Origin of the sequence: Microbacterium terrae (genome assembly GCF_017831975.1) — a bacterium.
Taxonomy (GTDB): domain Bacteria; phylum Actinomycetota; class Actinomycetes; order Actinomycetales; family Microbacteriaceae; genus Microbacterium; species Microbacterium terrae.
Window position 1 is genome coordinate 2,562,119 of record NZ_JAFDSS010000001.1, and the last position, 57,671, is coordinate 2,619,789.

49 protein-coding genes (2 of these 49 running past the window's edge) are annotated in these 57,671 nt (G+C 71.2%); 26 read left to right on the forward strand and 23 right to left on the reverse strand.

Annotated elements, in window-relative coordinates:
- From JOD63_RS11770 to JOD63_RS11780, 3 genes are all read left to right on the forward strand, one after another.
- A protein-coding gene (locus JOD63_RS11770) for an ABC transporter permease (protein ID WP_045275926.1) crosses the window boundary here: on the forward strand, positions 1-282 show its end. Its footprint begins 564 nt before the window's first position; 282 of the gene's 846 nt are visible here — the last part of the coding sequence; its start codon lies beyond the left edge, outside the window; the stop codon is at positions 280-282.
- A gap of 55 nt (positions 283-337) precedes the next feature.
- Positions 338-1,513: an ABC transporter substrate-binding protein gene (locus JOD63_RS11775; RefSeq protein WP_045275925.1), complete on the forward strand. Its 1,176-nt coding sequence runs from the start codon at positions 338-340 to the stop codon at positions 1,511-1,513.
- A gap of 138 nt (positions 1,514-1,651) precedes the next feature.
- The gene (locus tag JOD63_RS11780; protein WP_045275924.1) at positions 1,652-2,965 is read left to right on the forward strand and encodes an aspartate aminotransferase family protein; all 1,314 of its coding nucleotides are present in this window, start codon (positions 1,652-1,654) and stop codon (positions 2,963-2,965) included.
- Positions 2,966-3,009: 44 nt separating this feature from the next.
- On the opposite strand, the gene JOD63_RS11785 is transcribed toward JOD63_RS11780, so the two are convergent.
- Together JOD63_RS11785 and JOD63_RS11790 are read right to left on the reverse strand one after the other, a co-directional pair.
- Positions 3,010-3,609, reverse strand: coding sequence for a response regulator transcription factor (locus JOD63_RS11785; protein ID WP_045275974.1), 600 nt, complete (start codon positions 3,607-3,609; stop codon positions 3,010-3,012).
- Between the two features lie 89 nt (positions 3,610-3,698).
- Positions 3,699-4,922: a sensor histidine kinase gene (locus tag JOD63_RS11790; RefSeq protein WP_045275923.1), complete on the reverse strand. Its 1,224-nt coding sequence runs from the start codon at positions 4,920-4,922 to the stop codon at positions 3,699-3,701.
- A gap of 204 nt (positions 4,923-5,126) precedes the next feature.
- Between JOD63_RS11790 and JOD63_RS11795 the strand changes: the two genes are divergently transcribed.
- The 3 genes from JOD63_RS11795 (at position 5,127) to JOD63_RS18250 (ending at position 8,249) form a co-directional block, all read left to right on the forward strand.
- Positions 5,127-5,624, forward strand: a complete 498-nt coding sequence (locus tag JOD63_RS11795) for a hypothetical protein (RefSeq protein ID WP_045275922.1) — start codon at positions 5,127-5,129, stop codon at positions 5,622-5,624.
- A gap of 161 nt (positions 5,625-5,785) precedes the next feature.
- On the forward strand, positions 5,786-7,318 hold the full coding sequence (locus JOD63_RS11800; RefSeq protein WP_045275921.1) for a CoA-acylating methylmalonate-semialdehyde dehydrogenase: 1,533 nt from the start codon (positions 5,786-5,788) through the stop codon (positions 7,316-7,318).
- A 214-nt stretch (positions 7,319-7,532) separates the two neighbouring features.
- A complete protein-coding gene (locus JOD63_RS18250) occupies positions 7,533-8,249 on the forward strand; it encodes a DUF1684 domain-containing protein (protein ID WP_045275920.1) in 717 nt (238 codons plus the stop codon).
- A 61-nt stretch (positions 8,250-8,310) separates the two neighbouring features.
- Here JOD63_RS18250 and JOD63_RS11810 read toward each other — a convergent pair whose 3' ends face one another.
- The 6 genes from JOD63_RS11810 to JOD63_RS11835 all read right to left on the reverse strand — a co-directional run bounded on the left by JOD63_RS11810 (position 8,311) and on the right by JOD63_RS11835 (position 13,960).
- Positions 8,311-9,168: an ATP-binding cassette domain-containing protein gene (locus tag JOD63_RS11810; RefSeq protein WP_045275919.1), complete on the reverse strand. Its 858-nt coding sequence runs from the start codon at positions 9,166-9,168 to the stop codon at positions 8,311-8,313.
- The gene (locus tag JOD63_RS11815) at positions 9,165-9,932 is read right to left on the reverse strand and encodes an ABC transporter ATP-binding protein (protein WP_045275918.1); all 768 of its coding nucleotides are present in this window, start codon (positions 9,930-9,932) and stop codon (positions 9,165-9,167) included. Before JOD63_RS11815 ends, JOD63_RS11810 begins: the two co-directional genes overlap by 4 nt.
- On the reverse strand, positions 9,929-10,780 hold the full coding sequence (locus tag JOD63_RS11820) for an ABC transporter permease (RefSeq protein ID WP_084613544.1): 852 nt from the start codon (positions 10,778-10,780) through the stop codon (positions 9,929-9,931). The genes JOD63_RS11815 and JOD63_RS11820 overlap by 4 nt, the downstream gene beginning before the upstream one ends.
- Complete coding sequence (locus JOD63_RS11825) at positions 10,777-11,736, reverse strand: ABC transporter permease (protein ID WP_045275917.1); 960 nt, start codon at positions 11,734-11,736, stop codon at positions 10,777-10,779. The genes JOD63_RS11820 and JOD63_RS11825 overlap by 4 nt, the downstream gene beginning before the upstream one ends.
- Positions 11,737-11,808: 72 nt before the next feature.
- Positions 11,809-13,371, reverse strand: a complete 1,563-nt coding sequence (locus tag JOD63_RS11830) for an ABC transporter substrate-binding protein (protein ID WP_045275916.1) — start codon at positions 13,369-13,371, stop codon at positions 11,809-11,811.
- 133 nt (positions 13,372-13,504) lie between these two features.
- Complete coding sequence (locus JOD63_RS11835) at positions 13,505-13,960, reverse strand: Lrp/AsnC family transcriptional regulator (RefSeq protein ID WP_084613543.1); 456 nt, start codon at positions 13,958-13,960, stop codon at positions 13,505-13,507.
- A gap of 118 nt (positions 13,961-14,078) precedes the next feature.
- Here JOD63_RS11835 and JOD63_RS11840 point away from each other — a divergent pair, with 118 nt between their 5' ends.
- The 3 genes from JOD63_RS11840 to JOD63_RS11850 all read left to right on the forward strand — a co-directional run bounded on the left by JOD63_RS11840 (position 14,079) and on the right by JOD63_RS11850 (position 17,445).
- Positions 14,079-15,515, forward strand: a complete 1,437-nt coding sequence (locus tag JOD63_RS11840) for a DUF6421 family protein (protein ID WP_045275915.1) — start codon at positions 14,079-14,081, stop codon at positions 15,513-15,515.
- The gene (locus JOD63_RS11845; RefSeq protein ID WP_084613542.1) at positions 15,508-16,284 is read left to right on the forward strand and encodes an SDR family NAD(P)-dependent oxidoreductase; all 777 of its coding nucleotides are present in this window, start codon (positions 15,508-15,510) and stop codon (positions 16,282-16,284) included. The genes JOD63_RS11840 and JOD63_RS11845 overlap by 8 nt, the downstream gene beginning before the upstream one ends.
- Before the next feature lie 90 nt (positions 16,285-16,374).
- The gene (locus tag JOD63_RS11850; protein WP_045275913.1) at positions 16,375-17,445 is read left to right on the forward strand and encodes a threonine aldolase family protein; all 1,071 of its coding nucleotides are present in this window, start codon (positions 16,375-16,377) and stop codon (positions 17,443-17,445) included.
- Positions 17,446-17,557: 112 nt separating this feature from the next.
- Here the strand turns inward: JOD63_RS11850 and JOD63_RS11855 are convergent, their stop codons facing one another.
- The 3 genes from JOD63_RS11855 to JOD63_RS11865 form a co-directional block, all read right to left on the reverse strand.
- On the reverse strand, positions 17,558-19,471 hold the full coding sequence (locus JOD63_RS11855; protein WP_045275912.1) for a M3 family metallopeptidase: 1,914 nt from the start codon (positions 19,469-19,471) through the stop codon (positions 17,558-17,560).
- Positions 19,472-19,488: 17 nt separating this feature from the next.
- The gene (locus tag JOD63_RS11860; RefSeq protein ID WP_245243919.1) at positions 19,489-21,264 is read right to left on the reverse strand and encodes a DivIVA domain-containing protein; all 1,776 of its coding nucleotides are present in this window, start codon (positions 21,262-21,264) and stop codon (positions 19,489-19,491) included.
- Between the two features lie 225 nt (positions 21,265-21,489).
- Positions 21,490-22,077: an NUDIX hydrolase family protein gene (locus tag JOD63_RS11865; RefSeq protein ID WP_045275911.1), complete on the reverse strand. Its 588-nt coding sequence runs from the start codon at positions 22,075-22,077 to the stop codon at positions 21,490-21,492.
- Positions 22,078-22,210: 133 nt separating this feature from the next.
- Here JOD63_RS11865 and JOD63_RS11870 point away from each other — a divergent pair, with 133 nt between their 5' ends.
- The 11 genes from JOD63_RS11870 to JOD63_RS11920 all read left to right on the forward strand — a co-directional run bounded on the left by JOD63_RS11870 (position 22,211) and on the right by JOD63_RS11920 (position 38,869).
- Entirely contained in the window at positions 22,211-22,864 is a 654-nt protein-coding gene (locus tag JOD63_RS11870) for an alpha/beta hydrolase (RefSeq protein ID WP_045275910.1), read from the forward strand.
- Between the two features lie 263 nt (positions 22,865-23,127).
- A complete protein-coding gene (locus JOD63_RS11875; RefSeq protein WP_045275909.1) occupies positions 23,128-24,843 on the forward strand; it encodes an ABC-F family ATP-binding cassette domain-containing protein in 1,716 nt (571 codons plus the stop codon).
- A 100-nt stretch (positions 24,844-24,943) separates the two neighbouring features.
- Entirely contained in the window at positions 24,944-29,824 is a 4,881-nt protein-coding gene (locus JOD63_RS11880) for an Lhr family ATP-dependent helicase (RefSeq protein WP_045275908.1), read from the forward strand.
- Complete coding sequence (locus tag JOD63_RS11885; RefSeq protein ID WP_045275907.1) at positions 29,817-30,614, forward strand: DNA-formamidopyrimidine glycosylase family protein; 798 nt, start codon at positions 29,817-29,819, stop codon at positions 30,612-30,614. Before JOD63_RS11880 ends, JOD63_RS11885 begins: the two co-directional genes overlap by 8 nt.
- Before the next feature lie 259 nt (positions 30,615-30,873).
- Entirely contained in the window at positions 30,874-32,040 is a 1,167-nt protein-coding gene (locus tag JOD63_RS11890; protein ID WP_045275906.1) for an ABC transporter ATP-binding protein, read from the forward strand.
- A 231-nt stretch (positions 32,041-32,271) separates the two neighbouring features.
- Positions 32,272-33,456, forward strand: a complete 1,185-nt coding sequence (locus tag JOD63_RS11895; protein WP_045275905.1) for an ABC transporter substrate-binding protein — start codon at positions 32,272-32,274, stop codon at positions 33,454-33,456.
- Positions 33,449-34,387 (forward strand): ABC transporter permease, encoded by a 939-nt coding sequence (locus JOD63_RS11900; RefSeq protein ID WP_045275904.1) that lies wholly within the window; start codon positions 33,449-33,451, stop codon positions 34,385-34,387. The genes JOD63_RS11895 and JOD63_RS11900 overlap by 8 nt, the downstream gene beginning before the upstream one ends.
- Positions 34,384-35,301: an ABC transporter permease gene (locus tag JOD63_RS11905; RefSeq protein WP_307803166.1), complete on the forward strand. Its 918-nt coding sequence runs from the start codon at positions 34,384-34,386 to the stop codon at positions 35,299-35,301. Before JOD63_RS11900 ends, JOD63_RS11905 begins: the two co-directional genes overlap by 4 nt.
- Before the next feature lie 13 nt (positions 35,302-35,314).
- Entirely contained in the window at positions 35,315-36,970 is a 1,656-nt protein-coding gene (locus tag JOD63_RS11910; protein ID WP_045275903.1) for an amidohydrolase, read from the forward strand.
- Positions 36,971-37,085: 115 nt separating this feature from the next.
- A complete protein-coding gene (locus JOD63_RS11915; RefSeq protein WP_045275902.1) occupies positions 37,086-38,522 on the forward strand; it encodes an NAD(P)/FAD-dependent oxidoreductase in 1,437 nt (478 codons plus the stop codon).
- Positions 38,519-38,869 carry a cupin domain-containing protein gene (locus JOD63_RS11920; protein WP_045275901.1) on the forward strand — a complete coding sequence of 117 codons (351 nt, stop codon included), beginning with the start codon at positions 38,519-38,521 and terminating at the stop codon, positions 38,867-38,869. The genes JOD63_RS11915 and JOD63_RS11920 overlap by 4 nt, the downstream gene beginning before the upstream one ends.
- A 297-nt stretch (positions 38,870-39,166) precedes the next feature.
- Here the strand turns inward: JOD63_RS11920 and JOD63_RS11925 are convergent, their stop codons facing one another.
- Positions 39,167-40,777 (reverse strand): PucR family transcriptional regulator, encoded by a 1,611-nt coding sequence (locus JOD63_RS11925; protein WP_245618003.1) that lies wholly within the window; start codon positions 40,775-40,777, stop codon positions 39,167-39,169.
- Between the two features lie 140 nt (positions 40,778-40,917).
- Between JOD63_RS11925 and JOD63_RS11930 the strand changes: the two genes are divergently transcribed.
- From JOD63_RS11930 to JOD63_RS11945, 4 genes are all read left to right on the forward strand, one after another.
- Entirely contained in the window at positions 40,918-42,483 is a 1,566-nt protein-coding gene (locus JOD63_RS11930) for a CoA-acylating methylmalonate-semialdehyde dehydrogenase (protein ID WP_211088104.1), read from the forward strand.
- A 127-nt stretch (positions 42,484-42,610) separates the two neighbouring features.
- Positions 42,611-44,017: an aspartate aminotransferase family protein gene (locus tag JOD63_RS11935; protein WP_045274306.1), complete on the forward strand. Its 1,407-nt coding sequence runs from the start codon at positions 42,611-42,613 to the stop codon at positions 44,015-44,017.
- 137 nt (positions 44,018-44,154) lie between these two features.
- Complete coding sequence (locus JOD63_RS11940; protein WP_045274305.1) at positions 44,155-44,562, forward strand: LbetaH domain-containing protein; 408 nt, start codon at positions 44,155-44,157, stop codon at positions 44,560-44,562.
- A 61-nt stretch (positions 44,563-44,623) separates the two neighbouring features.
- Positions 44,624-45,205, forward strand: a complete 582-nt coding sequence (locus JOD63_RS11945; RefSeq protein WP_211088105.1) for a thermonuclease family protein — start codon at positions 44,624-44,626, stop codon at positions 45,203-45,205.
- Positions 45,206-45,223: 18 nt separating this feature from the next.
- Here the strand turns inward: JOD63_RS11945 and JOD63_RS11950 are convergent, their stop codons facing one another.
- Positions 45,224-45,619 (reverse strand): DUF1304 domain-containing protein, encoded by a 396-nt coding sequence (locus JOD63_RS11950; RefSeq protein ID WP_045274315.1) that lies wholly within the window; start codon positions 45,617-45,619, stop codon positions 45,224-45,226.
- Between the two features lie 38 nt (positions 45,620-45,657).
- Between JOD63_RS11950 and JOD63_RS11955 the strand changes: the two genes are divergently transcribed.
- On the forward strand, positions 45,658-46,407 hold the full coding sequence (locus JOD63_RS11955) for a LysR substrate-binding domain-containing protein (RefSeq protein ID WP_052682296.1): 750 nt from the start codon (positions 45,658-45,660) through the stop codon (positions 46,405-46,407).
- 234 nt (positions 46,408-46,641) lie between these two features.
- Here the strand turns inward: JOD63_RS11955 and JOD63_RS11960 are convergent, their stop codons facing one another.
- The 4 genes from JOD63_RS11960 to JOD63_RS11975 all read right to left on the reverse strand — a co-directional run bounded on the left by JOD63_RS11960 (position 46,642) and on the right by JOD63_RS11975 (position 51,963).
- Complete coding sequence (locus tag JOD63_RS11960; protein ID WP_045274303.1) at positions 46,642-49,116, reverse strand: CHAT domain-containing protein; 2,475 nt, start codon at positions 49,114-49,116, stop codon at positions 46,642-46,644.
- 41 nt (positions 49,117-49,157) lie between these two features.
- The gene (locus JOD63_RS11965) at positions 49,158-50,822 is read right to left on the reverse strand and encodes a S8 family peptidase (RefSeq protein ID WP_052682295.1); all 1,665 of its coding nucleotides are present in this window, start codon (positions 50,820-50,822) and stop codon (positions 49,158-49,160) included.
- 66 nt (positions 50,823-50,888) lie between these two features.
- The gene (locus JOD63_RS11970; RefSeq protein WP_045274302.1) at positions 50,889-51,356 is read right to left on the reverse strand and encodes a hypothetical protein; all 468 of its coding nucleotides are present in this window, start codon (positions 51,354-51,356) and stop codon (positions 50,889-50,891) included.
- Entirely contained in the window at positions 51,346-51,963 is a 618-nt protein-coding gene (locus JOD63_RS11975) for an RNA polymerase sigma factor (RefSeq protein WP_045274301.1), read from the reverse strand. Before JOD63_RS11975 ends, JOD63_RS11970 begins: the two co-directional genes overlap by 11 nt.
- A gap of 132 nt (positions 51,964-52,095) precedes the next feature.
- Here JOD63_RS11975 and JOD63_RS11980 point away from each other — a divergent pair, with 132 nt between their 5' ends.
- Positions 52,096-52,839, forward strand: a complete 744-nt coding sequence (locus JOD63_RS11980) for a glutamine amidotransferase-related protein (RefSeq protein ID WP_045274300.1) — start codon at positions 52,096-52,098, stop codon at positions 52,837-52,839.
- Between the two features lie 10 nt (positions 52,840-52,849).
- On the opposite strand, the gene JOD63_RS11985 is transcribed toward JOD63_RS11980, so the two are convergent.
- The 6 genes from JOD63_RS11985 to JOD63_RS12010 form a co-directional block, all read right to left on the reverse strand.
- Complete coding sequence (locus JOD63_RS11985; protein ID WP_045274299.1) at positions 52,850-53,650, reverse strand: TspO/MBR family protein; 801 nt, start codon at positions 53,648-53,650, stop codon at positions 52,850-52,852.
- Positions 53,651-53,713: 63 nt separating this feature from the next.
- The gene (locus JOD63_RS11990; RefSeq protein WP_045274298.1) at positions 53,714-54,214 is read right to left on the reverse strand and encodes a hypothetical protein; all 501 of its coding nucleotides are present in this window, start codon (positions 54,212-54,214) and stop codon (positions 53,714-53,716) included.
- A gap of 7 nt (positions 54,215-54,221) precedes the next feature.
- Positions 54,222-55,424, reverse strand: coding sequence for a cation:proton antiporter (locus JOD63_RS11995; RefSeq protein ID WP_245617926.1), 1,203 nt, complete (start codon positions 55,422-55,424; stop codon positions 54,222-54,224).
- A gap of 22 nt (positions 55,425-55,446) precedes the next feature.
- Positions 55,447-56,226 (reverse strand): GTP pyrophosphokinase, encoded by a 780-nt coding sequence (locus JOD63_RS12000; protein WP_084613320.1) that lies wholly within the window; start codon positions 56,224-56,226, stop codon positions 55,447-55,449.
- A 53-nt stretch (positions 56,227-56,279) separates the two neighbouring features.
- Positions 56,280-57,131, reverse strand: a complete 852-nt coding sequence (locus tag JOD63_RS12005) for a hypothetical protein (protein WP_045274297.1) — start codon at positions 57,129-57,131, stop codon at positions 56,280-56,282.
- 218 nt (positions 57,132-57,349) lie between these two features.
- Positions 57,350-57,671 carry the 3' end of a xylulokinase gene (locus tag JOD63_RS12010; RefSeq protein ID WP_052682293.1) on the reverse strand. Its footprint extends 1,013 nt past the window's final position, so 322 of the gene's 1,335 nt are visible here — the last part of the coding sequence; the start codon falls outside the window, past its right edge — the gene reads right to left on this strand; the stop codon is at positions 57,350-57,352.

Below are 57,671 nucleotides of genomic sequence, written 5' to 3' on the forward strand. Positions count from 1 at the left end.
AGCGGTCAGACCTTCCGCCACCTCACGCTCCCGACCGCGCTCCCGTACCTGATGACGGGCCTGCGCATCGCCTCATCGCTCGCGGTCATCGCCGCGCTCGTCGCCGAGTACTTCGGCGGTCCGGCCGACGGCATCGGCACCGCGATCGCCACGTACGCCAAGTCGGGACGCGCCGACCTCGCGTGGGCCTACGTGTTCGGCGGCATCCTCATCGGCCTCGCCTTCTTCCTGGTCACCTCGCTGCTCGAGCGCCTGGTGACGAGAGGAGACGCCGGCTCCTGAGCGCCGCTCGTGACCGGCATCGCAACACCTGCACCACCGACCCGAAAGGACCAGCATGAGACACAGCACCCAGCGCGGCCTCGCCGCAGCATCCATCGCCGCTGTTTCGGCACTCGCGCTCGCCGCGTGCACAGGCGGATCGACGCCCGACACGTCGTCCTCGGGCGACGCGGAGGACTTCGAACCGCTCACCGAGATCTCACTCCAGCTGCAGTGGCTGCCCCAGGCGCAGTTCGCCGGCTACTACGTCGCTCTCGACCAGGGCTACTTCGAGGAGGAGGGTTTCGACACCGTCGACATCATCCCCTCGGGCGGCGACATCGTGCCCCAGGACGCCCTCATCGCGGGCGACGCCGACTTCGCCGTCGCCTGGGTGCCGAAGGTGCTCGGCTCGCTCGAGGCCTCGGGCGTCGAGCTGACCGACATCTCGCAGGTGTTCCAGAAGTCGGGCACCCTGCAGGTGTCGTGGGCCGGCGACGGCATCGAGTCGGTCGCCGACTTCGAGGGCAAGCGCATCGGCTCGTGGGGCTTCGGCAACGAGTGGGAGATCTTCGCGGCCATGGCCGCGGACGGCCTCGACGCGAGCTCGGTGTCGATCACGACACAGGGCTTCGACATGAACGCCCTGCTCGACCGCGACGTCGACGCCGCCCAGGCCATGACGTACAACGAGTGGGCGCAGATCCTCGAGGTGGTGAACCCCGACACCGGTGAGCTGTACCAGCCCGAGGACTTCGACGTCGTGAGCTACGAAGACACCGAGGGCGCCATGCTGCAGGACGCCATCTGGGCCGACACCGAGCGCCTCTCCGACCCGGCCTACGCCGACGCCGCGGTGCGGTTCCTCAAGGCCGTCACCAAGGGGTGGGTCTTCGCGCGCGACAACCCCGAGGAGGCCGCCGGGATCGTCTTCGACATCGCCTCCACCGCCGAGCTCGCCTACCCGGTCGGCCCGACCCACCAGCTGTGGCAGATGAACGAGGTCAACAAGCTCATCTGGACCGGCGCCGACTTCGGTCTCGTCGACTCCGCAGCCTGGGACAAGACGGTCGCCGGTGCGCTTTCGGCGGTGAACCAGGATGGCCTCGAGCTCATCACCACCGAGCCCGCCGAGTCGGCCTACTCCAACGAGTACATGCAGCAGGCGCTCGACGAGCTCTCGGACGAGGGCGTCGAGGTCGGCGGCGAGTACACGCCCATCGAGGTCACCCTCACCGAGGGCGGCCAGTAGGAGCGGTCGGGGGCGTTTCGTCTCGCTTCGCTTGCTCAACGACCGGGGGGTCATTCGCTCCCCGGTCGTTGGGAGAGGAGCGCAGCGACGAGACGGAACGCCCTTGACCCGCCGGCCCAGAACGGGGAACGTGTCGCCATGACCGAAGAAGATCTCGACGCCCGCGCGAAGCGACTCGACCGCGCCCACGTCTTCCACTCCTGGTCGGCGCAGGCCGGCCTCGACCTGCCCGTCGTCGCCGGCGGCTCGGGCGCCGTCGTGTGGGATCACGCCGGCACCAGGATGCTCGACTTCTCGAGCCAGCTCGTCAACGTGAACATCGGGCACCAGCATCCCGCCGTCGTCGACGCGATCCGCGAGCAGGCCTCAGCGCTCGCCACCATCGGCCCGGCGACGGCGAACCTCCGGCGCGGCGAGGCCGCCGCCCGCATCGTGGCGAAGGCCCCGGCAGGCTTCTCGAAGGTGTTCTTCACCAACGGCGGCGCCGACGCGAACGAGAACGCGATCCGCATGGCGAGGCTGCACACCGGTCGCGAGACGGTGCTGTCGACCTACCGCTCGTACCACGGCAACACGGGCGCCGCCATCATGGCGACCGGCGACTGGCGGCGGATGCCGAACCAGTTCGCGCACGGCCACGCCCACTTCTTCGGCCCGTACCTGTACCGCAGCGAATTCTGGGCGACGACGCCCGAGCAGGAGTCCGAGCGTGCGCTCCAGCACCTGCGCCGGGTGGTCCAGTCCGAGGGGCCGCAGACGATCGCGGCCATCCTGCTCGAGACGATCCCCGGCACCGCCGGCATCCTGCTCCCCCCGCCCGGCTACCTCGCCGGCGTCCGCGCACTCGCCGACGAGTACGGCATCGTGCTCATCCTCGACGAGGTGATGGCGGGCTTCGGCCGCTCGGGCCGGTGGTTCGCCTTCGAGGGCTACGACGTCGTGCCCGACCTCATCACCTTCGCCAAGGGCGTGAACTCGGGCTACGTGCCGGTCGGGGGCGTGATCATCTCCGACGAGATCGCCGCGACGTTCGACGAGCGCGTCTTCCCGGGCGGCCTCACCTACTCGGGGCATCCGCTGGCGGCGGCATCCATCATCGCCTCCATCGACGCGATGGACGGCGAGGGCATCGTCGAGAACGCCCGTCGCATCGGCGCCGAGGCGATCGGCCCGGCGCTGCACGACCTCGCGGCGCGGCATCCGCTCATCGGCGAGGTGCGAGGCGAAGGCGTGTTCTGGGCGATGGAGTTCGTCGCCGACCCCGCCACCCGCGCTCCCCTGCCTGCAGCCGGGATCGCCGCGCTCAAGAAGGAGATCGTCGCCCGCGGCGTCGTGCCCTTCGTCGCCGACAACCGCATCCACGTGGTGCCGCCGTGCGTCGTGACCGGCGATCAGGTGGCCGAGGCGGTCGCGGCGTACGACGCCGCCATCACCGCCGTCGAGGCATCCTGACGCCCCTCCGCCCCTCCCCTGCCGGCGAGGACGCGGGCGGAGTGCTAGATCCAGCCCTGCTCCCAGGCGCGCTCGGCGGCCTCATGGCGTGACGCCGCGTCGAGCTTCGTCATCGCCGACGAGAGGTAGTTGCGCACGGTCCCGGGAGCCAGATGCAGCCGATCGGCGATCTGCTGCACGCTGAGGGTCGATCGACTGTGGCGCACCACGTCGAGCTCGCGCTCTGTGAGCGGGCAGCGCTCGGCGCTCAGCGCGGTGGCCGCGATCTCGGGGTCGACGTAGCGCTTGCCGGCCGCCACGGTGCGGATGACGTCGGCGAGCTCCTCCGCGGGCGTGGACTTGGGCACGAAACCCGACACCTTCGACGCGAGCGCACGCCGCAGCACCCCGGGGCGCGCATGGCGGGTGACGATGACGACGCGGGTCGAGTGGGCGGCGAGGATGCGAGCGGCGGCCTCGAGCCCATCGGCCTCGGGCATCTCGAGGTCGAGCAGGCATACGTCGGGCAGGTGCTCCGCTGCCTGCTCGATCGCGATCCGGCCGTTCTCCGCCGTCGCGACGACCTCGATGTCGGGCTCGAGGCCGAGGAGTGCGACGAGCGCGCCGCGGATCAGGTGCTCGTCATCGGCGACGAGGAGACGGATGCGACGCGCCTCGGTCTCGCCGGCGGCGGCGACCCCCGTGCCGCCCGTGCGGCCCCCGGGACCCGCGCTGCCCGCGTCGCCCCCGGCGCTCACGCCGTCATCTCCGCGTCGACGGATGCTGCCGCTGCGCGGGCGGGCACCGTGGCCCGCACCGAGAAGCGGTGTCCGGCGGCATCCGCCACCACCGTGCCGCCGACTGCGGCGAGCCGGTCGCGCAGCCCGGCGAGCCCCGACCCGGCAGCAGCGGCGTCACCGGCAGCAGCCGCGTCACCGGCGGGATGGGCTCCGTCGTTCTCGATCTCGAGGACCCAGTCGCCCGCGCGCTCCGCCAGCGCGATCGACACCGCCTGCGCCTCACTGTGGCGGAGGATGTTGGTCGTGGCCTCGCGCACGACCGACGCGAGGGCGCTGCGGACGGCGGCATCGGTGGGGAGCGCGGCGATGCTGAGCGCGCAGGCCGCGCCCGAGGCGGTCAGCACCTCGCGGGCGTTCTCGAGCTCGTCGTCGAGCGACACCCGGCGGTAGCCGGCCACCAGCGACCGGGTCTCCTCGAGCGCCTGCTTCGCGATGACCCGCACCTCGTGGATGTTCTCGCGCGCGGCATCCGGATCACGTTCGAGCAGCCGCTCCGCGAGCTCGGACTTGAGCGAGATCACCTGCAGGTGGTGCCCCTGGATGTCGTGCAGGTCGGAGGCGAACCGCAGCCGCTCCTGGGCGACCGCCAGTTGGGCGGCAGTGCGGCGGTGCCGGTCGAGTTCGACCACGATCTGCCACCACCACACGCACGAGATCAGCATGAACGGCAGCAGGGCCGCATAGATCAGCGTCGGCCACGCGCCGGCGTCGGACGCGAACGCGAACGGGCCCCCCGCGATCGCCGCGGTCAGCCACGCGTGGGCGACCAGCACGGCAGCACCGGCAGCGACGACCCACCAGCGCAAGCGGCGCGATACGAGACATGCGACGAGGCACGTCGCCGCCCACAGCGCCGCGGCACCGGTGAAGCCCGTCGCCGGATCGAAGAGAGCCAGCACCCAGACGGCGAGCGCGGGGGCGACGAGACCGGCAGTCCACCCCGGGGCGGGAAGGCCGCCCGCCAGTCCCGACCGGAGGAACCAGCACCAGCGCACCTGCACACCCGTCGCGACCAGCTGCAGCACGATGATCACCGTGATGAGCGCGCCGGGCGCCTCGCCGAGCGACTCGAGCATCAGGAGCGCAACGAATGCGCCGAAGAATCCGATGAAGAAGACGATCGAGCCCAGCGTGTACAGCCACGTGTGGCGGACGCTCCGCGAGCTCTCTGTGGGCATGGCTTCGACAGTAGACCAGTGACAAATGTCATCGCCGCGGCGTGAGGAACCGCCCGCGAAGACGTGATGCCGCGACACTGCCGCCGGGCTCGCACACCTCGAAGGATGGAGTCATCGCCGGGGGCGGCATCCGTCCCCTCCACGACATCCGGCGTCCGCCGGGAGCACGTGAAACGCACGAGAGCAACACGAGAGGAACACACCATGATCGAGGCACTGCAGGACTTCGTCTCCGACTTCCCGACCTGGATGCAGTGGGTGGGCGTCATGCTCGTCTCGGCCATCCCCTTCGTCGAGTCGTACTTCGGATCGCTCATCGGCGTCGTCATCGGCCTCCCGCCGGTCGTCGCTGTCGCGGCCGCCGTCATCGGCAACGTGATCTCGATGCTCGCGTTCGTGATGAGCGCCCACGGCGTGCGCACCCGCGTCGTCGCCGGACGCAGCGGCGGGGTCGCCGTCGACGATCGCGAGCCCGAGGAGACGCCGCGGCGCCAGAAGCTGCGCCGCGCCTTCGACCGCTACGGGGTCGCCGGGGTGAGCCTGCTCGGTCAGACGATCCTCCCGAGCCAGATCACCTCGGCCGCGATGGTGTCGTTCGGCGCGAACCGCAACCTCGTCATCTTCTGGCAGACCATCTCGATCATCCTGTGGGGCGTCGTGTTCGCGATCCTCGCGACCCTCGGCGTGAACCTCACCCGCTGACGCGGCATCCGTCCCGCACTCGCGGTTCTTCCTGCCCCTTTCCCTTCCCGCGGAGGGGGAAGGGGCAGAAGGGCGAGGATGCCTCGGGGGTTGCGTGCGGGCGTCGGGGGCGCAGACTGGTACCGAACCCCCACGAGGGGCACTCGATGGAGAGGACGACGATGACCGACACCACGACCCTTGAGCGGACGACACCATCCGCCACCGCGATCGTCGAGCACTGGGTGGGAGGACGCCCCTGGGCGGGCGAGTCCGATCGCACCGGCGACGTGTTCGACCCGGCTCGGGGAGTCGTGCAGCGCCAGGTGCGCTTCGCGACGGCGGCCGACGTGGATCACGCCGTGGACGTGGCGACGGATGCGGCGGCCGCGTGGCGCTCCGCGAGCATCGCCAAGCGCCAGCAGGTGATGTTCGCATTCCGCGAGATCGTGAACGCCCGAAAGGACGAGCTGGCGGCGATCCTCACGAGCGAGCACGGCAAGGTTCTCTCCGACGCCCTGGGCGAGATCGCCCGCGGCCTCGAGGTGGTGGAGTTCGCGTGCGGCCTCGGTCACCTCACCAAAGGCGCGTACAGCGAGAACGTGTCGACCGGCATCGACGTCTACACGCTGCGCCAGCCGCTCGGCGTGGTGGGCATCATCAGCCCGTTCAACTTCCCGGCCATGGTGCCGATGTGGTTCTTCTCGGTCGCGCTCGCCGCCGGCAACGCCGTGATCCTCAAGCCGTCGGAGAAGGACCCGAGCGCGGCGAACTGGATGGCCGCTGCCCTCACCGAGGCAGGCCTCCCCGATGGTGTGCTCAACGTGGTGCACGGCGACAAGGTGGCGGTCGACGGGCTCCTCGAGCACCCTGAGGTGAAGGCGATCTCGTTCGTGGGATCCACCCCGATCGCGCGCTACGTGTACGAGACCGGCACCCGCAACGGCAAGCGCGTACAGGCGCTCGGCGGCGCGAAGAACCACATGCTCGTGCTGCCCGACGCCGACCTCGACCTCGCCGCCGACGCGGCGGTCAACGCCGGGTTCGGCTCGGCCGGCGAGCGCTGCATGGCGATCTCGGTCGTGCTCGCGGTCGACACGGTCGCCGACGCGCTGATCGACAAGATCTCCGACCGCATGGGGCGCCTGCGCACCGGCGACGGGACGCGCGGGTGCGACATGGGGCCGCTCATCACCGGCGCGCACCGCGACAAGGTCGCCTCCTACGTCGACGTCGCCGCCGAAGACGGGGCATCCGTCGTCGTCGACGGCCGCGGGATCGAGGTCGACGGCGACCCGAACGGGTTCTGGGTCGGCCCCACCCTCATCGACAGGGTGCCGACCACCTCGGCCGCCTACCGCGACGAGATCTTCGGACCGGTGCTCTCCGTCGTGCGCATCGAGGGCTACGAGGAGGGGCTCGACCTCATCAACTCCGGCGCCTTCGGCAACGGCACCGCGATCTTCACCAACGACGGCGGCGCGGCCCGGCGGTTCCAGAACGAGGTGCAGGTCGGCATGATCGGCATCAACGTGCCGATCCCCGTCCCGGTCGCGTACCACTCGTTCGGCGGCTGGAAGGCTTCGCTGTTCGGCGACGCCAAGGCCTACGGCCCGCACGGCTTCGAGTTCTTCACCGCCGAGAAGGCCGTCACCTCGCGCTGGCTCGACCCCTCGCACGGCGGGATCAACCTGGGCTTCCCGCAGCACACCTGAGGTGCGCGCCGCTCCACATCCCGCGAGCGGGCACTTCGACCCCGAACAGGCACGATCCGCACGTGATTCTCATGCCCGCTCGGAGCGGAAGCACCCGCTCGCGGGGGAAGAGGACCGGCCCATCGACCACGCGCGCGGCGCACGCCGCCCGCACGGATGTCGGCCGATGACGCGGACGGGCCGGGGCGCTGCCGCGCCGGGGTAGCGTGAAACGGTGACCACCGCCCCCACCTCGACCGTCCGCTGGGATGCCGTCTCCGCACCCCACGGCACCGCGGCCCTCCGCCACACGCACTGGCTCGACGCCACCCCGCGCGCCGTCGACGGTGCGCCGGGCGAATGGTGGGCCGAGGACGGCCGGGTGCACGGCCGCGGCCTCCCCGAGACGGGCACCGTCGACCTCGAGCCGTTCACCGGCGTGCGCGAGGCCGACCTCCTTCTGAAGGCCTTCGCCCGCACGGGGTCGCTGGCGCTGCGGGTCTACGACCCCGAGAATCCCGACCGCCTCGCTCTGCGCGGCATCGAGGCGTATCCGCGCGACGACGCGTGGGCGATCGCCGGCCGCTTCGTCGCCGCCGAGGACGGGGCGCAGGAGACCATCCTGAGCGTCGACGGACATGAGCGCACGGTCGCGGCGACCGGCTCGATCGAGCTCACCGTCGCGGGCGAGCCGGTGCATCTCACCGTGTCAGCCGACGGCGAGGGTTTCAGCGCCGTCATCGCCGACGCATCCGCCGCCGACGGTGCGTACCGATTCCGGTTCCTGCCGATCGCGGCGCCGACCGTCGACGGTGCGGTCACCGTCGACTTCAACGACGCGTACCTCCCGCCGTGCGCGTTCAGCGACCAGTATGTCTGCCCGCTGCCGCCGCCGGAGAACCGCCTCGCTGCCGCCGTCACCGCGGGCGAGAAGCGCGCGATCCGCGACTGATCCGCCGCACGAGCCCGCTCCCGCACGCCCGGCTCGGCGAACGCGCCGCCGCGTCTCAGCCTCAGAGCGCGACGAAGTGACCCGGTTCGACCTCGGTGAGCACCTCGGCGGCATCCGGCGCATCGGCAGCGGGCCGCGACGCGACGTGCGCCAGCCGCTCCCGTGCGCGTGCCGGGTCGGGCACGAGCACGGCTTCGAGGAGGCGCCGCGTGTACGGATGCCGCGGCGCGGCGAACAGCGTCGAGGTGGGGGCGAGTTCGACGATGCGTCCTCGACGCATCACCGCCGTCCGGTCGGCGATCTCGCGCACCACGGCGAGATCGTGCGAGATGAACACGTAGGTGAGTCCGAACCGCTGCTGCAGGTCCTGCAGCAGGTCGGTCACCTGCGCCTGCACCTGCATGTCGAGCGCCGAGACCGGCTCGTCGCACACGATGAGCCGTGGCCGCGGGGCGATCGCCCGGGCGATCGCGATGCGCTGCCGCTGCCCGCCGCTGAACGCCCGCGGACGCTTGTCGACGGCATCGCCCTCGATCCCGACCGCGGCGAGGGCTTCGCGCGCCGCGTCGCGGGCATCCGCCTTCGACAGCGCGCCCGCGACCTCGAGCGGCTCGAGCACGGACTGCAGGGCGGTGCGGTGCGGGTTGAGCGACGAGAACGGATCCTGATGGATCACCTGCATCCGCGCGTCGGGGTCGACGACGACGGACCCCGCCGTGGGGTTCTCCACCTGCAGGATGAGTCGTCCGAGCGTCGACTTCCCACTCCCCGACTCGCCGACGACGCCGACGGTCTCGCCGGCGTGCACGGTGAGGTCGACGCCGTCGACCGCTGCGAGCGTGCCGGTGACCCGGCCCCAGGCGCTTCGGACCGGGTACGTCTTGCGCAGATCCTGCACAGTCACGAGCGCGTCGGTCATTGCCCGCTCCGATCGGGTGCCGCCGCCAGGAGCGACCGGGTGTACGGATGCTGCGGCTCGGCGAACACCGTGTCGACGGGGCCGCGCTCGACGATCGCGCCGTCCTTCATCACCGCGACGGTGTCGCAGATCGCGGCCACGACGCCCAGGTCGTGGGTGACGATCACGATGGTGAGCCGTCGCTCGTCGCGCAGCTGCGCGAGGAGCGCCAGGATCTCGGCCTGGACCGTGGCGTCGAGCGCTGTGGTCGGCTCGTCGGCGAGGAGCAGCCGCGGTTCGGCGAGGAGGGCCATCGCGATCATCGCGCGCTGGCGGAGCCCGCCCGACAGCTCGTGCGGATAGCGCCCGAACACCCGCTCCGGGTCGGGCACGCGCGCCGCTGCGAGCGCCTCGATGGCACGCTTCTTCGCGTCGGCGCGCGACGACCTCCGCTGCCGCCGCGCCACCTCGACGAGGTGGGCGCCCACCCGCATCAGCGGATTGAACGAGGTCATCGGATCCTGGAACACCATCGCGATCGGCAGGCGGGCGGTGTCTGCGACGGGCTGCCCGTCGAACTCCGCGCGTTCCCAGGTGCGCGTGGACCCGTCGGGGAGGATGTCGGTGATCGCGCGCAGCAGCATCGACTTGCCCGAGCCGGACTCGCCGACGATGCCCACGACGGCTCCGACGGGCACGTCGAGCGACTGATCCTCGATGACCCGGAAGGTGCCGTGGGCGGCGGGCAGGTCGACGGTCAGCCCGTCGATGCGCAGCAGGCTCATGCGTCGCCCCTCTCGACGACGGTGCGGCGCAGCGCATCGCCCAGCACATTGAACGACAGCACGGTCGCGGTGATCAGCAGGCCGGGGATGAGCGCCAGCCAGGGGCTCCGCGCAAGGGAGCCCTGGGCGGTCTCGAGCAGGCTCCCCCACGACGCCATCGGCGGCTGGATGCCGAGCCCGAGGAAGCTGAGCGCCGCCTCGGTCAGCATCGCCGACGAGATCGTCGCGGCGGCGGCGACGATGATGGTCGGCGTCGCCTCGGGGAGCACGTGACGCCACACCACGCGCCGCGGCTTCTCGCGGAGGAACCGGGCGTAGCCGACGTAGGTGCGCTCCCGCAGCGACATCGCCTCGGCGCGCACGAGCCGGGCGGTCGGCATCCACGCGAACAGTCCGATGACGAGGATGATCGTCCACAGTCCGGGCCGCAGGAACACGCTCGCGACGATGACCAGCACCATCCACGGGATCGACGAGAGGAAGTCGACGAGCCGCATGAGCACCTCGTCGGTCGCGCCGCGGGCGTAGCCGGCGACGAGGCCGACCACGACGCCGATAGCGGTCGCGGTGAGCATGGCGAGAACGCCGACAGCGAGCGAGATGCGCCCGCCGTAGACGACGCGCGAGAAGTAGTCCCGGCCGAGCTCATCGGTGCCGAACCAGTGCTCCGCGCTCGGGGGCAGCCAGCGCGCGGCGAGGTCGGTGGTGGTCGGATCGAGCGGCAGCAGCGGCGCGAGCAGGCACACCAGCGCGAGCACTGCGAGGAAGCCGGCAGCCGCGATCGCGGGCGCGGATCGGAACGAGCGGGCACGCTGGCGCACGGCGGCGAGCGTCGTCGCGGCGGTCATCTCGCCCCTCCCAGCCTGATGCGGGGATCGACGACGACGTAGAGGATGTCGGCGATCAGGTTGCCGATGATCACGAGCACCGCAGACAGCAGCAGCACGGCGAGGATCACGGGGTAGTCGAGGCTGCGCGTCGCCGTGAGGAAGTACGGGCCGATCCCCGGCCAGGCGAACACCGACTCGGTGACGATGGCGCCGGTGACGAGCAGCGGCAGCGCGAGCCCCAACTGCGTCACGACGGGGAGCAGCACGTTGCGGCTGACGTGGGTGCCGAGGATGCGGGTGCGCGATGCGCCGTACGCCCGCTGGACGAGCACGTAGTCCTCGCCGGTCTGCGAGATCGTCGCCGAGCGCACGTAGCGCGCGAGCTCGGGGAAGAAGGCGACGACGAGCACCGTGAAGGGCAGCACGAAATGCTGCAGGAAGTCGAGGGGGTCGCCCTGCTTGCCGACGGAGTGCATGCCGATGATCGGGAACCAGCGGAGCACGTACCCGAAGACGTAGATGAGCAGCAGCGCGAACCAGAACGACGGCGTCGCGATGCCGATGCCGGCCGCTCCGTCGATGATGCGGTCGGTGAACCGGCCGCGGCGGCTGCCGGCGAGGAGGCCGAGCGCGACGGCGAGGACCAGGGCGGTCAGGTATGCCGGAGCGACCAGCACGATCGTGTTCGGGATGCGGGCGGCGAGTTCGGCCGCGATCGGCTGGCGGCTGGTGAGCGAGAACCCGAAGTCGCCCTGCACGACGTTCCCGAGCCAGTACGCGTACTGGGCGAGCACGGGCTGGTCGAGGCCGTACCGTTCGCGGATGATCGCGACGGTCTCGTCCGACATGCTCGGCGTGGTGATCGAGTCGACCACGTCGTACGGCGCGAGCTGGATCAGCAGGAACACCAGCAGCGTGAGGGCGAGCAGCATCGGCACGACCTGCAGCAGGCGGCGCGCGATGAACCTGAGCACGGGGTGTTCCTTCGGGGTGGGACGTGCGGATGCCGCGGACCGCACCTGGGCGGGTCCGCGGCATCCGGTGGATCACTTCTCGGTCAGCAGACCGAAGTTCTCCAGAGTGTAGATCGGCACGAGGCGGGCGTCCTCGACGCCGCCGATGCGCGAGTTCACGGCGAGGATCTTGAGGTTGTCCGCGAGCGGGTAGATCACGGCGTCCTCGGCGATCTGGGCCTGGAGGTCGGCGTAGACGTCGGCGCGCGCAGCTGCGTCGAGCTCGACCGCTCCCGCGTCGAACAGCGCGTCGGTCTCGGGGTTCGAGTACGAGAAGTAGTTCGCCGAGGCGCCGGTGCGGTACAGCAGGCTGTACGCATCGGGGTCCTGCCCCATGATGTAGCCGCCGAGGAACGCGTCGTACTGCGAGTCGGCGCCCTTCTCGATCTCGGCGTACACCGCTGCCGGCTCCACACCGGCGAGCTCCACCGTGATGCCGGCATCCTGCAGCTGCTGCTGGATGAGGGTGGCCTGCGTCGTCTGCGCGGGGTCGGCCCCGGCGTACGCGAGGGTGAAGGTGAGGCCCTCGGCGCCGGCGCCCTCGAGCAGCGACGCGCTCTTGTCGGCATCCTGCTCGTACGTCTCGACGTCGTCGGTCGCGAATGGATTCGACGGCGGGAGGATCGTGTACGCGTTCTCGTAGTAGTCCGACGAGAGGAACGCGGCGGTGTTGATGTCGTCGCGGTTCAGCGCGAAGAAGATCGCCTGGCGCACCTCGGGGTCGGTGAGGGTCGCTGCATTGAGGCCGAGGTACGCGACGCGTCCTTCGGCGTAGGGGTACACGTCGAGACCGGAGGCCTCGAGCTCGTCGATCTGATCGGCCGTCACGAACGACGCGTCGGCCTCGCCGGTCTGCAGCGCCGTCTTCACCGTGTCGGCGTTGGCGACGATGCGCAGCGTGAGGTTCTCGATGTTCGCCGGCTCGCCGTAGTAGTTCTCGTTCGCCTCGAACGTGAGGTACTGGCCGCGCTCGTACTCGGTGAGCGCGTACGGGCCCGAGCCCACCGCGATCGGGTCGAGCTCTGCGCCCGAGAAGTCGGTGACATCGCCGTAGACGTGCTCGGGGATGATGTACGTCTCGGTCGCGATGTTGCTGAGGGCAGCGGCGCTGATCGACGGCAGGTGGAAGACGACGGTCTGCTCGTCCTCGGCGGTGGCGGTGATGGGCTGGTCGCCGATCCACAGCAGGTCGGCGTTGCCGTTCTCCTTGACCGCCTTCTGCGTGTACGTGAACACGACGTCGTCAGCCGTGAGCGGCTCGCCGTCGGACCACAGCAGGTCGTCCTTCAGCGTGACGGTGACCGAGAGGCCGTCGGCGGCGGGCTCGATCGACTCTGCGAGCTCGTTGACGACGGTGCCGTCGCCCTCGACGCGGGCCAGCGGCGAGTAGATGAGGTTCGTGACGGTGAGGCCCCAGCGGTCGCTGACGTTGATGGGGTTCAGCGAGCTCGGGTCGCTCGCGATCACGTAGGTGAACTCGCCCGTCGCCGCCGAATCGCCGTCGGCGTCGGGGGTCGAGGTGGTCGGAGCGCACGCGGTGATCGCCAGCGCTGCAGCCGCGGTGATGGCTGCCAGTGCGAATCGTCTCTTGGTCATGGAATCCTCAGCTGTCGAAGTGCGCGAACGCGCCCGACAAGGCTAAGCGGATTGCACGATGAGCCATTCCCGGAGGTTTCGTTCTGTGACATCCGGCGTCGGCTCGTGACGCGGGATGCACCCAAATCGAGGGTCAGGCAGGGAGCAGGGGACGGTTCTCGTAGAACGTCTGCAGCACGACGGTGGTGCGGGTGTTGACGGATGCCGCCTGCCGGATGTCTCGGATCAGGGTCTCGAGGTGCCGGGGCGAGGTCACCCGCACGAACAGGATGTAGCTCGCATCGCCGGCGATCGAGTGGCACGCCTCGATCTCGGTGAGGTGCTCCAGCATCTCGGGGGCATTGTCGGGCTGCCCGGGATCGAGGGGCGTGATCTCGATGAACGCCGACAGCGGCTTGCCCACCGACTCCGCATCGAGCGTGGCGCGGTAGCCGGTGATCACACCGCGCGACTCGAGTCGGCGCAGCCGCGCCTGCACTGCCGAGACCGAGAGCCCGACGGCGGCCGAGAGGTCTGCAAGAGTCGCACGGGCATCGAGCGAGACCGCCCGGACGATCCCGGCGTCGATGTCGTCGTCGATGTGGGCCATGACGCCCAGGGTAACAGCGCGGAGTGGCCCAGACCGGAAACTTTCCTGCGGAAACATGGATGATGCGGAAGTTCTCTAGAATCGACCCGTACCCGCACTCCTCAGATCGGAGGTTCCCATGTCCTTCAACTCCGTCTCCGCCCGGACGGCCATCGTCGGCGAACCCGAGGTCGTCGAGGACGTCGAGGTGCACCCCGCGTGGCTGAGCCTCAAGGCCGCCGCGACCGCCCTGCAGGCGATCCAGCACCAGGACGGGTCGATCCCGGATGCCGCCGACCACACTGCGGCCCGCACCCACGTCGACGCCATCGTCGGAGCGATCACGGCGCTGCGCCCGCTCTTCCCCCACGACGACGCCTACCTCGCGGCATCCGTCGCCGACTTCCGCCGCTGGGCCGACGGCGGGTTCGCGGTGCCCGACTTCCTCGACTCGCTGAACGCCTTCCAGCCGCAGCAGCAGCGCGTCGACGGCATCCGTCATCTCGTCGTGTTCCCGATGTACACGCAGAACGGCTCGAGCGATCGCCACATCGAGGCCGTCCTCGTCGAGGTGATCTGGCCCGAGTTCATCGCGCGCCTCGAGACCGAGTACTCCAATCGCCTCTTCGTCTCGCTGCGGTTCCTCGACTTCACGCCCGGCTACGACACGAACTCGGCGGTGCTCTTCCCCGAGACCGTCGCGATGCGCGAGATCCCGGCGTTCACGTGGGGCGCGATCTTCCAGGACCGCGAGGCGGCGCGCTACCGCCGGGTCGTGCGTGCGGCATCCGCGATCACGAAGCTCGATCTGCCCGACGACGCCGCGCGCATGCTCGACGATCAGGAGCTCACCGAGAAGACGTTCGTGATGTGGGACATCATCCACGACCGCACCCACATGCGCGGCGACCTCCCCTTCGACCCGTTCATGATCAAGCAGCGCATGCCGTACTTCCTGTACTCGCTCGAGGAGCTGCGCTGCGACCTCACCGCGTTCCGCGAGTGCGTCGCCATCGAGCGGCGCCTGTCGGCGCGGTCGGATGCCGCGGGCGGCGAGCGCGTCGAGCCGTTGGACGCCGCCGAGGCCGAGATGCTCGTGCACGCGAAGCTCGTGCAGTACGCGGTGATCTTCGACCGCATCTTCCGCTTCGCGATCACTGGCACGCGCACCCGCAACTACGACGGCGTCGGCGGTCAGCTGCTGTTCGCCTGGCTGCACCAGCGGGGCGTGCTGCACTGGACCGACACCTCGCTCGCGTTCGACTGGGACGAGGTTCCGGCCGCGGTCGTCGCCCTCGGCGAGGCGATCGACGACCTCTACTGGCGCTCCATCGACCGCCCGAAGACGGCGCACTGGCTGGCCGCCTACGACCTCGTGCGCGCGACGCTCACCCCGAACCCCGCGTCGGCGTGGGCGCAGGGACTCCCCGCAGAGGTGCTCGCCGGAGCGCCGAAGGGGTACACCGACGCCGTGCTCGACGACGAGTTCCCGCTGTCGATGTTCTACGAGGCGCTCGAGAAGAAGATGCGCGACGTGATCGCCTCCACCGCCGGCATCGTCGGTACCGATGCCTGAGACGCCCGCCGCTCCCCCCGGAGCCGTCACGAGCGGCGCTCGATCCCCGGTCGTTGAGCGAGCGGAGCGAGACGAAACGCCCGCCGTCGCCGGACGGCTCGTGCTGATCGCCGGGGCGACCAGCGCCTCCGGCACCGCGGCCGCGCGCGCCCTCGTGGCGGCGGGAGCGCGGGTCGTCGCCGTCGGTCGCGACAGCGGGCGCCTCGACGCCCTGGCCGCGGACGTGCGGACGACGGATGCCGCCGGCAGCGTCCGCACCGAGGTGTGCGACCTCGGCGACGAGGCATCCGTCACCGCTCTCGCCGGTCGCATCCATGCGGCCGACGGCCCGGTCGACGGCGTGCTGCACCTCGTCGGCGGTTGGCGGGGCGGCGGCGGGCTCGCCGGCCAGACCGACGCGGACTACCGGTTCCTCGAAGGCTCGTTCACGGCGCTGCGGCACGTCACGCGCGCCTTCGACGCCGACCTGCGGGAATCGGATGCCGCGCGCCTGGCGATCGTGTCATCGACGGCGCTCGATCGCCCGCTCGCCGGCGGCGCGAACTACGCCGCGGTCAAGGCCGCGTCGGAGGCGTGGGCACGCGCTGTCGCGCAGGGCTTCGCCACGGCGGCCCGCGATGCCGGTGCGCCGCTGCGCGCGGCATCCGTCGTCTTCCGCGTGAAGACCCTCGACGGACTGGAGTCCCGTCTCGCAGGCGCCTACACGGCGCTGTGGAACGCCGACGCCGCGGCCGTCAACGACACCGTCATCGACCTCAGTCGCGCCTGATCGCCGTGCCGCGGGCGGCGTCGGCCACCGGCATCCGAGGTGCCCGCCCACGGGCGCGGCACCTCGGACCACGAACTAGATTGGACAACCGTGACCACCCTGCATGACCCCAGCGTCCGCGGCTTCGCCTCCGACAACTACTCCGGCATCCACCCCGAGGTTCTCGCGGCCATCACCGCGGCCAACGACGGGCACCAGGTCGCCTACGGCGAAGACGTCTACACGGAGCGGCTGCAGGATCTCGTGGCGCGCCACTTCGGCGAGGGCACCGAGGCGTTCCCCGTGTTCAACGGCACCGGCGCGAACGTCGTCGGCCTGCAGTCGATGCTCCCCCGCTGGGGCGCTGTGATCTCGGCCTCGACCGCGCACATCAACGTCGACGAGGGCGGCGCGCCCGAGCGGGTGGGTGGCATCAAGATCCTGAACGTGCCGACCGACGACGGCAAGCTCACCCCCGACCTCATCGACCGCGAGGCGTGGGGCTGGGGCGACGAGCACCGCGCCCAGCCGCTGGTGGTCTCGATCACGCAGTCGACCGAGCTCGGAACCCTCTACACCGTCGACGAGGTGCGCACGATCGCCGACCACGCGCACGCCCACGGCATGCACCTGCACATGGACGGCGCGCGCATCTCGAATGCGGCGGCTTCGCTCGACGTGCCGCTGCGCGCGTTCACGCGCGACGCCGGGGTCGACGTGCTGAGCTTCGGCGGCACCAAGAACGGCGCGATGCTGGGCGAGGCCGTCGTCGTGCTCACGCCCGAGGCTGCCACGGGGCTGAAGTACCTGCGCAAGCTCGACATGCAGCTCTCATCGAAGATGCGCTTCGTCTCGGCCCAGCTGGTCGCGCTCCTCGAGGGCGACCTGTGGCTGCGCAACGCGCGCCACTCCAACGCGATGGCGCAGCGCCTGCGCGCCGGCGTCGAGGCCGGTCTCGCCGACGGCTCGATCCACGGCGTCTCGTTCACCCAGCCGACGCAGGCCAACGGCGTCTTCGCGACCCTGCCCGAGGGCGTGGCCGATCGCCTGCGCGAGTCGTTCCGCTTCTACGACTGGGATGCCGCTCGCAGCGAGGTGCGCTGGATGTGCTCGTTCGACACCTCGGAGACCGACATCGACGCGTTCATCGCCGCGATCGCGCGGGAGACCTCGGCCGTCTGAGCCGGTTTCGTCGCGGCGGCGGTCACCGGTCGTCGAGTGAGCGGAGCGAGACGGACGCACGGGCGCGGTCTCCGGTCGTTGAGCGAGCGGAGCGAGACGAAACGCCTCGAGGTCAGGCCCCCTCGAGCCACTCCGCGTACGCGTCGAAGGCGTAGTCCCGTCCGAGGAACGAGCGCACCAGATCGGCCGCGTCGCGGGACCCGCCCGGTTCGAGGATGAGCTCGCGATACCGCGCCGCGACCGCGGCATCCATGAGGTCTCCGTCGAACGCCGACAGCAGGTCGCGCGCGATCACGAGGCTCCACTGGTACGTGTAGTAGCACGCGCCGTACCCGGTGAGGTGGCCGAAGCCGGCGTACGAGTGCAGCCCGCGTACGGGCTGCACGGGGCTGGTCGAGGCGTACAGCCGCTCGGTCGCCTGCTGCAGGTCGGCCGGGCGGTCGACGTGCAGGTGGTACGACACCGTCGCGTGCCCGAGCTGGCGACGCACCTCGAGGGCGCGGCCGAACGCGTCGGCCGTGCGCATGCGTGCGACCAGGTCGGCCGGGATGGGCTCGCCGTCGGCGTTCGCGGTGAAGGTCGCGAGCACCCCGGCATCCCACGCCCACTCCTCGAGCAGCTGGCTGGGCGCCTCGACGAAGTCCCACTCGGTGGCGACGCCGGTGAACCGCGACCAGCGCTGACGCCCGCCGAGGATGTCGTGCACGAGGTGGCCGAACTCGTGGAAGAACGTCACGACCTCATCGTGCTCGAGACGTCCGCGCGAGAAGTTGCACAGCAGCACCGCCTCGGGGAACGATCGACCGGCGATGCCGGGCACCAGCGGGAAGCACGCCGCGTGGTTGAACTTGCCGTCGCGCGGGTGCAGGTCGAGGTGGATGCGGCCGAGCAGGTCGTCACCGCGGAAGACCTCGAAGCTCTGCACGTCGGCGTGCCAGGTGCCCGGTGACACCGGGCGGTACTCCACGTCGAGGAGGCGCCCGGTGACATCGAGCACACCCTGCAGCACCTGGTCGAAGCCGAAGTACGAGCGCACCTCCTGGGCGTCGACGTCGTACTGCTCGCGCTTGATCCTGCTGAGCAGGTACCAGAAATCGGCGATCGTGACTTCTTCGGCGTCGGGCTCGTCCTCCTGCAGGCGGGCGAGCAGGCGCTCGTACTCCGGCAGCGAGGCGGGCGCGGATGCCGCGTCGACCTGTGCGAGGAACCGCGGGATCGCGGCGCCCGAGCCGATCATGCGCGTGCCGGTCTCGTAGTCGGCCCAGTCGGTGAAGCCCAGGAGCCGCGCCCGCTCCTCACGCACGGCCAGGAGCTCGGCGAGCACGGCGTCGTTCTCGGGCCAGGCGAGGTCGTTGTACGCGCTCAGCATGGCGAGCCGCGTCTCGCGGCTGCGGGCGTATTCCCGCACCGGCATGAGATCGGTGTACTCGGTGGTGAGGGCGACGAGACCGTCGTCGCCGACAGGGTGCGCGTCGATGAAGTCCTGCGGCAGTCCGGCGAGCGCCTCGGGTGCGACGCGGATCTCACGCCGCCCCTCGCGGACGTTGCGCGAGAAGGCCAGCGACAGCGCGGTGTCGCGCTCGGTCAGCTCACCCACGCGTGCTCGGGCCTCGTCGTCGAGATCGACGCCGCCCCGCCGGAAGTCGCGGACCAGGTGCTCCAGCAGGCGCTGCTCGTCGTCGGCGAGCCCCGCCGCATCGGCGTCGGCGAACACGGCCCACAGCTCGCGGTCGAGGAGTCGGTCGGCTGCGAGCTTCTCCGCCTTCTCGACCTGCTGCTCGGCGGCCTCGCGCACCGCCGCGTCGGGGTGCGCCTCGCTCAGCAGATACGCCTCGCTGGTGGCCTCGGCGAGCGCGATGTCGGCGTCGTTCCAGAGTTCCAGGCGCTCGCGCGTCGACAGTTCCGTCTCGGCGATCAGGCGCGCGTCGACGGCGCGCACCCGATCGAATCGTTCGGCAGGGCGCTCGGCGGCGAACGTGAGCCAGCCTGCGGCGTCGGTGGGGAAGGTCAGCAGCGCAACAGTCACATGCCCGAGCCTACGGGTCAGGCGGTGGCCGGCGCCTCGCGATCGGCGGAGTCGCCCTCGGACTCGTGCTCCGCTTCGGCGGTGGCGTCCTCGGACGCATCCGAGTCTTCGGAGTCGTCGGCGTCCGCCTCGGACTCCGTCGCATCCTCCGCGTCGGAGTGCGCGCCGGCGTCGGCTTCCGCGTCGCCATCCGCGTCGTGGGCGTCTCCATCGGTCTGCGCCTCGTCCACGGCGGTGTCGGCGTCGTGAGCATCCGCATCGTCACCGCCATCGGCCTCTCCGGCCTCGGCACCGTCGCCGTCGGTCTCTGCGAGCGACTCCTCCAGCGCGCTGAGCACGGCGTCGTCGTCGGTCTGGCCGACCGGCTCGGACTGCTCGTCACCGGCGTCCGCATCGGTGAGGGCGGTGTCGTCCAGCGGAACCTCGGGGCGGACGAGCTGCTTGACCTCGGCCATGAAGCTCATCAGCTGGTGCTGCTGCCAGCGCAGCTGGCGCGTGCGGTCCTCGGCGTCGCGGAGCACAGCCTGCGAGTGGGTCGTGACGGTGTCGATGATCCGCTCGGCCTTGGCGCGCGCGCGGTCGAGGTGCTCGTTCGCGCGCAGCTTGGCCTCGGCCTCGACCTGCATCGCCTGGGCGCGCATCAGACGGTCGAAGTCGTCGGCCTTCGCCGCGACGCGCTGAGCGTGCTCGATCGACGCTGCGACCTGCTCGTTCGCGTCGGACGTGATGCGCTCGGCGTGGGCGACCGCCTGGTTGTGCAGCGACAGGAACTCCTGCTGCGAGTCGTCCTGACGGCGGGTGAGCGCCTCTTCGAACTCGAGGGCACGCAGTCGCTGCTCGCGGACCGCCTCGTCGGCCTCCTCACGGGCGCGGCTGGTCTCGCGGGCGACCATCGAACGCAGCGCCGCCGCGCCCTTCTCGGCCTCGGAGCGGATCGCCGCTGCCTCCTGCTCGGCCTGCGCCACCTTCTCGCCGGCGTGCGCGGCCTCGCGCTCGAGACCGGCCTGGTGAGCCGTCAGCTCGGTGTCGATGCGCAGACGCACCTGCTGGGCGTCGTGCTGGGCACGCGTGAGCATCGCGTCGACCTCGGCCTGCGCGTCGCGGCGGCGGTTCAGGATCTCTTCGTGCGACGCCTGCAGCAGGCGGTCCGCCTGCACGGTGGCGTTGCGGATGAGCACGCTCGCCTGGTCCTCGGCGACGCGCAGGATCTCGTCGAACTGGCGGCGACCGTCGGACTCCACGGCGGCTGCCGTGCCCGCGAGCTCGTCGCTGAGCGCCTGGATGCTCGCCTCGGCCTGCGCCGCTCGCGCCTCGGTCGCGGCGAGGTCGGCCTCGAGCTGTGCGATCCGGCCACGGCTCTCCGCCGCAGCCTCCCCGATGCGGACGTCCACGTCGCCCGCGGCCTGAGCTGCGCGGTCGTTCGCCGCAGCGAGGTCCGCCTCGAGCCGCTGCACGGCCTTGGCGGCGCGGGCGTTGACCGCGGCCATCTGCGCCTCGAGCCGGTCGACGCGCTCCTGGTGCTCGGCCGAGGCCGCATCACCGCGCTGTCGCTGGCGCTCCTCGAGCATCTCCAGCTTGCGGGCGGCTGTCTGCAGACGCGCGCTCAACTGCGCGATGGCGCCGTCGACCTCGTCCTTGTCGTATCCGCGGAAGGCGGTCGTGAACGACGCACCCGCGGTCGATGCCGACGCGGTGGCCGGCGTCGACGCCGGAACCGCCGAGATGAGGCTGTCGAAAGCAGAGACGCCGATGGGCTTCGTGGTCGGCTGCGGCTCGTTGTGGTCGGCCATCATGGTCTCGCTCTCGGGGGGTCGCGTTCAGGTGATCCGGCAGTGCGCAGCGGTCGGTCGGACGGATGCGGCGCTGTCGCACCAGATGGCACACCGGGAGGAATGCGCCGGTTCGGGTAGTGGAACATTACCCTTCGCGCGGGCGCGTGAACGAACCTGTCGTCGACCTTGTCAGCAGACGCACAACGTCGGGGCGGTGCGATTTGTGGGCTCGGTACGAACGGCGCGTCAGCGCAGCATCCCGACGCTGGCGAGCGCCATGCGGATGAGGGTGCCGCGGCCGCCCTCCATCTCGGCGGCGAGGGCGTCGGATGCCGCCTCCTCGGGCTTCAGCCACGTCACCTCGAGAGCATCCTGACGCGGCTCGCACGTGCCGGTCACCGGCACCACGAACGCCAGCGAGACGGCGTGCTGACGATCGTCGTGGTACGCGCTGACGCCGGGGATCGGGAAGTACTCGGCGACCGTGAACGGCACCGGCTGCGCGGGAAGGAGCGGAAAGGCCATGGGCCCGAGGTCGTTCTCGAGATGACGGAAGAGCGCGTCGCGCACGGTCTCGCCGTAGCGCACGCGGCCCGACACGATCGTGCGGGTGATCTCGCCGACCGGCGTCGCCCGCAGCAGGATGCCGACCTCGGTGACCTGCCCCATGCCGTCGGTGCGCACCGGAATGCCCTCGACGTAGAGCATCGGCAGGCGCCGTCGCGCCTCCTCGAGTTCGATGTCGCTCAGCCAGCCCGGGTTCGAGACGTTGCCCGCCGGAGGGCCGAAGGGCTCGTCGCCGGCCGGTTCTGGGTCGGGTGTGCGCACGGACATGCCTCCTGTATACCCCTTCGCGTGTCCGCGCGTGCTGAGCGCCTCGGTCCGCTCGCTCAGTACGCTCTCCTGCTCACCTTCCCGATCAAGATCTGACGGCGCGCGCGTCGGCGGCCGGTGGCAGGATGAGGGCATGTCCGACGCCCTCATCCTCGACGCCCACGCGGTGCTGTGGTCGGGCGACCGCGACGCCGTCGCCGGGCGTCCGCTGCTCCTCCTCCTCCACGGCTACGGCGCCGACGAGCGCGATCTCCTCGGGCTGAGCGCCTATTTCCCCGAGGAGTTCACGGTCGCGAGCCTCGCGGCGCCGCTCGCGCCCCCGTGGCCGATGCCGGGCCGCTCGTGGTACCCGATCGACGGCCTCGACGGGCGCAATCCCGCCCACGTCACCGCGGCCGCGCAGGCCGTGATCGACTGGGTCGACGCGCATGCGGCGGATGCGGCATCCGTCGGTCTTCTCGGTTTCTCGCAGGGCGGTGCGGTCTCGCTCCAGGCGCTGCGCCTCCAGCCCGAGCGCTTCGCATTCGTCGTGAACCTCTCGGGCTACGCGACGCCGGGCGACCTCCCGGGCGACGCCGCCCTGGCCGAGGTGAAGCCGCCGGTCTTCTGGGGCCGCGGCACCGCCGACGACGTGATCCCCGAGTTCGTCATCGAGCACAGCACGACGTGGCTCCCCGAGCACGTCGACCTGAGCGGGCGGGTGTACCCGGGGCTCACCCACAGTGTGTCGGAGGCCGAGATCGCCGACGTGCGGGTGTTCCTCGAGAAGCAGCTCGAGCGGGCCTGACACCGGATTCCCAGCCCGATCGGCCACATCTTCCGCTATGGTTGACGGGCTCCTGTCCCGAGTGTGAGGAACACCGTTGAAGCTGATCGACGCGTCCGCGATCTGAATCCGCGCTGATCCGTCGATCCCGACGGTCCGCGACATCCATCGCGCCGACCGTCGATCCGGCCGCTTCCTCCTCGGCAGCTGCACGCCTCCCATCGGGGCGCCTCCGAGGTGATCGCCGGCTCCGCCGTCAGCGCACGTCTGACCCAGGAGGCCTCATGCCGACCCACACCCTTTCTCCATCCATCGTCCTCGACCGCGTCTCGTTCACCTGGCCCGACGGCACCACCGCGCTCACCGACCTCTCCGGGTCGTTCGGCACGGGCCGCACCGGCCTCGTCGGACGCAACGGATCGGGGAAGTCCACCCTGCTGCGCATCGTCGCGGGCGAACTCGCCCCTGCCGCAGGTCACGTCATCGCGAACGACGACGTCGCCTATCTTCCGCAGCGGCTGACGCTCGACGTCGAACGCGCCGTCGCCGACCTGCTCGGCGTCGGCGACACGCTCCGCGCCCTGCGCGCGATCGAGTCGGGCGACGTCGACCCGCGTCACTTCGACGCGGTCGGCTCCGACTGGGACGTCGAGGCGCGCTCGCACGCGGCCCTCGCCGAAGCCGGCCTCGCACCCGACATGCTCGACCGCCGCGTCGGCGAGCTGTCGGGCGGCGAGGCGGTGCTCACCGCCATCGCCGGCATCCGGCTGCGCGGTGCGCCGATCACACTGCTCGACGAGCCCACCAACAACCTCGATCGCGATGCGCGGGCGCGGCTGTACGACATGGTGCGCGGATGGCGCGGCGCACTCGTCGTGGTGAGCCACGACGTCGCCCTCCTCGAGCTGGTCGACGACACCGCCGAGCTGTACGGCAGCGAGCTGTCGGTGTTCGGCGGACCGTACTCGCAGTGGCGGGCGTGGCTCGACGCCGAGCAGGGTGCCGCGCGCGACGCCGAACGGGCGGCGCGTCAGGCCCTCCGCCGCGAGAAGCGCGAGCGCATCGAGGCCGAGACCACGATCGCGCGGCGCGCGGCGATGGGCCGCAAGGCCCAGCTCGAGAAGCGCGTGCCGCCGATCGTGGCGGGCAATCTCCAGCGGGCCGCGCAGGTCTCGGCCGGCAAGCTCCGCGGCGAGAAGGCGGACCGTGAGGCGACGGCGAGGCAGAGCCTCGACGCCGCCGAGCGGCGGGTGCGCGACGACGACCTCGTGAAGATCGACCTGCCCGATCCGGGCGTGCCCGCGGGGCGACGCATCCTGACCCTGGCCGACGGTGCGCGGTCGTGGACCGTGCAGGGCCCCGAGCGCGTGGCGCTCGTCGGCGCGAACGGCGCCGGCAAGACGACGCTGCTCGAGCAGCTGCTCACCCCCGCCGCCCCGACGGCCTCGCCGGCACCCTCGCCGGGGGCTTCTGTGCCTAATGCAGGACGGACGCAGCGCGACGCCGACGGGACCCCCGGAATTCCGGGGGTCCCCGAAGCGCCCGCCGCATCCATCCTGAGTACGGCACGCGGGCAACTGCACACCGACCGCGTCGGGTATCTGCCGCAGCGGGTGGACGGGCTCGACGAGGATGCCTCGGTGCTCGAGAACGTCGCCCGTGCGGCGCCGGGCGTGAGCACGGTCGACCTGCGCAACCGCCTGGCGCGCTTCCTCATCCGGGGCGCGATGGTCGATCGCCCGGTGTCGGCGCTGTCGGGAGGCGAGCGGTTCCGCGTCGCCCTGGCGCGCCTGCTCCTGACCGACCCGCCGCCGCAGCTGCTGGTGTTCGACGAGCCGACGAACAACCTCGACCTCGACACGGTCGATCAGCTGGTCTCGGCTCTCGCCGCCTATCGGGGCGCGGTGCTCGTGGTGAGCCACGACGACGCATTCCTGAAGCGGCTCGGCGTCGACCTCGTGCTCGATCTCGATCGCGACGGCACGCTCACCGAGCAGTGACCCCCGCCGCGGCATCCGTTCGACGTTCGAGCGGATGCCGCGGCAGCCTCGATGTGCGCGCAACCACCCCGATGTCGGCGTCCGCGAGCAAGATGGAGGGGTGGCGGATGTGCTGGAGCGGTTCGGACCTGCGACGCAGGACTGGTTCCGCGGCGCGTTCCGGGGCCCGACCGACGCACAGATCGGCGCGTGGAAGGCGATCTCGGCCGGCAAGCACGCGCTCGTGGTCGCACCGACCGGGTCGGGCAAGACCCTGTCGGCGTTCCTGTGGGCGATCGACCGGGTGTTCCGCGAGAAGGCTCCCGCCGAATCGCCGCCGCGCGCGGCGAAGGGGGCGAAGGGACGGACGAAGACGGATGCCGCGCCCACGCGCATCCTCTACATCTCGCCGCTGAAGGCGCTCGGCGTCGACGTGGAGCGCAACCTCCGATCGCCGCTGGTCGGCATCGGCCAGTCGGCGCGCCGGCTCGGCATCGAGGTGCCTGGCGTCACCGTCGGGGTGCGCTCGGGCGACACCCCGGCCGGCGATCGCCGCAAGCTCGTGTCGTCACCGCCCGACATCCTCATCACGACGCCCGAGTCGCTGTACCTGATGCTCACGAGTCGCGCGGGCGAGACGCTGCGCGACGTGCACACCGTCATCATCGACGAGGTGCACGCGGTCGCCGCGACCAAGCGCGGAGCCCACCTGGCCGTGAGCCTCGAGCGTCTCGACGCACTTCGGCGCTCGTTCGACCCGAAGGCCGAACCGGCGCAGCGCATCGGCCTCTCGGCGACCGTTCGGCCGATCGACGAGGTCGCCCGATTCCTCGGCGGTGCCGAGCCGGTCGAGATCGTGGCCCCGCGGGCGAGCAAGGCGTTCGACATGAAGGTCGTCGTGCCGATCGACGACATGCTCAACCCTCCGCCGCCACCGAGTCCGTACACGAGCGACGCGAGCCGAGGCGAGCCGCGTGCCGACGACGCTCCGGCGATCGACGAGGACTGGTTCGCCGACGGCTCCTCGACAGGCTCGGGGGGCGGTCGCGTGAGCGGGGCCGGCGAGACCGAGATGACCGGGTCGGTCTGGCCGCACGTGGAGGAGGCGATCGTCGACCGCATCCTGCAGCAGCGCTCCACGATCGTGTTCTGCAACTCGCGTCGCCTCGCCGAGCGCCTCACCGGGCGGCTCAACGAGATCTACTCCGAGCGGCTGGGGCTCGACCTTCCCGACCAGACCGTGCCGGCGGCGATGATGGCGCAGGCCGGTGCGACCGCCGGCGCCGACCCGGTGCTCGCCAAGGCCCACCACGGGTCGGTGTCGAAGGAGCAGCGCGCGCAGGTCGAGGAGGAGCTCAAGTCGGGCGTGCTCCGCTGCGTCGTCGCCACCTCGAGCCTCGAACTCGGCATCGACATGGGCGCGGTCGACCTCGTGATCCAGGTCGAGGCCCCGCCGAGTGCGGCGTCGGGACTGCAGCGCATCGGTCGCGCCGGGCATCAGGTGGGCGAGGTCAGCCGGGCGGCGCTGTTCCCCAAGCACCGGGGCGACGTGCTCCACACTGCGATCGTCACCGAGCGCATGCTCGCCGGCCAGATCGAGGCCATCGCGATCCCGCAGAACCCGCTCGACATCCTGGCGCAGCAGACCATCGCCGCGGCGGCGATCGCCCCGCTCGACGTCGAGGGCTGGTACGAGACGCTCAAGCGCAGCGCCCCGTTCCGCTCGCTCCCCCGCTCGGCGTACGAGGCGACGCTCGATCTGCTCGCGGGGCGGTTCCCGTCCGACGAGTTCGCGGAGCTGCGCCCGCGTGTCATCTGGGACCGCGACCTGGGAGTCCTCACGGGCCGCCCCGGTTCGCAGCACATCGCGGTGACGAGCGGCGGCACCATTCCCGATCGGGGCCTGTTCGGCGTCTTCGTCGCGGGCGAATCGCAGAACGCCCGCGTGGGCGAGCTCGACGAGGAGATGGTCTACGAGTCGCGCGTCAACGACGTCTTCACCCTCGGCACCACCAGCTGGCGCATCACCGAGATCACGCACGACCGGGTGAACGTCGTACCGGCCTTCGGGCAGCCCGGCAAGGTGCCGTTCTGGCACGGCGACGGCATCGGCCGCCCCGCCGAACTCGGCGAAGCCCTCGGCAAGTTCTCGCGCGAGGTCTCGACCGCCTCTCCCGACAAGAGCTCCTCCCGCCTCGCCGACGCCGGCCTCGACGCGTACGCGCAAGACAATCTGCTGGCCTATCTCGCCGAGCAGCGTGAGGCGACCGGCACGCTTCCGACCGATCGCCAGCTCACCGTCGAGCGCGGTCGCGACGAGGTCGGCGACTGGCGCATCATCCTGCATTCCCCGTACGGCATGCAGGTGCACGCGCCCTGGGCGCTGGCGGTGAACGCCCGGATCCGCGAGCGCCTGGGCGTCGAGGGCTCGGCGGTGGCGAGCGACGACGGCATCATCGCGCGGGTTCCGGATGCCGCGGCCGAGCCGCCGGGCGCCGACCTCTTCGTCTTCGACGCCGACGAGCTCGAGCAGATCGTCACCGACGAGGTCGGCGGATCGGCGCTGTTCGCCTCGCGGTTCCGCGAGTGCGCGGCGCGGGCGCTGCTCATGCCCCGGCGCAACCCCGGCCGTCGTACACCGCTGTGGCAGCAGCGCCAGCGCTCCGCACAGCTGCTCGAGGTCGCGCGCCGGTACCCGACGTTCCCGATCATCCTCGAGACGCTGCGCGAGGTGTTGCAGGACGTCTACGACGTTCCGGCGCTCCTGCGGATCACCCGGAGCATCGCCGACCGCCGCATCCGGCTCATCGAGACCGAGCCCGCCCAGCCGTCGCCGTTCGCGCGCGACCTGCTGTTCGGGTACGTCGGCGCGTTCATGTACGAGGGCGACTCCCCGCTCGCCGAGCGACGCGCCGCCGCGCTGTCGGTCGATCCGGCGCTGCTCAGCGAGCTGCTCGGCAAGATCGAGATGCGGGAGCTCCTCGATCCCGACGTCATCGCCCAGTTCGAGCGCGAGGCGCAGCGCCTCGACCCGGAGCGTCGCGCGCGCGGCCTCGAGGGCGTCGCCGACCTGCTCCGCGTGCTCGGGGCGATGGATCCGGGCGAGGTCGCGGCACGGCTGGAGGCGGATGCATCGTCTCGCTCAGCGACCGATCCCGCGACAGATCCCCGGTCGCCGAACGAGCACCGCAGCGACGACACCGACCGCACCCCGCACGCGACCGACGCCGAGGCGTCCGCCCATCTCGACGCCCTCATCGCCGCACGCCGCGCGGTGCCCGTCACGATCGCCGGGACGGCACGCGTCGCGGCGATCGAAGATGCGGGGCGCCTGCGCGATGCGCTGGGCGTGCCGCTCCCCGTCGGCATCCCCACCGCGTTCCTCGAGCCGGTGCCCGATCCGCTCGGCGACCTGGTCGCCCGCCATGCGCGCACGCACGGTCCGTTCACGGCCGAGGCGGTCGCGACGCGACTGGGCGTCGGGGTTGCTGTCGCCCGGCACACGCTGCAGCGCCTCGAGTCGCACGGACGCGTGACGAGCGGGTTCTTCCTGCCCGAGTCGCCGGGCGACTCGGGATCGCGCGCCGACGAGACCGAGTGGTGCGACACCGAGGTGCTGCGCCGCCTGCGGATGCGCTCGCTCGCCGCGATCCGGGGCAGTGTCGAGCCGGTGCCACGCGAGGCGTATGCCCGGTTCCTCCCCGGCTGGCAGCACCTCACGCGCCCGCTCGAGGGGATCGACGGCGTGGCCGCGGTCATCGAGCAGCTCGCCGGGGTGCCGATCCCGGCGAGCGCGTGGGAGTCGCTCGTCCTCCCCTCGCGCGTGGCCGACTACACCCCCGCGATGCTCGACGAGCTCACCTCGACCGGCGAGGTGGCGTGGTCGGGGCACGGCGCGCTCCCCGGTCGCGACGGCTGGATCGCCCTGCACCCCGCCGACGCCGCGACGCTGAGCCTCGCGCCGCCGACCGACGACGAGATCGCACCCGGGTCACTCGACGCGCAGCTGCTCGCCGCACTCGACGGCGGCGGGGCGTACTTCGCCGCTCAGCTGCGTGCGATCAGCGGCGCCGAGAACGACCTGGCGGTGGTCGAGGCGCTCTGGCGCCTCACCTGGTCGGGGCGTGTCACGAACGACACGTTCGCCCCGGTGCGCACCCTCGTGGGGGGCGGGTCGCAGGCGCATCGCACCACGCGCAAGGCACCGCGCGCCCGGATGTACCGAGGTGCGGCGGTGCGCACGGTCGCGGCAGCCGTCCCTCCCCGTCCGCCCGCGATCGGCGGCCGGTGGTCGCTGCTGCCCGAGGCGGAGCCGGATGCTGCGCTGCGCGCGACCGCCACCGCGAGCATGCTGCTCGACCGGTACGGCGTCGTCACGCGCGGCGCGGTGCAGGCCGAGGGCGTTCCCGGCGGCTTCGCACAGGCGTATCGCGTGCTCGCCGGATTCGAGGAGGCCGGGCACTGCCGCCGCGGGTACGTCATCGAGAAGCTCGGCGCGGCCCAGTTCGCCGCGTCGTCGACGGTCGACCGGCTGCGCGAGTTCGCCGCTCTCGCCGATCCGCCGCCGCGGCGCGCGATCACCCTGGCTGCGACCGACCCGGCCAATCCGTACGGCGCCGCGCTCGCATGGCCAGCTCTCGAGGGGGTCGGACACCGCCCCGGGCGCAAGGCCGGCGGGCTCGTCGTGCTCGTCGACGGCACGCTCGTGCTCTACGTCGAGCGCGGCGGGAAGTCGGCCCTGGCCTTCACCGGCGACGAGGCCATGATCGCCGCCGCGGCGAACGACCTCGTCGCGACAGCACGGATGCGCAGACTCGACACGATCACCGTCGAACAGGTCAACGGAGCGTTCATCCACGGCACGGGGTGGGGCAGGGCGCTGCGTGCCGCGGGATTCGTCGAGTCCCCGCGCGGGCTGACCCTGCGCCGTCAGACGGCGGGCGACGCGATCCGGCAGGCGGCGGCGCAGCCGCCCGGGGGGCGCGAGGCGTCGCGTGCCTGAGGGCGACACCGTCTTCCGCACCGCCCGCCGCCTCGATGCAGCCCTCCGAGGCGGCCTGGTCACGCGGTTCGAACTGCGCGTCCCGCAGGCGGCCACCGTCGATCTCACCGGGCGCACCGTGCACGGGGTCGCCTCGCAGGGCAAGCATCTGCTGCACCGGATCGGAGACCAGACCCTCCACACCCACCTGAAGATGGAGGGCGAGTGGCACGTCTACCGCCGGGGCGAGCGCTGGCGGGCAGCGGGCCTCCGCGCACGCGCCGTCGTCGGGGCCCGGGCGCCCGACGGAGCCGAGTTCGAGACCGTGGGGTTCGACCTGGCCGACATCCGCGTGGTGCCGACATCCGACGAGGACCTGCTGGTCGGCCACCTCGGCCCCGACCCGCTCTCGGAGCACTGGGGGCCGGCCGATGCGGCGGAGGCATCGAGGCGCCTCGCCGCCGACACCCGGCCGATCCATGTCGCGCTTCAGGATCAGCGCAGCGTCGCCGGGTTCGGCAACGAGTACGCGAACGAGATCCTCTTCGTGCGCGGCATCCTGCCCACCACACCGGCCGACACGGTCGACGCCGCCGCGGTCATCGACCTCGGCGCCCGCATGATCATGGCCAACCGGGATCGCGCGGACCGCACCTTCACCGGCGATGCACGGCCCGGCCGCACCACGTGGGTCTACCGCCGTGAAGGGCGTCCGTGCCGGCGGTGCGGCACGCAGATCCGGGGCGGACACCTCGGCGCCGATCCGACGCGCGAGCGCATCGTCTTCTGGTGCCCGCGCTGCCAGGTGTGATCACGCCCCACGGAACGGACGAAGTGTCGTCGTGAACCGCGCCCGGCACCGCCTCGAGGGGCACCCGCCCGGAAACAGCGCGGTTTCCTGTCCGTCACACAACTCCGGACGATCTGTCCTGCCGCGCCCCGAGGGGCCCCGGATCGTCCGGACTCGACGTCCGCCGCGTTGCGGCCACGGGGTGCGCCATATTGAATTCCCGTACACATCCACCGTCCGCGCAACGTCGCGCGGAACCCGAACGGGAGGACCACATCAGGTGACCACGGCCATCGACGCGGACCCGCACGCGATCACGTCCACCACCGACGGACGCGGCGGCGTCATCCTCGAGGGGATCACGAAGTACTACGGCGACCAGCTCGCGGTCGACGACCTGTCGCTGAACATCGAGCCGGGCGAGTTCATCTCCCTGCTCGGCCCGTCGGGATGCGGCAAGACGACCACCCTGCGCATGATCGCCGGCTTCGAGCACCCCGACGCGGGCGACATCCGCATCTCGGGTGCTTCGGTGCTCTCGGCCCCGCCGTACCGCCGCGACGTCAACACCGTCTTCCAGGCGTACGCGCTCTTCCCGCACCTGAGCGTCGCCGAGAACGTCGCGTACGGCCTGCAGCAGCGCCGAACACCCAAGTCCGAGGTGCGCGAGCGCGTGACCGAGGCGCTCGATCTCGTGCAGATGCGGCGTTTCGGCGACCGCAAGCCCACGCAGCTGTCGGGCGGCCAGCAGCAGCGCATCGCCCTCGCCCGCGCCCTGGTCAACCGCCCCGCCGTGCTCCTCCTCGACGAGCCGCTGGGCGCACTCGACCGGCAGCTGCGCGAAGAGATGCAGCTCGAGCTGAAGCTCCTGCAGGCGCGTCTGGGCATCACGTTCGTCTTCGTCACCCACGACCAGGGCGAGGCCCTCTCGATGAGCGACCGCATCGCGATCATGCGAGCCGGCCGCATCGAGCAGCTCGCCGACGCCGACACGGTGTACGCGCGGCCTGCCTCGGCGTACGTGGCGGCGTTCGTGGGTCAGCAGAACTTCTTCCGCGGCGCGGTCTCCGAGGGCGGCGCCGCCGTGGTGGGGGCGAACGCCCTCGTCCGCGCAGCCGGCCCGGTGCTCGGCGGCATCGCGCAGGGCGAGGCGGCAGTGCGCCCCGAGTACATCGCGATCGAGAAGGATGCCGCGGCCGGGTCCGCGCCCGAGGCGAACAGCGCCCGCGGCGAGCTCATCGGTGTGTCGCACCTCGGCGACACGATGCAGTTCCTCGTGCGCCTCGGCGCCGATCAGAGCCTCATCGTGCGACGCCCGACGCCCGATGCGCCGACGCTGCGCGTGGGTGACGCCGTGCTGTGCACCTGGGCCGCTCACCACGTGCTGCTGTTCCCCAGCGACGCCGCGGCCGAAGAGGGCGGGTACATCGCCCCGCCGACGGCCTGATCCGACCGCCACCGCGACCCGCATCGACGCCGGGGAGCACGCCCGGCACCTGCCGGACCGCTGCCCCGCCGCCCGCCAGACCGCACCACCCGCACGATCCGCAAGACCGCACCACCCGCACGATCGGCAAGACCGCACCACCCGCACCACCGCAGTACCCCGCACCGCAGCATCCGTCCCGAGCCCCACCCGCACCGCCGCCACCGGCTCCGACCCGACCAGGAGACACCGATGACCGAGTCCCGCAATCCGCTCCGCATCCTCGTTCCCGAGAGCGCGGCACCGCGCATCGCCCGCGACCTGTCGCGTCGCGGCTTCCTCAGCCTCGCCGCCCTCGCCGGCGGCACCGCCGTTCTCGCCGCCTGTGCGCCCGGGGGCGGCAGCACCCCCGAGGCACAGGCCGACGGCGGAGAGCTGGAAGACAGCCTGTCGGTGTACACGTGGGGCGACTACGACTCGCCCGACGTCGTCTCTTCGTTCACGAGCGAGCTCGGCCCGAAGGTGACGCTCGACTCGTACTCGTCGAACGAGGAGCTCATCGCCAAGCTGATCGCGGCGAAGGGCACCTCGGGCTACGACATCGTCGTGCCGACGGGGGTGTTCATCCCGCAGATGATCGAGAACGGCCTGCTCACGAAGTTCAACAAGGACCTGCTCCCGAACCTGGCGAACATGGACCCGACGGCTCTCGGCCGGGCCTGGGATCCGAGCAACGACTACTCCGTGTGCAAGGCGTGGGGCACGACCGGGTACGTCTACGACAAGACGGTCATCACGCGGGAGCTCACGACCTGGGCCGACTTCTTCGACGCGGCGCAGAACGAGGCGAGCGGCAAGACCAGCATGTCCGACGACCCGGCCGGCATCATCGGCTCGTACTTCTGGGCGAACGACACGGACTGGAACACGACCGACCCCGACGAGCTCGAGGCCTGCCGCGCGTTCCTCGTCGACGAGATCGCCCCGCACATCTCGGCGTTCGACTCGTACCCCGGCACGAACGCGATCCCGCAGGGCACCCAGGTGCTGATGCAGGCGTGGAACGGCGACGCGCGCCTGGGCATCCTCGAGTCGAGCGACCCCGACCGCTGGCAGTGGGTGCTGCCCGGACCGCAGACCGAGCTGTGGATGGACAACTGGGCGATCGCGGCCGGCGCACCCCACCCCGAGGCAGCCCACGCCTTCATCAACCACTCGATGACGCCCGAGAACCTCTACCTGAACCTCGACTACATCGGCTACAACGTCGGCGGCGCCGACATGCAGCAGGCGGCGACCGACAACGGCCTCGAGCTGCCGGAGCTCATCTTCTTCAGCGAGGACCAGCTCGCCGCGATGCACGAGCAGGAGCTCAACGACTCGCAGACCGTGCGCGTCGACATCTGGACCGAGATGAAGGCCGCCGCCGGTGCGTAGAACCTCGCCCGGTCCCCTCCTCGCCGTTCCGGCGTGGGTGTGGCTGCTGGTGTTCTTCGTCGCCCCGGTGGGGATGGTCATCTGGTTCAGCTTCGGCTACAAGCCGGGCATCTTCGGCACCCACGCGAACGACATCCTCTCGTTCGACCGGTACGTCGAGGCGATGTCGCCGACGTTCTTCGCGACCTTCCAGAACACCCTGTGGGTGGGTGTGCTCGGCACCATCCTGTGCTTCCTGATCGGTGCGCCGGTGGCGTACTGGATGGCGTTCAAGGTGAAGCCGGAGCGGCGCGGCATCCTCATCGCCCTCGTACTCGTGCCGTTCTGGACGAACTTCCTGGTGCGCACGATCGGGTGGCAGGTGATCCTGTCGCCCGAGGGCGGACTGTCGCAGATCCTGCAGGGCATCGGCGTCATCGACGGGCCGCTCGAGCTGCTCTACACCCGCACCGCGGTGCTCATCGGCGTGGTCTACAACTACCTGCCGCTGATGATCCTCCCCCTGTTCGTCGCGTTCGACCGCGTGGGTCCGGCGCTGCGCGAGGCGTCGAAGGACCTCGGCGCGGGCAAGCTCGTCACGTTCTTCCGGGTCACCCTGCCGCTGTCTCAGCCCGGCATCATCGCCGGCGTGCTGCTGGTGTTCATCCCGCTCATGGGCGACTACATCACCGCGACGGTGCTCGGCGGCGCGAAGGGCAACATGGTCGGCCAGCTCGTGGCGAGCCAGTTCCAGACCGCGCAGAACTGGGCGCTCGGCTCCGCCATGGCGGTGCTGCTCATGCTCGTGATCACCCTGACGATCGCGATCGCCGGCGTCATCATCTGGCTGATCGCCCTGCCGTTCCGCTCGCACAACCGCCTCGTGCTCGGAACCGAGACGACGAAGACGGATGCCGCGCCCGCGGCAGCTCCCGTGGAGGTGACGACGTGACCGAGACGCTGACCGAGACCCTGCTGCGTCAGGACGAGGCGCCCGCTTCGCGCGCCCCGAAGAACCTGCGCCGCGCGAAGCGACCGTGGTCGGACGTGGCGTTCGGCGTGTGGGGCGTGCTCGTCATGCTCTTCCTCTTCGCGCCGATCATCGTGATCATCATCTACTCGTTCAACACCGGGCGCCTGCTGGTGTCGTGGGACGGGTTCGGGTTCGACGCCTTCGCCACGATCCTCGACAAGCCCGCCATCCAGAGCGCCGTGCGGGTGTCGCTCATCACGGCGCTCATCGCCGCGGTGATCGCCACGGTGCTCGGCACCCTCGCGGGCATCGCGATGGCGCGGCATCCGGGCAAGTGGGTGTGGTGGTTCCTGGGCCTGCTGCTGCTGGTCTCGGTGACGCCCGAGATCGTCGACGCGGTCGCCCTGCTGCCGTTCATGGTGTTCCTCGGCCAGGATCTCGGCATCGGCATCTTCAACGACGGCATCGTGCGCCTGTCGGTGGGCTCGTCGCTGTTCGCGACGGCTGTCGTGTCGTACATCGTGCGGGCGCGCCTGGTCGGCATGGACGCGAACCTCGAAGAGGCGTCGGGCGACCTGTACGCGAAGCCGGTCACGACGTTCCGTCGGGTGACGCTGGCCCTCGCGATGCCCGCCGTGCTCGCCGGATTCCTGCTCGCGTTCACACTCAGCCTCGACAACACGATCATCGCCGCCTTCGTGCAGGTCTCGGGCACCACCCCGTGGCCGGTGTACGTGCTGAGCGCGGTGCGTTCGGGGCTGAGGCCCGAGATCGCTGCCGTGTCGACCGTGATGCTTCTGCTCACGCTCGTGGCCCTGGCCCTCGTCGCGCTCGTGCTCAAGCGTGCGGGCGACTCCGCCACGCAGATCGCCCGCACGATGACCGGCGGCTGACCCGGAGGTGCCGATGACCCACGCCGACCTCGTCTTCACGGGCGGGCCCGTCTTCACCGCCGACACGGTGCGGTCACGCGCCCGGGCGGTCGCCGTCGCGGGCGGCCGCATCGTCGCCGTGAGCCCGGGCGACCTCGACGATCTGATCGGGCCGTCGACCGAGGTGGTCGACCTTCGGGGACGGATGCTCGTCCCGGGGTTCCAGGACGCGCACGTTCATCCGGTCTGGGGCGGACTCGACATGCTGCGCTGCGATCTGTCGGAGCAGGCGACCGCTGCCCAGTACCTCGACACCATCGGCGCCTTCGCCGCCGCGCATCCCGATGACGCATGGGTGCTCGGCGGCGGGTGGCAGATGTCGGCGTTCCCGGGCGGCACGCCGACCGCGGCAGCACTCGACACCGTCGTGCCGGATCGCCCCGCCTTCTTCCCCAATCGCGACGGCCACGGCGCGTGGGTGAACTCCGCCGCCCTCCGCCTCGCGGGCATCGACCGCGACACCCCCGACCCCGCCGACGGCCGCATCGAACGCGGCCCTGACGGCACCCCGTCGGGCACCCTCCACGAGGGCGCGATGTCGCTCGTCAACCGGCACCTCCCCGAGGAGCCGCTGAGCCGCCTCACCGAGGCACTGCTCGTCGGCCAGCGCTACCTGCACTCCTTCGGGATCACTGCGTGGCAGGACGCGATCGTCGGCCCGTACGGCGATGCGGGCGACCCGGGTCCTGCCTATCTCGCCGCAGCCGAAGCCGGAACGCTGACGGCGCGCGTGGTCGGCGCGATCTGGTGGGACCGCACGAAGGGCCTGGAGCAGATCCCGTCGCTCATCGAGCGGCGCGCCCGCTACCGCGGCGGCCGCTTCGCGGCCACGAGCATCAAGATCATGCAGGACGGCGTCGCCGAGAACTTCACCGCGGCGATGCTCGAGCCGTACGGCGACGGGCACGGGCACCCGACCGACAACTCGGGCATCTCGTTCGTCGCTCCCGACGTGCTCAACGAAGCGGTGCCGCTGCTGGATGCCGCGGGGTTCCAGGTGCACTTCCACGCGATCGGCGACCGGGCCGTGCGCGAATGCCTCGATGCGGTGGAGAACGCGATCGCGCGCAACGGCCGCAGCGACAACCGGCACCACATCGCCCACATCCAGGTGGTGCACCCCGAAGACATCCCGCGTTTCCGCGATCTCGGTGTCGCCGCGAACATGCAGTCGTACTGGGCTACGCTCGAGCCGCAGATGGTCGACCTCACCCTGCCCTTCCTCGGCGATCCGCGCAGCGCCTGGCAGTATCCGTTCGGCGACCTGCTGCGCTCGGGCGCGGTGCTCGCCGCCGGCAGCGACTGGTCGGTGTCGACCCCCGACCCGCTCGCCGCGATCCACACGGCGGTCAACCGCACCGCGGCGCCCGGCCACGAGGAGGGCGACTACGACCCGTTCCTCCCCGAGCAGGCGATCGACCTCGCCACGTCGCTCACCGCGTACACCGCCGGATCGGCGTGGGTGAACCACCTCGACCACGTCACCGGCACGATCGAGGCCGGCAAGTTCGCCGACCTCGCGGTGCTCGACCGCGATCCGTTCGCCGGGCCCGCCGATCGGATCGGCGCCACGCGCGTGCTGCAGACGTTCGTCGAAGGCGAGCGCGTGTTCGCCGCCGGCGATGCCTGAGTCCAGTCCGTCCGATCCGGCGCAGAACTCCGACGTTGTGACGCGCGCGACACCTGTACCTCGGCGCCGCGAGGCCGCAGGATCGAAGCACCGACACGACAGGGAAGTGATACCCGTGGGCACCACCGTCTACGAACGACAGCGGCCGGCAGCATCCGTCATCGACCAGAGCCTCTCGGGCACGCGGCAGAGCGTGTTCTGGCTCGACGACCTCCCCGGGGTCGAGCCGCGCCCGCCCTACGCCGGAGAGTCGACGGCAGACCTCGTGATCGTGGGCGGCGGCTACACCGGCCTGTGGACGGCGCTGCTCGCGAAGCGCCGGGATCCGGATGCGCGCGTGGTCGTGCTCGAGGCCAAGCGTGTGGGCTGGGCCGCGTCGGGGCGCAACGGCGGCTTCTGCGAGGCGAGCCTGACGCATGGGCGCGACAACGGAGTCAACCGCTGGCCCGACGAGATCGACCGCCTCGACCGGCTGGGCCTGGCCAACCTCGACGGCATGGGCGAAGACATCGCCGCCCACGGCATCGACGCCGATTGGGAGCGCGTCGGAGCCCTCTCGGTCGCCACCGAGCCGCACCAGCTCGCCTGGCTCGACGAGTGGGTCGACGAGGCGACCTCGCGCGGCGACCGCTCGCTGGTGAGGCTCGACGAAGCCGCGACCCGCGCGACGGTCGCGTCGCCGGCATACCTCGGCGCCGTGTGGGAGACGGAGACGAACGCGCTGGTCCACCCCGGAAAGCTCGTCTCGGGACTCGCGACTGCCGCCGAGGAGGCGGGGGTCGTGATCCACGAGGCGTCGCCCGTGCACGCCCTCGACGACGTGGCGGGCGCCGTGAAGGTCGTCACCCTGCGCGGTCGCATCACCGCGAAGCGCGTCGCCCTCGCCACCAACGTCTTCCCGTCGCTGCTCAAGCGCAACCGACTCATGACCGTGCCGGTCTACGACTACGCGCTCATGACCGAGCCGCTGACCGACGAGCAGCTCGCAGCTGTCGGGTGGAACGACAGGCAGGGCATCAGCGACCTCGCCAACCAGTTCCACTACTACCGGCTGAGCGCCGACAACCGCATCCTCTACGGCGGCTACGACGCCGTCTATCACTACGGGCGCCGCATCCGCGAAGACTACGAGAACCGCCCGGAGTCGTTCCGCACGCTCGCGAGCCACTTCTTCACGACGTTCCCGCAGCTCGAGGGCCTGCGCTTCACGCACCGGTGGGCCGGCGCGATCGACACCTCGACCCAGTTCTGCGCCTTCTTCGGCACCGCGCGCGCGGGGCGTGTGGCGTACGCCGCCGGCTTCACCGGACTCGGCGTCGCCGCGACCCGGTTCGCGGGCGACGTGATGCTCGACCTGCTCGCGGGCGAGAAGACCGAGCGCACCGAGCTCGAGATGGTGCGCAAGCGCCCGCTGCCGTTCCCGCCCGAGCCCGCCGCGGCGATCGGCATCAACGCGACGCGCTGGTCGCTCGACCGTGCCGACCACAGCGAGGGGCGTCGCAACCTGCTGCTGCGCACCCTCGACGCCCTCGGCCTCGGATTCGACTCGTGAGCACGCTCGAGCCCGGTGAGGTGACGGATGCCGCGGCCCTCGGCCTCGCGCATGAGCCGGTCGCCGCCGACGCGGCCACCTCGGGCGCGCCGACCACCGGCGTGGTCGAGCTCGGCGCGTTCGCCGGAGCCGAGGTGGGCGTCTGGGAGATGTCGGCCGGCGGCATGCGCGACGTCGAGGCCGATGAGCTGTTCGTCGTGCTCGCGGGTTCGGCCACTGTCGAGTTCGACGAGCCCGCCCTGCCGGCGATCGAGCTCGGCCCCGGATCGGTCGTGCGGCTGGCCGCGGGGATGAGCACGCGGTGGACGGTGCGCGACACGCTGCGGAAGGTCTACCTGGCGCTCTGAGTCGGTGCCGCGCGTTTCGTCTCGTCGCTGCGCTCCTCGCTCAACGACCGAGCCCGTCCTCCGGCCGCTGAGCGAGCAGAGCCCGACCCCCGGCCGCCGAGCGAGCAGAGCCCGACCCCCGGCCGTCGAGCGAGCGGAGCGAGACGAAACGCCTCAGCACCTGGCGCTCTGAGCCGGTGCTGCGCGTTTCGTCTCGTCGCTGCGCTCCTCGCTCAACGACCGAGCCCAGTCCTCCGGTCGTCGAGCGAGCGGAGCCAGTCCTCCGGTCGTTGAGCGAGCGGAGCGAGACGAAACGCCTCAGCGCCCGGCGGACCGCCGAACGAGCAGCGCGAGGTGCAGCGCCGTCTGCGTCTCGCCGTCGTCGAGGTCTACGCCGAGCAGTTCCTCGATGAGGGCGATGCGCTGGTAGAACACCGAACGAGAGAGGTGCGACGCGGATGCCGCGGCCGTGCGGTTGCCGGGGTGGGCGAGCATGGCCTCGAGCACATCCAGGAGGTCGCCAGAGCGCTGCAGGTCGTGCACGATCAGGGGTGCGAGCATCCGCTCCCCGTGCTCGAGTACGCGGTGGTCGTCGCGCAGCGCGGTGACCAGCTGCACGAGCGGCCGGTTCTCGGCCCGCCGCAGGTGCGGCCCGCGGACGGCGCGTCGGCGTCTGCCGCGCGCGAGGTCGACAGCCTCGTGGAGCGACAGCAGCGCGGAGTCGAGGTCGTTCGCAGCGCGGCCGACCGAGACCGTCACCCGGTCGGCGTCGGCGGCCGGGTCGAGCAGCGCGCGGGTGAAGTCGAGGGCGACCGCGTCGGAGAAGTCCGCGTCGGCCGGCAGCGACAGCAGCACCGCGGCGGCCGGCGCCACGACACCGTCGGGCGCCGAGCCGACCAGCGCCCGCCCGCGCATCGAACGCACCGCGGCGTCTGCGGCTGTGACCGCCACTGCGGCGCCCGAGATCACCATGCCGTACAGCCGAGCCGATCTCAGCGGCAGTCCTGCGGCCTCGAGTCGCGCAGCCGCTCCGCCGGTGCCGGCGAACCGGCCGGCGAGCAGTCCGTCGACGAGACGGCGACGCCCGATCCGACCCCATTCGTCGACATCGCCGTCGGCGAGGCGGCCGACGGCGAGGGCGATCGCCCCCTGCTCGAGCACGGCGGTGCGTCCGGCGGCGTGCGGAGGGCCGGGGAGGGCGATGAGGTTCCCCCAGCGGATGCCGCGCGCCTCGACCGGAACGATGCGCCAGTCGTCGGGCCCGGGCGCGATCCCGCGCGACCGGCGCTGCTCATCGCGGCGGTGCGCAGACCGCGACCGCAGCTCCCACTCGTGGAAGAGCTCCTCCTCGCCGGCGAGCGGCACCTCGGCCGCCACGACCTCGTGCGCGAGGTTCTCGAGCACGACGGGGGCCGAGAGCGTCTGGGCGAGCTGGTGCACGATGAAGTCCGCCGGCGCTCCGCGCAGCGCGAGCGCGGTGAACCGTTCACGCACCTCGTCGCGGGCGCGGAGCGCATCGGTCTGCCCCGCGATGATGCGGCTGTGCACCGCCTCCGTCAGCGCGACGAACTTCACCTCGCGGTGGAGCACCACGAGTGCGAGCCCGCGCTCGGCGGCCGCCTGCTGCACGACTGCGGGAACGTACCGGTAGTGGGTGCCGAGCTCGAGCACGAGCGCCGAGAGGCCGGCATCCGACAGCTCTCCGATGAAGCGGCGCAGGTCGGCGGGATCCTCCGGCCAGGCCGAGCCGGTCGACAGCAGCAGCTCGCCGCCGTCGAGGAGCCGGGCGACGCCCGCGCTGTCGGAGACGTGCAGCCAGCGCACGCGTTCGTCGAGCGCGTCGTCGCCGACCAGCACTTCGGGAACGCCGTCGGCGACGGCCTCGAGGGCGATCACCTCGCGCACCGTCGGCAGCGTCTCATGGGTCACGCGTCCTGTCGGACGATCCGTATGGAATGACCCATCTTCGCGACGCCTAGCCATCGAAGCCGCCTCTTCTGCTCTGTAACACTGGGATCACGCCAGCCTAGATGATGCCGAACGATCTGTCCGGACCGAAAGGACCCACCATGACGACCGCCGAAACCGCCGTTGCCCCCGAGACCGTCGCAGAGGTGCGCGTGATCCCCCATTGGATCGATGGCGATGAGCGTGCGTCGCAGTCGGGGCGGACGGCTCCTGTGTTCGACCCGGCGACGGGTGCGGTGCAGGCGCGGGTCGCGTTGGCGGACGAGGCGGAGATCGCTGCGGCGATCGCGTCGGCGAAGGCCGGGTTCGAGGTGTGGAAGGACTACTCGATCGCGAAGCGGCAGACGGTGCTGTTCGCGTTCCGGGAGCTGCTGAACTCCCGCAAGGGCGAGCTCGCCGCGATCCTGACCTCGGAGCACGGCAAGGTGCTCTCCGACGCGATGGGTGAGATCCTGCGCGGTCAGGAGGTCGTCGAACTCGCGACCGGGTTCCCGCACCTGATCAAGGGCGCCTACTCGGAGAACGCGTCCAGCGGCATCGACGTGTACTCCACCAAGCAGCCGCTCGGGGTGGTCGGGGTCATCTCCCCGTTCAACTTCCCCGCGATGGTGCCGATGTGGTTCTTCCCGATCGCGATCGCCGCGGGCAACGCGGTCGTCCTCAAGCCGAGCGAGAAGGACCCGTCGGCCGCGCTGTGGCTCGCACGGCTGTGGGCCGAGGCCGGTCTGCCGGCCGGGGTGTTCACGGTGCTGCAGGGCGACAAGCTCGCCGTCGATGGACTGCTCACGAGCCCCGACGTGCAGTCGATCTCGTTCGTCGGGTCGACGCCGATCGCGCAGTACATCTACGAGACCGCGTCCCGTCACGGCAAGCGGGTGCAGGCGCTCGGCGGTGCGAAGAACCACATGCTCGTCCTCCCCGACGCCGACCTCGACCTCGTCGCCGACCAGGCCGTGAACGCCGGGTACGGTGCCGCCGGGGAACGGTGCATGGCCATCAGCGTGGTGCTCGCCGTGGAACCGGTCGCCGACGACCTGATCGCCAAGATCACCGACCGCATCGGCCGACTCCGGATCGGCAACGGCGCCGGGGTCGACGGTGTGGAGCCCGACATGGGGCCGCTGATCACCGACGTGCACCGCGACAAGGTCTCCTCGTACGTCGACATCGCCGAGGCGGACGGCGCGAAGATCGTCGTCGACGGCCGGGGCTTCCAGGTCGACGGGCACGAGGACGGATTCTTCTTCGGCCCCACCCTGATCGACGACATCCCCACCACGTCGCGTGCGTACCAGGAGGAGATCTTCGGGCCCGTCCTCTCGGTGGTCCGCGTGCAGTCGTACGAGGAGGGACTCGACCTGATCAACTCCGGTCAGTTCGGCAACGGCACCGCGATCTTCACCAACGACGGCGGCGCGGCCCGCCGGTTCCAGAACGAGGTGCAGGTCGGCATGATCGGCATCAACGTTCCGATCCCCGTCCCGGTCGCCTACCACTCGTTCGGCGGCTGGAAGCAGTCGCTGTTCGGCGACGCGAAGGCCTACGGCGTGCACGGCTTCGACTTCTTCACCCGCGAGAAGGCCATCACCGCCCGCTGGCTCGACCCCGCCACCCGCCACCACTCCGAGAACACCGGCATCAACCTCGGCTTCCCCCAGAACCACTGACCCGATGACCCGGTAGTCGAGCGACAGAACGGAGACAAGACTCCGCCAGCGTCGTCCGCACCACGCTGCGTTTCGTCTCGCTCGTTCCTCGCTCGCTCAACGGCCGCGATACCAGGAGGACTCCCTCATGACCGACACGCTCTCGAGCGACGCCGTCTACACCGACCCGGCCGGGACCATCCGCGCGCTTCCCGACCTCGAGGCCGACGCGCGTGTGCGCGCCGACGACCGCAGCCACGTGTTCCACTCGTGGAGCGCGCAGGCCGTGATCGACCCGCTGCCCATCGCCACCGGCGAAGGCGCGACGTTCTGGGACTACGCCGGCAACGCGTACCTCGACTTCAGCTCGCAGCTGGTGAACCTGAACCTCGGGCACCAGCATCCCGATCTCGTCGCCGCCATCCAGCGGCAGGCGGGGCGCCTGTCGACCGTGCAGCCCGCGATGGCGAACGACGTGCGCGGCGAGCTCGCCCGGCGCATCGCCGAGGTGGCCGGCGACGGGTTCGAGAAGGTGTTCTTCACGAACGGCGGTGCCGACGCGAATGAGAACGCGGTGCGCATGGCGCGCCTGGTCACCGGCCGGCGCAAGGTGCTGTCGATGTACCGCAGCTATCACGGCAACACCACGACGGCGATCTCGCTCACCGGCGACCCGCGCCGCTGGCCGAACGAGCCGGCCGACGGCTCGGTGGCGAAGTTCTTCGGACCGTACCCGTACCGCTCGGCGTTCCACTCCGCGAACGCCGAGGAGGAGACCCAGCGCGCCCTGGAGCACCTCGAGCAGACGATCGTGCTCGAGGGTGCGTCGACGATCGCCGCGATCATCATCGAGACGATCGTCGGCACCAACGGCGTGCTCGTGCCGCCCCCGGGCTACCTCGTGGGCGTCCGTGAGCTGTGCGACAGGTACGGCATCGTCTACATCGCCGACGAGGTCATGGTGGGCTTCGGCCGGGTGGGCGAGTGGTTCGCATTCCAGGCGTTCGACGTGCAGCCCGACCTCATCACCTTCGCCAAGGGCGTGAACTCCGGCTACGTTCCGCTCGGCGGTGTGGTGATCTCGCAGCGGATCGCCTCCCACTTCGACACGGTCGCGTTCCCCGGCGGGCTCACGTACTCGGGGCATCCGCTCGCGTGCGCGGCCGGCGTCGCCACGTTCGAGGTGTTCGAGCGCGACGGCATCCTCGAGCGGGTGCGCGACCTCGGATCGCGCGTGGTCGAGCCGCGCCTGCGCGAGATGGCCACGCGGCATCCGTCGATCGGCGATGTGCGCGGCCTCGGCCTGTTCTGGGCGATCGAGCTCGTGAAGGACCGCGACACCCGCGAGCAGCTCGTGCCGTTCAACGCGGCAGGGGCGGATGCCGCGCCGATGGCCGCGATCGCCGCAGCGTGCAAGCGCGACGGCGTCTGGCCGTTCACGCACTTCAACCGCGTGCACGTCGCCCCGCCGCTGGTCATCTCCGAAGCCGAACTGACGCGCGGTCTCGACGTGATCGACCGCGCCCTCTCGCACGCCGACGAACTGGTGCGCTGAACCCGCCGAACCGGGCAATCCGAAGCCCCCGCCGTCTCGAACAACCTGTGCACCCGAAGAACGGATGCACGGGAATGAAACGGCGGGGGTTCCGGTTATTCCTGTACTCAGCGCCAGGTGCGTTGCAGGAGGGGATCGTGGGTAAGAACTACATCGACATCGAGAACGACCACGGCGAGACGCTGCGTTACCGCAAGCACGTCAACGGTCGAGGCCTGATCGCGCACGGCGCGAAGGTGCACCCGACCGCCGTCATCGAGGCGGGTGCGTATGTCGAACCGGGGGTTCAGATCGCCGCCGGCGCGCACGTCGGTCGCGGCGTGTGGGTCGAGACGGATGCCGTCATCGGCCCCGACGCGGAGATCGCACCGCACGCGCACATCGGTCCGCGTGCCGCCATCGGCGCGCGCGCGAAGATCGGCGTCCGCACCCAGGTCGGCACCGACGCCCGCGTGGCCGGAGGCTCGCTCATCGGCGATGACCAGACGATCGGCGACGGCGAGAAGGTCGCCACCGACAAGCGCGGACTGCGACTGGCGGCCTGACCGCACCCGCGGTGGACCTCGCCGCCCGCTGAAGGTCAGCGACCCCGGCTAGCGTGGGGGCATGAAGCGCGCCCTCACGACCGTGGCGATCGTGGGGGTCGCCGCGGTGCTGATCGGGGTCGCCATCTGGCTGTTCACCGCCACGGCGACCGTCGGAGACACGGCGGACAGCCCGCCGGGTGCACGGCCGGCGGCGGCGACCTCGACGGTGCCCGACGACGCGTTCGCGATGACAGTCGAGAGCGTGCACGACGGCGACACGCTCCGGGCCCACGTCGACACGCCCAACGACGTGGTGAACGACACCTCCTCCACGCGCGTTCGCCTGCTCGGCGTCGACACCCCCGAGATCTCTCCGACGGTGGAATGCTGGGGCGACGAGGCGACCGCACAGCTGTCGGACCTCGCGCCCGCCGGGTCGACGATCTGGGCAGCCGCCGACGTCGACCCGCTCGACCGGTACGGCCGGCACCTGCTCTACCTCTGGACGGCCGAAGGCGAGTTCATCAACGCGGCCCTCATCGAGGGCGGCAGTGCGCGCGTCGAGGTGTACTCGCCGAACACCGAGCACGAAGCCCTGCTGCGGTCGCTCGAAGCCGAGGCGGTCGATGCGGGCGTCGGCCGGTGGGGCGCCTGCGGCTGAGCCGCGGCGCCGCTCGGATCACGCGAAGATCAGCAGCACGAAGCCGAGCAGCGGCAACGTGCCCTGGATGAGCGCAGGACGCAGGTACTTCGCACCCGAGGTGAGCAGCACGAGCGACGCCGCGACCATCGACCCCAGTGCGAACAGGGTGAGGGTGAAGCCGGCGACCTGCGCGGTGCTCCCGTCGTCGCCGGCCCAGTACAGTGCGAGGCCGATCGCGGTGCCGACGGCGAGGAACAGGTTGTAGAAGCCCTGGTTGTAGGCCATCGGCTTCGTCGCATCCGCGGTCTGCTGGTCGGCGACGCCGAAGCGCTTCCAGACTTTCGGCTGCGACCACTGCACACTCTCCATCACGAAGATGTAGACGTGCAGGAGCGCAGCCAGAGCCGCGAATACGGTCGCCAGGATCCCCATCATGCTCGCAACGTTAGCGCCGGGCTACGCTGAACGGCATGGCGAAGAGCGGCGGGTCCCGAGGCCGACCGGCGAAGCGGGGCGGGCCGATCCGGGCGAAGGCCCCGGTGAAAGGCTCTGCCGCAGGTGCGGCCAAGCCGAAGAAGCCGAAGACTCCCCCGCGCCCCGCGGAGGCGGCATCCGTCGCTCCCCCTCCCGCGCGTTTCACCCTCGGTGCGATCCCCGGGGCGACTCCCGGCAAGTGGATCGACACGTGGAAGGAGCGGATGCCGCACACGGCGCTCGAGCTCGTTGCGGTCTCGATCGCCGACCAGCGACGGGCGCTCCTGGACGCCGAGGTGGATGCCGCGCTCGTGCGTCTGCCGCTCGACAGCGCCGGGCTGCACGTGATCGGCCTCTACGAGGAGCAGCCGGTCGTCGTCATGGCGAAGGACTCCCACCTCACCGCGGGCGATGAGCTCGACCCCGCAGATCTGTCGGGCGAGGTCGTGATCGTGCCACAGGACGCGGTCTACGACCTCGACCTCCCCGGCACCGTCGCTCCCCGATTCGCGCCACCGGCCGACACCGCTGCGGCGATCGCGACGGTCGCCGCCGGCGTGGGCGTGGTCATCGTGCCGATGTCGCTCGCCCGGCTCCACCACCGCAAAGACACCGAGTACCGGCCGCTGAGCGGGGTGCCGGTGTCACCGGTCGCACTCGCGTGGGTCGCCGATCGCACCGGCCCCGCCGTCGAGGCATTCGTCGGCATCGTGCGCGGTCGCACCGCGAACTCGTCGCGCGGCTGAACCACCGGCATCCGGCATCCGTCCCGGAACGAAGATCAGGGGATGTCGCCGACCTGGGTCTCTGCGACATCCCCTGCTGGAACGGCCCCCCAGAAGACGCGCGGCTCCCCAGTCGCGCCCCATTCGTCTTCCACTCACCCCGTGCAGCGCCCCCAGGTGATGCACGGTTTCGAGTCGTTCCATGATCAGAGGAGCGGCCGGGTCAGCACCTGATACACACCCGCGGAAGCTTTTTCAGAACCCTGCTCCGTGCACCTGGAACGGCGCCACGATGCCGGTCTGCGTGGCGGCGGCGGCCAGCGCATCCGACGGCGCGAGCCCGGCCGCGAGGCCCTCGTGCATGGCACCGAGCAGCTCGCACGCGTCGTCGTCGGCGACGACCACCGGTGCCGCGACGACGCAGCGCGCGCCGGCGTGCAGCCAGATGCGGGTCATTCCGACGGCTTCCTCGCCCCAGCGCACCGACGAGCGCCCCACCTCGCACGCGGACAGGATCACCGTCTCGGGCACCTTCTCGATCAGATCGATGTCATAGCCGAAGAGGGTCCCGTCGGCGAGCTCGAGTCCCGAGAACATCGGGTTCTCCGCCGAGTGGCGGCCGTGCGAGGCGATGTGCAGCACATCGACCTGCGAGGCGAGCGCGGTGGTGCCCGCGATGTCGGCGTGCGGCAGCGTGACGGCTGTCGCCCACGAGCCGGCAGCGCGGCCCGTCTCCTCGGCCGCGCGTGGGACCCGGGGGCCGATGACGAATCCGGCTGATGACGGCGCGCGCCCGGCCGTCGCGCGAAGGCTGTGCCAGCGCGACACGGATGCCGCAAGCGTGAACGGATGCCCGCGAAGCCCCGGCAGCATCGCCCACGGGATGCCGTTCAAGATGACCGGCGTGGTGATCACCACGCGACGGGAGCCCACGGCAGGGAGCACCGGCTCGACGAGGGCGCGCGACAGCGCCGCGAGTCGTCCGTCCAGCGAACGCCGCACGACCTGGCGCAGCGGTGAGGTCGCGGGGATCGAGGCTGCCATGTCGAGATCCGCGCGGAGACCGGACATGAGCCCGCGCACGCCATCCCATCCGTCCAGGTGCATCAGCTGCGCGCTGTCAGCCGTCGCGACCACCGCTGCGAGGCCTTCGCCCGTGTAGACGTACGCGACGATCGCCGCATCGTCACCGAGACCGGACTGCGCCTCGGCGAGCGAGACGCGGCCGAGCACCGCCGACGACCGCATCGACGACCATTGCCGCTCCCGCGCGCGGCTCTGCAGCTCTTCGACCCGCGCGGCGGCGCGCCACTCCCCGTCCGCGTGCTCGGCCCGCAGCATGCGCAGCTCGGCGAGGTCATCGGCGAGAGTCTCGTCCGGAGGCGGCCGGAGAGGGGCGACCTGGAAGCTCAGATGACGCGTGCGCTCCGACCAGTCGAACACGACGTCGGGCCGACCCGAACGCGCCGCGGACTCGAGCCCCAGACCGATCAGCCCGTTGGCGTGCATCATGAGCGAGGTCTGCAAGTCGAGGCTGCCGAAGTCGCGCTGCCACTCGAACAGGGCGTCGAGCCCGGATGCCGCGTGCCGGCGGGCGTCGGCATGACGGCCGCGGACCGCGGCACGCGCCGCGACCACCTCGTACTGCAGCAGTCGGACATCCATCGTCGCAGTCGAGGGGATGCTCACCCGGCGGCCGGCAGCGCGGCCCCGGCGCGCCTCCCACAGCTGGCGAGCAAGCCGCAGTGCCGCGGACTCGGTGCGCAGCCCCCGGCTCTCGAGCTCGCCGGCCACGCGATCCACCGCCGCCGTGTCGGGGACGTGCCGCGATGGCGGCACACGCGTGCCGCCGCGCATCATCTGGCCGCCCGCGAGTTCCGCGCGCATCTCCAGCGCCTCGGCACGTGCGGTCCAGGTCGGATTGCCCAGAGCCTCGAAGCGCCTCACGGCGGTCCGCGCGATGCGCCGGGCGCGGCGAGGATCATGGGTGAGCAGCGACCGCGCGAGCTGGAACTCCGCCTCTGCCCGCTCCCTCGGCATCCGCGTGTCGCCGAACGTCTTCGCCGCCGACGCGAGCAGGGCCTCGGCCTCACGCGTCAGGCCGGCGTCGCGCAGCACCGTCGCCCGGTCCAGATCGCCGATCGCCGCGTTCGCCTTCGACACTCCGGCGATGATCGCGCGGGCGGCCGTCATCTCGCTGAGGGCTGCCACGATGTCTCCGCGGAGCAGGTCGATGTAGCCGAGGTTGTGTCTGGCCTCTGCTGCGTCGATGGCCCTGTCCGCAGCCGCGAAGATGCCCGCCGCCGCAGCGGTGTCGTCGGCCGCGGCGTCGAGGTCGCGACGCTGCATGCCGATCAGACCGCGGTTGACGAGCATGTTGGCCCGCGCCACGGGCTCGTCGGTCATGGCGATCGCCCTGCCGAGCCACAGGGTGGCGTCGTCGAGTCGGCCGGCGAACTCGGCGATGGCCCCCATCTGCCCCTCGAGGATGGCGACGGTCTCGCGCGACAGACCGGTGCCGTCCATCGCCTCGAGGCAGAGGCGCTCCGCCTCGCCGACGTCGCCGGTTCGCGCCCGGATCACCGCCAGCGTGCCGAGGATGCGCGCCGAGAGATCGGCATCGTCGGTCAGTCCGGCGGCGCGCGCGAGCGCCCGCTCGGCGGTCGCGAGTCGGCCCTGATTGGCCAGATCGACCGCCTCGCGGTGCAGCGACGCCGCGGAGGTCCCCATCGGACTCATCATGCCCTGCGGGGACCTCTCGTGGCGAGCGGTCAGCGCGCAGACGCCTGCATCTTCTCGAGCTCGCGCAGCACCCGGGTCTTCGCCTTGGCGAGCTCCGCGTTCCGGCTCTTCACGTCGGTGAGCTTCCCCGCCATCATCTTCGGCGCGAGGTCGGCGACGAGTTTCGCCGCGACGTACGGCGCTGCGAACGAGGTTCCGCTCCAGATGCCGAACCCGCCGGTGAAGTCATCGGGGTCGATGGTCTCGCGCGCGAGGAGGCCGCGGTCGTCGCGGATGGTGGGCTGCAGGCCGCCGTTGAACGGCGGCAGTGTGCTCAGCACCGCCGTCCCGGGCGCGTAGGTGTTCACCCAGGGGCCGATGTTCGAGTAGAGCGCGACGGTCCCGTTCGGGTTGAGCGCCCCGACCGCCATGTGCGGGGCTGCGGCGCGCGGATCGACGACGACGAAGTCGGGGTCACGCCAGTTCCACAGCTTCGCCTGCTCGCGCCAGTCCCAGAGCGCTGCCGGGAAGGTCGGCCGATCCGTCGCGTCGTTGCCCGCGGAGCAGACGACGGCGCATCCCCGACGTCGGGCGGCGCGGAGCAGTTCGCTGAGCGTCCGGTCGAAGAGATCGTCCTCGGGCGTCTCGTGGTAGTAGCCAAGCGAGATGCTGATGACGTCGACCTGGCGCCCGCCTTCCCGCTCGGTTCGCGCCATCCACTTCACGAGCGAGCGGACAGCGAGCATGAACGAGCCCTCGAGAACGTATCCTTCGCTGTCGGCGACGCGCACGGCCACGATGTCGGCCTCCGGCGCGACCTGGCGGATCACCCCGGCGATGAAGGTGCCGTGTCCGGCCGAACTGTCGAGGATGCCGTCCATGGGGCCGGCGAGGTCTCCGGTGAGCTCCGGGTCGGTGGAGCGGTCTCCGATGCCGATCGGACGATCGTCGAGCTCGACATAGCGCGACACGATGTCATTCGGCAGCCACTTGTGGGTTCCGCATCCCGTGTCGAGAACGGCGACGACGGGGCGCCGGCCGCGCTTCGCGAGAGGGATGCTGCGCACGGGCTCCGGCCCGGCGTAGGTGATGACCTGGCGGCCGGTGCCGCTGTCGGCATCCTCCGTCCCGAACGGGTTCGTGCGGGTGCCGTACGGGTTCGTCCGCGTGCCGTAGGGGTTCGTCCGCGTGCCGTACGGGTTGGTGCGGGTGCCGTACGGGTCGAGGGTGAGCACGTGGTCGAGGCTCACACCGCGGAAGTCCTTGCCGTTGCGCGCGCGGGCCCGCTGCAGCAGCCGCCATGCGTCGATCGGCGGCACGGGCTGGTCGTCGCGGTCCGGGCTCGGCTGCGGAAAGATGTCGATCCGATAGATGGTCGGCAGATCGAGGTCTCGGCGCCCGCGGCGCGCGCGGTCGATCGCGATGTCGATGTCGAGATCCGACTTGTCGAGGTTGCGAAGCTTGAGGCCCCAGCCGAAGTCCTGCGCCGCCGGGATCAGCGCCGCCATCACGGGACGCAGGTCCTCGGTCGTGGTCACGAGGAGATGGTCGGGCGCGTATGCCGTGGGGTACGCGTGCACGCCCTCGACCGGCTCGCTCGTCGGGTCGAGGGCAGCCCCCTCGCCGAATGCGGCGTCGTACCGGTCACGCCATGTTCGGCCACCACCGCCGCTGGCCGAGCCGCGGGCAGGATCGTCGGGGGGCAATGCACTCATCACGGGCTCCTATTCACACGACCACGATGCCGGAGCCCCCAGGCGCCGGCATCGGATCTATCGGTCTCAGACTTCGAATTGCGGGGTCTGGAAGTCGCGCAGTTCGCCGTCGGCGTCCCGCACGACGAGGCGAAGTCGCGCCACGCCGGGCGTGACCTCGTCGAACGCGAACCGGCCGGTGTCGCCGGCCTGGGCGGACCACTCCTGTTCGCCCTGCACGAGACGGATCGCGAGCGCAGTGGCATCCACCCACCCGTCGACCCGACGGCCGCCGTCATCGGTGGCCGTCACGTGCAGGAGCACACTCGTCGATCCATCACTGAACTGCAGCGTCGCCGTGTCGGCCTCGCCGCGCACCGCCGCCAGCTGCCCCTCGACGAGGGTGAGCATGGCGTACTCGCGCGTCAGGTCCTCTACGGCGACCGCGGCCACCATGCGGTCGACGAGATCGACCGGCACGGGATCGGTGGCCTCCCACATCCGCCGCACGTCGTCGAACAGTGCCGTGTCACCGGCAAGGTCGTCATTCTCCATGGTCGTCACCTCTCCATCCGTCGCCCTCAAGTCCAGCGCGAAGCTTTGCGAGGCAGCGCTGGCGGGTCGGTCCGATGGAGCCGATCGGCATCGCGAGATCTTGAGCGATGCGTGCATAATCGGGGCGGTCCTCGAACGCGACGATCCGCAGCAGGCGCTGGCATCGTTCGTCGAGCCGAGAGACGGCGTTCCACAGGCGACGTGATTCGTCGTCGGTGGCAGCGGTCTGCTCGGCGGATTCGTGGACCGGAAGGTGCGGTTCGAGCGACTCGGCCTCGGTCGCATCGGCACGCCGATGCTGTTTGCCGACGCGCCACGCCTCACGACGCGCGCACATCGTGAGCCATCCCGACACCGCTTGGGGATCGAGGATGGTCTCGTGGCGACGCACGAGGGTGAGCCATGTCGTCTGCACGACGTCTTCCGCGAGCGCAGGATCCAGCCCGTACGCGCGCACGACATGCCACAGGGGCGGTGTCATGAGTCGTACGAGCTCATCCATCGCACGGCTGTCGCCTTCGCGCCAGCGTACGAAGAACGCAGCGGCGCGCTCCCACCGTGCCGGCTCCACCGAGCCGGGCGGTGCGTCCGCGTCTGCCTGCGTCATGACGCCCATTCTGTCCACACCATGCCCGAGCGCGATAGTGGCGATCTGATACATCTGCGACAGAAGAATCCTGCATCACTTCAGGTTTCCTCCGCCTTCGCCCCTGCGCGAGGTGCGCCGTAGAATCGCGGCATGACGACCGCACCGCTGCTCTACGTGTGCGTGCGGCCTCAGGTGGGGGCCGCCGCGGCCGAGTACGAGTCGTTCCGCACCGCCATGAAGCTCGGCGCGGCGCAGCTCGACCGCCACGATCTCGTGCGCGAGCCGCTCCCCCACGACGCGTTCGACCGTTACAGCGGGTTCGTCGTCGGCGGCAGCCCGTTCAACGTCGCCGATCCCGAATCGACGAAGACCGACGCGCAGCTGCGACTCGAATCCGAGCTCGAGCACATCGCCCGCCACGTCGCCGCCGGCGATGGGCCCGCCGCGATGTTCACGTGCTACGGCATCGGCGTCGTGACGCGGATGCTCGGCGGCACGGTCAGCCGGGCCTACCCCGAAGACACCGGGCCTGTGGCCGTCTCCCTGACCCTCGACGGCCGCGCAGACCCGGTGTTCGGCACGCTCGCGGCGCGGTTCACCGCTCTCACGGCCCACAAGGAAGGCACGGAGTCTGTGCCGCCGGGAGCGGTGCTCCTCGCCGAGAACGACGGATGCCCCGTGCAGGCTTATCGCGTCGGCGATCGGCTCTACACCACGCAGTTCCACCCCGAGCCGACGACGACCGCGTTCACCGAGCGCATGGCGGTGTACCGCGACGACGGCTATTTCGAGGCCGCGGCCTACGACGAGATCGCCGGCCGCGTGCTCGCGGCATCCGTCACCGAACCCGTCCGCGTGCTGCGCGCCTTCGCCGAGCGCTTCGGTCCCGCCTGACCCGCCCGTCTCAGGCCGCGGGCGTCTTCGCATCCATGACGCGGGCGAACACGGCGGCGCCGATCGTCACGACGAGAACGGCGACCGCGACCACGATCGCGGTCACGCCGATCGCGGTGCTCGCCGGCTCACCCGTGAGCCGGCCGACGGCGAGCCACGACAGGCCCCACGAGATGGCGAGGGCCGGGGCCACACGCCAGCCGCTCGCCCAGCCGATCGCGATGCCGATGATCCCGACGACGACGAGAACCAGTACGCCCCAGACGTCTGCGCCGCCGGCGCCCGGATCCGCGACGATCGTGGTCAGCCAGGCGGTGACGTTGGCCACGGTCGCGAGGGTCACCCAGCCGAGGTGGAGCCCGGTGACCCCGTCGAGGAGCAGTCGGTCGGTCCAGCGCGCAGGCGGAATCTGCACGAGCCGGCGGAACGTCACCGCGAGCACCGCGAGCAGGACGACGATCGCGAGAACGGTGAGCGGCAGGCTGCCGAACTGCGCGGTGACGAGCCACAGCCCGTTGAAGGCCATCGTGCTCGCGACCAGCCAGCCGGCCGCGCGCTGACGCTCGTCTGCGCGCTGACCGGGAAGGGCCTGCCAGACCGTGTAGGCGAAGAGGCCGACGTAGATCGCCGTCCAGATCGAGAAAGCCTGGCGTGCCGGGGCGAGGTACGAGCCGTCGGCGTCGAGTGCCCCGTCTTGCAGGTCCTGCACGGGAGTTCCGCCGAGCAGGCCCGTGCCCACCATCGCGGCGACGATCATGAAGCAGAAGGCGCTGATGACGACGATCTGGCGGGTGAGGTCTCTGGCTGCCATGCCCCCACCGTACGGATGCGCGGCGACTCTGTCGGCCCTGTTGACAGGCGCGGGCAACCGGCGCTATGCGCCCTGCGGCGGGTGCCTGAGCAGCTCGATGCGCTCGTCGAGATAGCCCGCCAGCGCGGTGTATCCGCCCGCCTGACTCCAGCGCACGCTCGGCACGCCGTCGACGAGGGCGAGGGGCCCGGATGCCTCGCCCCGGGCGACCGCGTCGAGGTCGAGCATCCGCCAGCCGACGTGCACGCTCTCGCCCTCCGCGAACCCGCCGCGGAAGGCGGCCGCCGCCAATTCGGCGCGCTCGCGCTGCGACGTCGCGGTGTACCCGCGCCGCGCCTCCTCGCGGGCACGGACGACATCGCCGGTGGCGAGCACTGCGTCATCCGTCACCAGCAGCACGCCCAGGTGCCAAGCGTCTCCGCGGCGCTGCACGCGCGGCGCGCGCGCGACACCGAGCACGCGGCGCGGCTGAACGACCTCGCCGAGGGCTTCGCGGGGAGCCGAGGCGAGCGTGGTGCGCGCGCGCGAGAACAGCGCCTCGAGGTCGACACGCGGCTCGGTCATGGGCGCCTCAGGCGTGCTCGTCTTCGATGAGCGCCCCCACCGGACGCTTGACGCTGTCGCCGCGGAGCGACATCGCGATGAGCGGGAACAGCAGCACCGACAGCATGCCCGCGCCCACCAGCACCGACGCGACGCCCGAGGAGATGAGACCCTCGTCGACGCCGATCCCGGTCACCGCGACGATGATCGGCAGTCCGGTGGCACCGAGGAGGGTGATCGCGATGCGGTCGCGGGGCGACGATCCCTTCGGCGCGGCGAGCATCGAAGGCACCCCCCGAACGACCAGAAGGGCGACCACGACCGCGGGCACGATCGCGAGCAGCACCGGATCGTCGAGCAGCGCCTGCAGATCGAAGGTGATGCCGGTGTAGATGAAGAAGATCGGCACGAGGAAGCCGAACGCGAGGCCCTCGATCTTGCTCTCGACCGCGTGACGGTCGTGCTCGGTCGCCTCGCGCATCATGAGGCGCCAGACCACGCCCGCGGTGAACGCCCCGAGGAGCATGTCGATGTCGAGCGCGATGCTGAGCGCGACCAGCGCGACGAGGATGAGGAGCACCGTCCGCACCGCGAACTGCCCCGAGGTGTGGAGCGTCGCGTTGACGAATGTGTGCAGGCGCCCCTGCGGGACACGCATCGCCCACCACACAGCGAGACCGGCGATCAGGGCGAAGACCAGCAGGACGACCGTCGCGGTGCCGGGCTCACGGCCGCCGAGGAAGATCGAGATCGCGATGAGCGGGCCGAACTCGCCAACGGTCCCGAGTGCGCCGACAGCCTCGCCGAACGGCGTCTTCATCTCGCCCGCATCGCGCAGGATCGGCAGGAGGGTACCGAGCGCCGTCGAGGCGAGCGCCACGCCGACGATGATCGCCGGCTCGCCCGGCACGAACACCATGCCGAGCGCGATGCCGACGGTGATGCTGATGAACCACCCGATCCACGCCCGGCGGCCGGTCCGGCCGCGCAGCGACCGCGCCTCGATCTCGGTGCCGGCGACGAAGAACAGCATCGCGAGACCGAACTCGCTCAGCGCGTCGAGGATCTCGCCTTCGCTCACCCAGCCGAGCACGGCCGGACCGACGAGGATGCCGAGCACCAGCTCGAAGACCACGACGGGCACGCGCGCGACGCGGCCGATCCCCCGGGCCGCGAGCGGCGCGAGCACCGCCATGAGGCTGATGATCAGCAGTGACGAGACGTTCTCCACCGCATCAGCGTAGCCGCGGGAGTCAGGCCTCGATGACGTGGTTCAGGCGGGGAAGCACGAGCGTGTCGGTGCTGAGGGACCGGCCCGCGCGCCCCGGGGAGCCGGATCGGGCGGCCGCCGCGTCGCCGCCGCGGATCTCGCGGTGCAGCCGCTCCATGCGCTCATCGAGCGCGGCGGCGGTGTCGGCGGCATCCTTCAGCTGGTCGAGAAGCTCCTCGGGCACCTGCGTGTCGTACTTGTAGTAGATCTTGTGCTCGAGGCTCGCCCAGAAGTCCTGCGCGACGGTGCGGAACTGCACCTCGACCGGCACCGCGACGCGTCCGGTGGAGAGGAACACCGGCACCTCGACGATCGCGTGCAGGCTCTTGTACCCGTTGGGCTTCGGAGCGGCGATGTAGTCCTTCACCTGGAGGATGCGCACGTCGTCCTGCGCCGTGAGCAGGTCGAACAGACGGTACGCATCGGCGACGAAGCTGCACGTCACGCGCACGCCGGCGATGTCGGTGACGTGCGCGCGGATGGACGCGAAGTCTGCCTCGATCCCTTTGCGCTGCACCTTGTCGACGAGGCTGTCGGGCGACTTCACCCGGCTCGAGACGTGCTCGATCGGGTTGTAGTCGTGCATGTGCTGGAACTCGTCGCGCAGGATGCCGATCTTCGTCTCGATCTCCTGCATGCCGAAGCGGTACTCCAGCAGGAACCGCTGCATCTCGTCGCGGATCGTGCGAAGCTCGCCCGCCGAGACGGTGATCTGCGTGTCGTCATCGGACGCGGCGTGCGCCACTGGCGCGGGGTTCGACATGCCCACCACCGTAGGGAGCCAGCCTACGAGGGTGCTGTGAGCGTCTCCCGCCGTCAGCCGTCGAGCGCGCGACGGGCCCGGTCGGCCCCGCGGCGCGCGTCGGCGGCATGGGATGCGGCGTCCCGATGCTCGCGGTCGAGCGCGGCCAGCTGGTCCTCGGCCTCCTCGTGCTCGGCCTCGAGGCGGGCGAGGTCTCGCTGCAGGTCGCCGATCCGCTCCGCCAGATGGTCGACGCGCTCCTGGGTCTTGGTCTGCTTGGCGGCGACGGCTGCGAGCAGCCGGTCGGCCTCGTTCGCGTCGCGTTCGGCCTCGCGCGCGGCCTTCTCCGCGGCCTTGCGCGCCCGCCGGGCGGCGAGGTCGTCGCGGGGCGCGGCCTCAGCGGCACCGGGGAGCGAGCCGGCGACGGCGTCGGCGAGGTCGTCAGGTTCGAACGCGCCGGCCTCGAGCGGCGTCACGAGGCGCGCCGTCATGACCGCGGCGGCGGCCGCGGCATCCATCACTGCCGCGTTGATCGTCTTCTCGACGTCGCCCGCCGCTGCGGCGCTCACCGTGACGCCGGCGTCCTGCGCGAGACTCACCGCCTGCGCGGCGAGCGCGGCGACGAGCTGACGGCGCTGCCGGCCGAGGCGCGAGAGCTCGGCGGCGTCGAGGTCGTCCTGCGCTTCGCGCAGCGCCGCCGACAGTTCGAGCGCATCGGCGAGCTGACCCTCGCGGGCGAGGAGGTTCACCGCCCACGCCGCGACGACGGGCTTGCGCAGCGCCTTCACCCGGGTCGCGAGGGCACGATCGGTGAGGGCCGCAGCGCGGGCGTTGCGCGCCGCGGTGAAATCCGCGGGCACGATGGCGTACAGCTCGGCCGCGATGGCATCGATCGCCGCGTCGGAGCCCGCTTCGTCCGCCACCATCCCCCCAGTCTCCCCGATCCGGCGTGCCGTATTCAGGATGGCTCGCGCGCGCGGCGCGTCAGACCTGCATGATCACGCGGCCGCCCGCCGCTGCGGGGCGCATTCATCCTGCATTAGGCACACGGGCGGGTAGGGAGAGAGCGAGTGCGACGGTGGCGCATCCGCGCGGCAGGTGGCCCGGCTGGTCGCAGGGTCGGGCCGGCGCGCGGCGAGGCGGTTCAGTGCGCGAGGACGGAGGCCGCCTGCCGTGCGGCCCCGAGCGCGACATACTCGCCGGGCTCGGGAACCTCGACTTCGAGGCCCAGCACGAGCGGGGCGATGGCCCGCACCGCCTCGGACTGGGCCCCGCCGCCGACGAGGAGGGCGCGCTCGAGGGGCACTCCGAGCGCGCGCAGCGCGTCGAGGCCGGCAGCCAGTCCTGAGAGCATGCCCTCGACGGCGGCGCGCGCGAGGTTCTCGCGGGTCGTGGATGCGAGCGTCATGCCCGACAGCGAAGCCGTCGCGTCAGGGAGGTTCGGGGTGCGCTCGCCCTCGAAGTAC

Excerpts from the sequence above, each read along its gene's own strand:
- JOD63_RS11870 (WP_045275910.1), top strand. The coding sequence starts at position 22,211 with ATGTCCGACGCCCTCATCCTCGACGCCCACGCGGTGCTGTGGTCGGGC.
- JOD63_RS11840 (WP_045275915.1), top strand. The coding sequence starts at position 14,079 with ATGTCCTTCAACTCCGTCTCCGCCCGGACGGCCATCGTCGGCGAACCC.
- JOD63_RS11950 (WP_045274315.1), bottom strand. The coding sequence starts at position 45,619 with ATGGGGATCCTGGCGACCGTATTCGCGGCTCTGGCTGCGCTCCTGCAC.
- JOD63_RS11845 (WP_084613542.1), top strand. The coding sequence starts at position 15,508 with ATGCCTGAGACGCCCGCCGCTCCCCCCGGAGCCGTCACGAGCGGCGCT.
- JOD63_RS11865 (WP_045275911.1), bottom strand. The coding sequence starts at position 22,077 with ATGTCCGTGCGCACACCCGACCCAGAACCGGCCGGCGACGAGCCCTTC.
- JOD63_RS11830 (WP_045275916.1), bottom strand. The coding sequence starts at position 13,371 with ATGACCAAGAGACGATTCGCACTGGCAGCCATCACCGCGGCTGCAGCG.
- JOD63_RS12000 (WP_084613320.1), bottom strand. The coding sequence starts at position 56,226 with ATGTCGAACCCCGCGCCAGTGGCGCACGCCGCGTCCGATGACGACACG.
- JOD63_RS11820 (WP_084613544.1), bottom strand. The coding sequence starts at position 10,780 with ATGACCGCCGCGACGACGCTCGCCGCCGTGCGCCAGCGTGCCCGCTCG.
- JOD63_RS12005 (WP_045274297.1), bottom strand. The coding sequence starts at position 57,131 with ATGGTGGCGGACGAAGCGGGCTCCGACGCGGCGATCGATGCCATCGCG.
- JOD63_RS11910 (WP_045275903.1), top strand. The coding sequence starts at position 35,315 with ATGACCCACGCCGACCTCGTCTTCACGGGCGGGCCCGTCTTCACCGCC.
- JOD63_RS11815 (WP_045275918.1), bottom strand. The coding sequence starts at position 9,932 with ATGAGCCTGCTGCGCATCGACGGGCTGACCGTCGACCTGCCCGCCGCC.
- JOD63_RS11895 (WP_045275905.1), top strand. The coding sequence starts at position 32,272 with ATGACCGAGTCCCGCAATCCGCTCCGCATCCTCGTTCCCGAGAGCGCG.
- JOD63_RS11935 (WP_045274306.1), top strand. The coding sequence starts at position 42,611 with ATGACCGACACGCTCTCGAGCGACGCCGTCTACACCGACCCGGCCGGG.
- JOD63_RS11985 (WP_045274299.1), bottom strand. The coding sequence starts at position 53,650 with ATGGCAGCCAGAGACCTCACCCGCCAGATCGTCGTCATCAGCGCCTTC.
- JOD63_RS11945 (WP_211088105.1), top strand. The coding sequence starts at position 44,624 with ATGAAGCGCGCCCTCACGACCGTGGCGATCGTGGGGGTCGCCGCGGTG.
- JOD63_RS11960 (WP_045274303.1), bottom strand. The coding sequence starts at position 49,116 with ATGGGGACCTCCGCGGCGTCGCTGCACCGCGAGGCGGTCGATCTGGCC.
- JOD63_RS11990 (WP_045274298.1), bottom strand. The coding sequence starts at position 54,214 with ATGACCGAGCCGCGTGTCGACCTCGAGGCGCTGTTCTCGCGCGCGCGC.
- JOD63_RS11965 (WP_052682295.1), bottom strand. The coding sequence starts at position 50,822 with ATGAGTGCATTGCCCCCCGACGATCCTGCCCGCGGCTCGGCCAGCGGC.
- JOD63_RS11780 (WP_045275924.1), top strand. The coding sequence starts at position 1,652 with ATGACCGAAGAAGATCTCGACGCCCGCGCGAAGCGACTCGACCGCGCC.
- JOD63_RS11775 (WP_045275925.1), top strand. The coding sequence starts at position 338 with ATGAGACACAGCACCCAGCGCGGCCTCGCCGCAGCATCCATCGCCGCT.
- JOD63_RS11835 (WP_084613543.1), bottom strand. The coding sequence starts at position 13,960 with ATGGCCCACATCGACGACGACATCGACGCCGGGATCGTCCGGGCGGTC.
- JOD63_RS11975 (WP_045274301.1), bottom strand. The coding sequence starts at position 51,963 with ATGACGCAGGCAGACGCGGACGCACCGCCCGGCTCGGTGGAGCCGGCA.
- JOD63_RS11955 (WP_052682296.1), top strand. The coding sequence starts at position 45,658 with ATGGCGAAGAGCGGCGGGTCCCGAGGCCGACCGGCGAAGCGGGGCGGG.
- JOD63_RS11795 (WP_045275922.1), top strand. The coding sequence starts at position 5,127 with ATGATCGAGGCACTGCAGGACTTCGTCTCCGACTTCCCGACCTGGATG.
- JOD63_RS11800 (WP_045275921.1), top strand. The coding sequence starts at position 5,786 with ATGACCGACACCACGACCCTTGAGCGGACGACACCATCCGCCACCGCG.
- JOD63_RS11810 (WP_045275919.1), bottom strand. The coding sequence starts at position 9,168 with ATGACCGACGCGCTCGTGACTGTGCAGGATCTGCGCAAGACGTACCCG.
- JOD63_RS11790 (WP_045275923.1), bottom strand. The coding sequence starts at position 4,922 with ATGCCCACAGAGAGCTCGCGGAGCGTCCGCCACACGTGGCTGTACACG.
- JOD63_RS11930 (WP_211088104.1), top strand. The coding sequence starts at position 40,918 with ATGACGACCGCCGAAACCGCCGTTGCCCCCGAGACCGTCGCAGAGGTG.
- JOD63_RS11970 (WP_045274302.1), bottom strand. The coding sequence starts at position 51,356 with ATGGAGAATGACGACCTTGCCGGTGACACGGCACTGTTCGACGACGTG.
- JOD63_RS11860 (WP_245243919.1), bottom strand. The coding sequence starts at position 21,264 with ATGATGGCCGACCACAACGAGCCGCAGCCGACCACGAAGCCCATCGGC.
- JOD63_RS11980 (WP_045274300.1), top strand. The coding sequence starts at position 52,096 with ATGACGACCGCACCGCTGCTCTACGTGTGCGTGCGGCCTCAGGTGGGG.
- JOD63_RS11875 (WP_045275909.1), top strand. The coding sequence starts at position 23,128 with ATGCCGACCCACACCCTTTCTCCATCCATCGTCCTCGACCGCGTCTCG.